The organism is Verticiella sediminum, assembly GCF_007558815.1.
GTDB lineage: Bacteria > Pseudomonadota > Gammaproteobacteria > Burkholderiales > Burkholderiaceae_B > Verticiella > Verticiella sediminum.
On record NZ_VLTJ01000039.1, the window covers coordinates 55,629 to 110,240 of the forward strand.

The window sequence follows — 54,612 nt, forward strand, 5'->3', positions numbered from 1 at the left end:
CCGAGCCCGTGAGCCCGGACCCCGCCCGCCAGGTGGCGGCGCTCATCTACACCTCGGGCACTTCCGGTGCGCCCAAGGGCGTGATGCTCTCGCATGCGAGCATTCTGTTCGCGGCGGACACCACCCGGCGCCTGCGCGGTTTCCGGCCGGACGACCGCCTGTACGGCGCGCTGCCGATGGCGCACGTGGTGGGTCTGTCCAACCAGTTCCTCGGCACCATGGCGAGCGGCGCCAGCCTGCATCTGGTGGCGCGTTTCGAGCCGCAGGCCATGGCGCAGGCGCTGGCCGCCGGCGAGGTGACGGGTTTTTTCGGCGTGCCCGCGATGTATGCGCGCCTGCTCGCCTGGTCGCGCGACACCGGCCAGCGCCTGGCGGCGCCCGCGCTGCGCTACATGGGAACGGCGGGCGCGCCGCTCACGCCGGCGCTCAAGGCCGATGCCGAGCGTGCGTTCGGCATCGTGCTGCACAACGGCTATGGCATGACCGAGATGGCGCCGACCATCGCGCAGACGCGCATGGACGCGCCGCGCGCGGACCGTTCGGTGGGCCATGCCATCCCGGGCGTCGAAACCCGGCTGCTCGGGCGCGACGGTGCGCCGGTGGCCGACGGCGAGGTGGGCGAGCTGTGGGTGCGCGGGCCGAACCGCATGCTGGGCTATTACCGCGACGAGGCGCTCACCCGCGCGGTCGTCGACGAGCAGGGGTGGCTGAACACCGGCGATCTCGCGCATCGCGGCGCCGACGGCGCGCTGCACATCGTTGGACGCACCAAGGAGCTGATCATCCGCTCGGGCTTCAACGTGTATCCGGTCGAGGTCGAGCAGGTGCTCAATGCGCACCCCCAGGTGGTGCAGTCGGCCGTGGTCGGCCGTGCGGTGGAGGGCAACGAAGAGGTGGTGGCCTTCGTCGAGGCCATGGCGGGCGAGCCGCCGTCCGAGGCGGCCCTGCGCCGCTACTTGCGCGAGCATCTGTCGCCCTACAAAGTGCCCAGCGAGATCCGTTTCGTGCCGTGCCTGCCGGCCGCGCCCTCGGGCAAGATACTGAAGAACCAGCTCAAGCAGCTCGCCGCCGAGCGAGTGCAGTGAGCCCAGCGCGTGCGCCTTGCACGCAAGGAGACCCCGCATGACCGACAGAAAAGCCATACTCGTGATCGGCGCCGGCGATGCGACGGGCGGCGCGATCGCGCGCCGCTTCGCCCGCGAAGGCTATATCGCCTGCGTCACGCGGCGACACGCCGACAAGCTTGCGCCGCTGCTCGAGGCCATCCGCGCCGACGGCGGCGAGGCGCACGGCTTCGGCAGCGATGCGCGCAAGGAAGAGGAGATGGTGGGCCTGGTCGAGCGCATCGAGCGCGAGATCGCACCCATCGAAGTGGCGGTGTTCAACATCGGCGCCAATGTGCGCTTCGGCATCACGGACACCACGGCGCGCGTCTACTACAAGGTCTGGGAGATGGCCTGCTTCGGCGGCTTTCTCATGGGGCGCGAGGTGGCTAAGGCCATGCTGCCGCGCGGGCGCGGCACCATCATCTTCACCGGCGCCACGGCGAGCCTGCGCGGGCGCGACGGCTTTGCCGCTTTCGCGGGCGCCAAGCACGCCTTGCGCGCGCTGGCTCAGAGCATGGCGCGGGAACTCGGCCCGCAGGGCATCCACGTCGCCCACCCGATCGTCGACGGCGCCATCGACACCGAGTTCATTCGCAGCAACTTCCCCGAGCGCTATGCGCTGAAGGAACGTGACGGTATCGTCGATCCGGACAGCATCGCCGAGGCCTACTGGATGCTGCACCGGCAGCCGCGCAACGCCTGGACGCACGAGCTCGATCTGCGGCCCTGGCTGGAGTCCTGGTGAGCCGCTTTCCCCGCATCCGGGCCCCTCGCGGCCATGCCACGCCGAGGCCGTCGAGCGCCGCGGCGCTTCATGCACAGACCAAGGAGACATCGTGACCCAACCCCAAGTGCGCTTTCTATTCGACTTCGGCAGCCCCAACGCCTACCTCTCGCACAAGGTGATCCCCGCCATCGAGGCGCGTACCGGCGTGCGCTTCGCCTATGTGCCCGTGCTGCTGGGCGGCGTGTTCAAGATGACCAACAACCGCTCGCCGGCCGAGGCCTATGCCGACATTCCGGCCAAGCTCGCCTACGAAAGGCTGGAGCGCGAGCGCTTCGTGCGTCGCCACGGGCTCGAGCGCTTCCGGCACAACCCGCACTTTCCCGTGAACACCCTCACCATCATGCGCGGCGCCGTTGCCGCGCAGCGCCAGGGCGTGTTCGCGCCCTATGTGGAGGCGGTCTACGCGGCCATGTGGGAGCGTGGCCTGGACATGGCCCAGCCCGAGGTGATCGCCGGCGTGCTGAAAGAAGCCGGCCTGGACGCCGAGGCCTTGCTCGCCGGGGCGCAGGATGCCGAGGTCAAGGCCGAACTGCTGGCCAACACGCAGGCCGCGGTGGAGCAGGGCACGTTCGGTTCGCCCACTTTCTTCGTCGATGACGAGATCTACTTCGGCAAGGATCGCTTGCGCGAGGTCGAGGACGAGATCGTGCGGCGCCAGGGCGGGGCGGGCTGAGCGCACCGCCGTCGAAAGGCCATGGGGAGTTCAGGCGCCGGCTGACGTGGGCGGCGGCGCCATGCGGTCGGCCGCCCCGTTCAGTCGTTGCGCAAAGGCCACGAACCAGTCCAGGCTGGCGGGGTTGGCCAGCGAGTCCGGGTTGGCGACCTTGCGCAGCGGCTGGCCGAGCAGCAGCTTGCGGATCGGCAGCTCCAGCTTCTTGCCCGACAGGGTGCGCGGGATCTGCGCGACGGCGAAAATCTCGTTCGGCACGTAGCGGCCCGACAGCGCGTCGCGGATGGCCTTGCGGATGCGGGCATCGAGCGCCGCATCCAGCGTGTAACCTTCGCGCAGCACCACGAAGAGCGGCATGTACGACGCCCGTCCCAGGTACTCCAGGTCGACCACCAGGCTGTCGAGCACCTCGGGCAGGGTCTCCACGGCGCGATAGATTTCGCTCGTGCCCATGCGGATGCCCTGGCGGTTGATGGTGGTGTCCGAACGTCCGTAGATGATGGCGCCGCCTCGCGGCGTCACGCGCAGCCAGTCGCCGTGGCGCCACACGCCCGGGTACATCTCGAAGTAGCTCTCGCGGTAGCGGCTGCCGTCGTCGTCGTTCCAGAGATAGAGCGGCATCGACGGGATCGGCTGCACGCAGACCAGTTCGCCGACTTCGTCGTGCACGGGGTGGCCCGCGTCGTCGTAGGCGTACACCGCGGCGCCCAGGCAGCGGCACTGCATTTCGCCCTCGTAAACCGGCTGCGTGACGTTGCCGGCCAGAAACGCGCCGGCGAAGTCGGTGCCGCCGGAGATCGCATCGATCCAGAGGTGCGCGCCCACATGCTCGCGGATCCAGCGGTAGGATTCGGGCGCGAGTGGCGAGCCGGTCGAGCCGACCGCGCGCAGGCGCGAGAGGTCGGCGATCTGACGCGGTTCGACGCCGGCCTTTTCGCAGCTTGCGAAGAAGGCGGCGCCCGCGCCGAAGAAGGTCACGCCCGTCTCGCCGGCGAAACGCCAGAGCGCTCCCCAGTCCGGGTAGGCCGGGCTGCCGTCGTAGAGGCACACCGTGGCGCCGGCGAGCAGGCCGCCCACCTGCGCGTTCCACATGATCCAGCCCGTGCTGGAGTACCAGTGGAAGCGGTCCCGCGGCTGGATGTCGTTGTGCATCATGCCCATCATGGACATCACGAGCAGGATGCCGCCATGCCCGTGCACGATGGGCTTGGGCATGCCGGTGGTGCCGGATGAATAGACAATCCACAGCGGATGGTCGAACGCCAGCCACTCGGCTTGGAGCGGCGCATCGCCGGCTACGGCGTCCTGCCAGGGCAGGGCATCCGGCAGCGGCGCGGCGCCGGCGAGCTGGTTCAGGGCGATGACGTGGCGCAGCGTGGGCAGGCCGGCGCGCAGCTCGGCCACGCTGGCGCCGCGGTCGTGATCCTTGCCGCCATAGCGATAGCCGTTGCAGGCAATGAGCACGCTGGGCTCGATCTGGCGAAAGCGGTCGAGCACGCTGGCCGAGCCCATGTCGGGCGAGCACACCGACCAGACTGCGCCCACCGAAGCGCAGCCGAGCAAGGCCACGATGGTCTCGGGCAGATTGGGCAGGTAGGCCACGACCCGATCGCCGGGCGTCACCCCGAGCGCGCGCAAACGCGCCGCGAGCGCCGCCGCCTGGCGCTGCAGCTCGGCCCACGACCATTCGCCCGCACGGCCGTCCTCGCCGCGAAACACGATGGCCGGCCGCTGCGTGGTGGCGTGGCGGAACACCTGATCGACGAAGTTGACCCGGGCGCCGGGGAACCAGCGCGCGCCGGGCATGACCCGCTCGGCCAGCACCGTCTCGTGCGGCGTGGGCGAATGCACGTCGAGATAATCCCAGGCGGCCTGCCAGAACGCCTCGATCTCGGTGGTGGACCACCGCCACAGCGCGTCGTAGTCGGCAAAGCGCAGGCCGCGTTCGCGCGCGAGCCAGTCGGTGAATGCGCTCAGGTTGGCGGCGGCCACCTGTTCGGCCGTGGGGGTCCAGACCGCCACGGCCTCCTGGGGAGTGTCCTGCATCTTGTCTCCTGCCTGCGAATGCGAGTGCGAAGGCCCGGGCGTCGTCTCGTCTCATGGTGCAGCCGCCGGACGGCGGCCGCATGGCAGAAGATGATAGCGTCCGCTCAGGCGGACGTCAGCCCATAGGCCGCGCTGCGCATGCTGAGCGAGCCCCATTCGATACCTGCGGTCGGGAAGGCGACCGGCTCGTGCGGCCGGCGCAGGCCGATGGCGTAGAGCAGGGGCAGATAGTGCTCGGGGGTGGGCACGGCGAAGCGGGCCTGCGGGTCCAGCCGCTCCCAGTGCGCGAGGCCGTCGTCGTCGCCCGCCTGCAGTGCCTGGGCGACCGCCTGGTCGAAGCGCTCGGCCCACGCATACGGTTCGGCGGCGTCGCCGCGGCGCGCCGTGCGCAGGTTGTGCACGATGTTGCCCAGGCCGATGACCAGCACGCCTTCGTCGCGCAGCGGGCCCAGGCGACGCGCCAGCGCCAGGTGCTCGGCGCCCGTGCGGTGCAGGTCCAGGCTCAGTTGGACGACAGGAATGTCGGCCTGCGCAAACATGTGCACCAGCACCGACCAGGTGCCGTGGTCCAGCCCCCAATCCTGCGTGTCCAGTTGCACGGGCTCGGGCGCGAGCAGGGCCGCGACGCGCTCGGCCAGGGCCGGGCTGCCGGGCGCCGGATACTGCATGTCGAACAGCGCCTGCGGAAAACCGCCGAAGTCGTGGATGGTGCGCGGCCTGTCCATGGCCGTCACTGCCACGCCCGCCGTCTCCCAGTGCGCCGAGACCGCCAGGATCGCGCGCGGGCGCGGCAGCCGCTGGCCCAGAGCGCGCCAGGCGCGGCTGTATGGCGTATCGAGGATGGCGTTCATGGGCGAGCCGTGCGCCACGAAGAGCGCAGGCTGGATCGCGATATCGGTCATTTGCGCAGCCTCCTGTCGCTGCGGGGCGTATGCCGTGGACGGCGGCGGCCTGCCATGACGAAGAAGTTCAGCCCGCGCTGTCCAGCGTGTACTTGCCGGGTGCTCCGACGCCCAGCTCGCGGGCGAGCCAGGGCAGGGCGGTGGCGAGTTCGCCGCGCAGCGTATAGGGCGGGTTGATGACGAACACACCGCTGCCGTGCAGCCCGATGCCGGTCAGCTCGGGTGTGCCCACGGTAAGGGTGGCGTTGAGCCAGCTCTTGACCGGCAGGCGGGCGAGCTTCTCGGGCAGTTGCTGGGCTTCGCGCCGCTGGATCAGCGGATACCAGATCAGGTAGGTGCCGGTGGCAAAGCGTTCCAGCCCTTCCTTGACCGTCTGCATCACCTGCCGGTAGTCTTTTTTGTCCTCGTACGAGGGGTCGATCAGCACGAGGCCGCGCCGCGTCGGCGGCGGCAGCAGCGCCTTCAGCCCTTGAAAGCCGTCGGTCGCGTAGATCATCGCGCGCCGTTCCTGTTCCCGGCCGCGGCGGCGCACATTGTCGATCAGGACCTGCACTTCGCTGGTGTGCCATTCGAACAGGCGCAGCCGGTCGCGCTCGCCGAGCAAATCGAAGGCGATCCAGGGCGAACCCGGGTAGTAGGCGAGCTTGCCGTCGGGGTTCAGGCGGCGCACCTCTTCGAGGTAGGCGCCGAGCAGCGGCGGCGGCTTGGTGGCCTGCCACAGGCGCTCGATGCCGCTCGTGTACTCGCCCGTCTTGTTGGCCCAGGCGCCGCGCAGATCGTACAGGCCGGCACCCGCGTGCGTATCCAGGTACCAGAAGGGCTTGTCCTTCTGGCGCAGGTACTGGAGCACCTGCACGAGGATGCTGTGCTTGAGCACGTCGGCGTGATTGCCGGCGTGAAAGGCGTGGCGATAGCTGAACATGGAGGAACCGGACGATGGCAGGGGATAACTATAACCTTGCCGGCCCGCGCGGCATGGGCAGGGCCGCCGCCTTGCGCTAAAATCGCTGGCTTGCCCCGGTAGCTCAGTGGATAGAGCACCTTCCTCCTAAGAAGGGGGTCACACGTTCGATCCGTGTCCGGGGCGCCAGATACCTCAATGGCTTACCGAGTGCTCACAAGTGCTCGACATGAAGCGAAGCGCGGTGCGCGAAGCCCGACCGGCGAATCCCACAGCCTTCGTATGGTTATTCTTGACTTCAGGCTTTCAACCCCTAAACTTACGCCCGTCAAGGGGAGTAGCTTTTCCGCCGTAGCATCGTCATTACGGTAATCCGCGCCGACAGGCGCAGAACCCGGTGCTCGGGCAACTTCATCGAGTTGCAAGCAAGACCTTGCCCACGAAGGGCAGGGTGCGCGCATACGCAATGACCTGTGTCCTTCGGGAACAGGTCATTTTTGCTTCTGGAGCCAGTATGTCGACATCCGCATGCCGTTGTGCCCCCATGCGACCGCGCCCTCGTGGCGCGCGTCGCTCGCGGCGTTGCCATTCCGGCAGCGCCGAGCCTCCCTCACCCCCGTTCGGTTTCGCGCCTGCGCTCATTGCGCGGGTGTGCGCTCGGCATGGCCGTGCGCTCCGGCCGGCAAGCCCGCTTCTTCGGGCGGCGCCGGCGTCTCTCCCTTCCCATACGAGTGATACAGCTAGGAGATAGCTTTGCTTGAATTTCTGCAAACCCTGAGCTGGGCGGCGGTGTTCCAGATCATCCTGATCGACATTCTGCTCGGCGGCGACAACGCGGTGGTCATTGCACTGGCCTGCCGCAACCTGCCCAAGAAACAGCGCATGCAGGGCATCCTCTGGGGTACCGCGGGCGCCATCATCCTGCGCGTCATCCTCATCTTCTTCGCGCTGACGCTGCTGACCATCCCCTTCCTGAAGGTCGTGGGCGCGCTCCTGCTGCTCTGGATCGGCGTCAAGCTGCTCATCCCCGAAGAGGACGCGCACGGCAACATCCAGGGCGGGACCTCGATCTGGGCTGCGATCAAGACCATCATCGTGGCCGACTTCGTGATGAGCCTGGACAACGTCATCGCGATCGCCGGCGCCGCTCAGGGTGCGGCGGCGGAGCATCAGCTCGGCCTGGTCATCTTCGGCCTGGTCGTGAGCGTGCCCATCATCATCTGGGGCAGCACGCTGGTGCTCAAGCTGATCGACCGTTTCCCGCTGGTCATCACCTTCGGCGCGGCGCTGCTGGGCTGGATCGCGGGCGGCATGCTGGTCACCGACGTGGTCTTCGTGAACAACTTCGGCGAGCCCTCCACCATGGTGAAGATCGTGGCCGAGCTGGTCGGCGCAGTCTTCGTCGTGCTGCTGGGCCGTACGCTGGCGCAGCGCAAGCGCGCGGCGCTGGAGGGCGGCAACGCCGCCTAAGCCCCAAAGCCGGGGCCCTGCGCGGCCCCGGCCCGCGTAGAATGCGGGCCAGACGCGGATTCGTCCGCGCTGGCCCGTTTTGTTTTGTCGCCGGGCCACTGCCAAGTAGCGAACGGCCGCTGCCGTTCGCCGGCCAGGAGGCGGTCTTCCCGCCGACGAAGAATCGCAGGTGTCCATGCCCAGGAAGAAAATCGATGCCGGTGCGCGCGCGCACAGCGAGCAGGCCGGCCAGCTTCTCGATGCCGCCGCGGCTCATGTGCTTGCGCACGGGCTGGGCGATCTGTCACTGCGCCACATTGCCGAGTCGGTGGGTACGAGCCATCGGATGCTGATCTATTACTTCGGTTCCAGCGACGGCTTCTGGCAGGCATTGCTCCAGCGCCTGCGGCACCAGGAGCAGGCCAAGAGCATCGGCTGGAGCGGTTCGACCCACGGCCCCGCGCACGGCATCGAGGCGGCCTGGGCGCGTTATGCGGCGCCCAACTATCTGCCGGTCATGCAACTGCTCTTCGAGGTCTATGGGCGGGCGATCCGAGACCGCGAACGCTTCAAGCCGTTCCTGGACGAGGTCGTCGGAACGTGGACCGACACGCTCACCCAGACGCTGCAATCGCGCTTCGGAATCGAGCCGGCGCAAGCCAGGGTGCGCGCCCGTCTCGAGCTGGCCACCATGCGCGGCCTGCTGCTCGACCTGGTCACGACGGGAGACCGTGAAGGCACGACCGAGGCGTTGCGCTACTTCGCCCGCCTGATGAACGCCGATACCCCGCCGCAGGCGTAGGAGCAGGCCGCCCGCGCCGACGCAGTGTCGCGCAGCGCGCCGCACGAATTTCCCATTTTTCTGAGGTTTTCGGGCATGGCGCTTTTGCGAAGTTGTGTGTACCATCTGGTACATTATTCATCGACACCGTGTCGAACTGGAGCGCGCGCATGAAAACACCACACTGGATCAAGGGCTTGATGGGCGCCGTGCTGGCCCTGTCGTTCGGGGCACAAGGCTGGGCTCAGGACGATTTCCCGTCCCGGCCGGTACGCCTGGTGGTTCCCCAGATCGGCGGCACGGGCAACGACGTACTGGCGCGTTCGCTGGCCGAGCGCCTGCGCGAACGGTGGAAGGTGCCCGTGGTGGTCGAGAACCGCCCGGGCGCCAACGGCACGATCGCCGCCAACTATGTCCTGGGCCAGCCGGCCGACGGTGCCACACTGTTCCTGGCCGGCGTGTCCAACCTGGCGTTCAATCCTTTCCTGTATCCCACGCTGTCGCATGATCCGCGTCGCGACTTCGCGGGCGTGGCGGTGCTGGCCAACTCGCCGTTCGTGCTGGTGGCCACGCCCGGCCGGTTCACCGGCGGGCTGCCCGGCTTCGTCGAGCAGGCCCGCGCCCGACCCGGCGAGATCAACTACGCCTCGGGCGGCATGGGCAATTCCACCCATCTCGCGATGGACCTGGTGGCCGAGCGCGCTGGCGTGCAGTTGACGCACGTGCCGTTCAACGGCGGCGGCGCCAGCACCAGTCTGCTGAGCGGCGAGACCCCGGTGATGATGAACGTCGTGGCCGGCGTCAAGCCGTTGATCGACGCCGGCAAGCTCGAGGCCTTCGCGGTCACCGGCAAGCAGCGCATCGCCGCCTTGCCCGACGTGCCGACTTTCGCCGAGCAGGGCTACGAGGTCGACGTGCCGGGCTGGTACGCGATCGTCGTCAAGCGCGATACGCCCGCGCCGGTGGTCCAGCGCATCAATGCCGACATCAATGCCGTGCTCCTCGACCCCGCTTTTCGGGAGACGCTGGCCTTCCAGTTCCTGGACCCGATCGGCGGTCCGCCCGAGACGGTCGAGCAATATGTCACACGGGACGCGGACGCCTGGGGCGCACGCATCCGCGCCCTGGACCTGAACCACTGAACGAGGAGGACGATATGGCTCGATTGACGACGGCGGTTCGCGATGCCCGCCATGCCGGCATGCGCGAACTCATGGACCGGCTCGGCGTGGACGCTCTGGCGTTCGGCACGCCGGACTTCTTCCAGTACGCCACCAACTTCCAACTCGATGTCTGGCCCTGGGAGCGGCCCGTGCTGGTCGTGGTGCCGCGCGAGGGACGCACGTTCGCCATCATGAACGAGCTGTCGACCAACCACATGCGCTTTGCCGTCAGCAAGGGCGAGGTCTGGCTGGACGAGGTTGTCTACTACAGCGAGCATCCGCGCGTGCGATCCCGGCTGCCGCTGCTGCCGCAGTTGGGATCGGCGCTCGCCGCGTGCCTGCAGGCGCACGGCCTGGACCGCGCGCGGATCGCCACCGACGGCAATCTCGGCCTGCTGGCGGATGCGCAGCGCTTGTTGCCGGGCCTGACGGTACAGCCCCAGGTGGCCGCGGTGCGCAGCCTGCGATGGGTGAAGCATGCCGAAGAGCTGGCGGTGATGCGCGATCTGGCGGCCTTGACCGACTGGGTGCAGGACCGCTATCGCGAGAACATACGGCCGGGCCGCCTGGTCCAGGAGCTGGATCATGCGATGGCCGGCTTGATGGTCGAGGAGGCCGCACGCCGGTTTCCCGGCGAGGATTTCGACATCCTGCGCTGCTGGACGCTGACCGGTCCGGCGTCGGCGTCGCCCCACGGCGACGGCGCCGCTTGCGGGGCGAGGATCGCCGCGGGCGATACGCTGGTCAACCTCGTCCTGCCGCGCTTGAACGGCTTGTACGTCGAGAACGAGCGCACGTGGTTCTGCGGCACGCCCAACGCCGAACAGGCGCGGTTCTACACCGTCGCGGCGCAGGCTACGGACGCGGCGGCCGCCGCGGCGGTGACCGGTGCCCGAGTGTGTGACATCGATGCCGCTGCCCAGGCCGTGATCGAAGACGCCGGTTGCGGCGAGTACGTGTTCCACCGCACCGGGCATGCCGTCGGGCTGATGCTGCACGAATATCCGGAGGACATGGCGTTCAACACGCGTGCCCTGCTGGCGGGCGAGGTGTATTCCGCGGAACCCGGCCTGTACGTCTACGGACTGGGCGGATTCCGCCTGGACGACACGGTCATCGTCGGCGACGAACCGGAGGTCATCGTCCGCACGCCCAAGACGCTGGAATATGCCACCGTCGGATGACGGCGAGCGGGCCCGCGCCGGGCCTGCCTCAGTCCGCCCAGGGAATGGGCGCCTCGTTGGTGCCCCAGTACATGCCTTTCTGCTCCATGTAGGGCAGGATGCCGAGGCGTCCCTTCTCGCGGCCGAGCCCGCTGTCGCGCCAGCCGCCGAACGGCGTGGACACCGAGAACTGCTTGTAGGTGTTGATCCACACGGTGCCCGCCTGCACCGCGCGGCCCACGCGCCAGGCGCGCTTGAAGTCGCGCGTCCATATGCCGGCGGCCAGGGCATAGATGCTGTCGTTGGCCTGCGCGATCAGGTCGCTCTCGGTCTCGAAGGGCAGGGCCGCGAGCACCGGCCCGAAGACCTCCTCGCGGCACAGGCGCTGGTCGTTGGCCAGGCCTTCGATGATGGTGGGGCGATAGAAGAACCCGTCGCCGGCGCCGTCGGGCCGCGCGCCCCCGGTGCGCAGGCGTCCGCCGTCCTCCAATCCCATGGCGACATAGCGTTCGACGTTGGCGCGGTGCGCGGCGGTGATGAGCGGGCCCATCTGCGTGTTCTCGTCGGCGGGGTCGCCGATGCGCAGGCGTTCGGCGCCGGCCGCCAGGCGGGCGAGGCAATCGTCGTAGATGCTGCGTTCGACGAACAGGCGCGAGCCGGCGATGCACGATTCGCCCGAGGAACTGAAGATGCCGTAGAGCACGCCGTTCACCGCGTGGTCCAGGTCGGCGTCGGCGAACACCATGGTGGGCGACTTGCCGCCCAGCTCGAGCGAGACGGACATCATCTTGTCGGCCGCTACGCGGGCGATGTGGCGCCCGGCCACCGTGCCACCCGTGAAGGCCACGCGGCGTACCAGGGGATGCCGCACGATGGCGTCGCCGATGGTGCGGCCTTCGCCCGGCAGCACGGCGATCACGCCGCGCGGCACGCCGGCCTCTTCGCAGAGCCGGGCGAGTTCGAGCGCGAGCAGCGGCGTGATCTCCGAGGGTTTGAGCACGATGCTGTTGCCCGCGGCCAGCGCCGGGGCGAGCTTCTGCGCTTCGCTCGCGATCGGCGAGTTCCACGGCGTGATCGCCGCGACCACGCCCATGGGCTCGTACACGCTCATGCTGAGGTAGTCGCCGCGCGACGGGGTGATGGTTTCCTCCAGGGTTTCGCAGGCGGCGGCGAAGAACTGGAAGGTGCCCGCGGCGCTGGCGACCAGGGCGCGGGTCTCGGTGATCGGCTTGCCGTTGTCCAGGCGCTGCAGTTGCGCCAGATGCTCGGCGCAGGCGCGGATGCGCTCGGCCACGCGATACAGCACCAGGGCGCGCTCATGCGGCTTGCGGCGCGACCACACGCCGCTCTCGAAAACGCGCTGGGCGTGCTCGATGGCGGCCTGGACATCGTCCAGGCTCGCCGCGTTCAGGCTGGCGACGGGCTTGCCGTCGGCCGGGTAGAGGGAGTCGTAGCGCTCACCCTGGCCCAGGCGCCATTCGCCTGCGACCAGGAGAGGAACGGGTTGCTCCAGGTTCATGGCGGCTCCTAGATCACCAGCGCGGCGGCGCGATTGACGATGGCGCGCAGCACGCTGTAGACCGTCAGCGAGGAGGTCTTGGGGTTGCTCGCGAGCGGCTTGCCGCGCATGGTGAGTTCGAACTCGCCGAAGGCGCCGCGCGCGCGCACGTGGTGCACGTTGTCCGTCACCCCGGGGTCGGCGATCAGGCGCACGGTGGTTGCCTCCAGGCCCAGCCCGGCCAGGGCGATGGTCGCGGCCACGTTGGCGTTCTTGGGAAAGGCCGCCGCCGCTTCCCGGGCCGAGCCGGCGAAGATCTCGGTGGCCTCGGTCAGCTCGGCCAGCACGCAGCGCTCGGCGGCCGGCGTGCCCTGCCAGGCATGGGGCGGCTTGCGGCCGGTATAGACAACCTCGTCCAGGCCGCCCAGGCGGCCGGCAGCCAGGGCGTCGATCCCGCCGATCGCGCCGGAGAGCAGCTCGACACGGGTATGGCCGCGCGCGGCCGCATCGGCCAGGCGCTCGGCCAGGCCCGGTTCGGAGAGCGCGCCGATCGAGACGACGACGCAGGCAATGCCGGCTTCGAGGGCGGGCAGCACGTGTTCGGCGATCGCGCCGTGTCCGGCGCATTCGACCAGCAGGTCGGGGCGGGCAGCCTGCGCGAGCGCCGTATGCACGGCGGGCGGGTGGGCCAGCGCGGCAAGGGCCTCGCGCGCAGCGGTCTGGCCGTCTGCCGGCACGATGACGCTGGCGACGGCGATGTCGGCGCGGCCGTCGAGGCCTTGCATGACGGACTGGGCGATGGCGCCGCAGCCGATGATGGCGACGTTGAGCATGGATGTTCTCGACTGGAGTTGCGTGGACCTCCCTGCGCTGCGGCGCGGGGAGGAGGGCGGGCGCGTCCGGCCCGCTGCGGGGACGGCCTCAGGCGGCCGCTTTGTCCGCCTGGCGCACGGGCGGGCCGGCGAAGGTCGTCTTGAAGGGGCCGATGGCCAGCATGTCCACTTCGAGCAGGCAGGGACCGGGCTGGGCCAGCGCGTCGGCCAGCACCGCGTCCAGGCCGTCGAGCGTGTCGATGCGGCGATGGGCCAGTTGCAGCGAGGCGGCCAGGCCGGCGTAGTCCGGCGTGTGCAGTTCGACATAGTGGCGGCGTCCGCCGTAGTGCGCGTCCTGGATGTTCTTGATGACGCCGTAGCCCTTGTCGTTCATCAGGACGATCAGCATGTCGGCGCATTCCTGCACGGCCGTGGCCAGCTCGCCGATGTTCAGGATGAAGCCGCCATCGCCGGCGAGCACGAAGGTCTTGCGGCCGGTACCGGCCGCGCCCACGGCAGCGCCGATGCCCATGGCCAGGCCCTGCCCGATGCCGCCGCCCAGGGCGTGCACGCCCGCGCGCGGCGAGAAGATCGACAGCAGGCGGTTGCCCCAGATGCTGTTCGAGAGGGTCACGTCGCGCACCCAGTTGAAGTCCTGCCCGGCGGCACGCTGCAGCCCCTCGACCAGCGCGGCGTAGGGGCCGATGCCTTGCACCACCTGCTCGCGCGCCGCGGCGCGCGCGGCGGCCAGGTCGGCAGCGAACGCCGGGTCGACGCGCAGGCGGCCTTCCAGACGGTCGGCCAGCGCGGCCAGGGCAAGCCTGGCGTCGGCGCAGACGAACTGGGCATTGCGATAACCGCGGTCCGACGCGCCCGGCGCGGCGTCGATGCGATAGAGCGGTGTGGGCAGCGCGAGCTTGTAGGTCAGGGTCTCGTTGCCGCGCAGGCGCGAGCCCACCACCAGGGCGGCGTCGCAGGTGCGGTAGAACGCTTCGGCCGCCGCATGCACGTTGAACGCGCCCAGCGAGCGTTCGTCGTCCTCGGGCACCACGCCGCGGCCCTGGGTGCTGGTCACCACGGCAAAGCCCATGTCCATCAAGCGGCGCACCTCGGCGCCGGCATGCCGCGCGCCGCCACCGACCCAGAGCAGCGGACGGCGCGCCTGGGCGAGCGCATCGGCCAGCGCGCCGATGGCCGCCGCGTCGGGCGCGAGCACCGGTACCGGCAGCGGCTGCAGCTCGGCCGGCATGGCGATCTCGGCGCGCTGGATGTCGATCGGGATCTCGACGCTCACCGGGCCGGTGGGCGCGCTCCGCGCGATCTGCACCGCCTGCTTGACCGTGGCGAGCGCGGTTTCCTTGTCGAGCACGCGAAACGCGGCCTTGGACACGGACTTCAGCGTGGCGAGCTGGTCCGGCGCCTCGTGGATGTAGGCCAGGTCGCGATCGAGGTAGGGCGTCTCGATCTGCCCGGTGAGGTGCAGCAGCGGCGTACCGGCGGTGAGCGCCTCGACCATGGCGCCGGCGGCGTTGCCCGCCGCGGTGCCGGTGCTCGTCACACACACGCCCAGCCGGCCGGTGGTCCGCGCGCAGGCGTCCGCCATGTTGGTGCCGCCGGCTTCGCCGCGAGCCGGTACGAAGCGGATGCGGCCCTGGCGCGCGAAGGCGTCGAGGATCGGCATGTTGTGGATCGAGATCACGCCGAAAGCTTCGGTGACGCCGGCTTGGGCGAGAAAAGCGGCGATGGCGTCGCCGACGGTGCAGGTGCGGGAATCAGGCATGGCGGTTGTGTCCTCCGGATACGTCGATGTGACTGCCGGTGGTATAGGAAGAAAGCGGGGAAGCGAGAAAGAAGATGGCGCGCGCGGGCTCGTCGGGATGGCCGAGCCGGCCGAGCGGGATGTGCTTGGCGCGTGCGAGTTCGGCGGTCCAGTCGTCCCAGGACACGCCGCGCTCCTCGCGCGCTTCGTAGCGGCGCCGCCATTGCCCGGAATCGACCAGGCCGAGCAGGATGCCGTTGACGCGGATGCCCAGCGGCGCAAACTCGGTGGCCAGCGAGCGCACCAGGCTGTGCACGCCGGCGCGCGCGGCCGATGTGGCCACCATGTGCGGTTCGGGCTGGATCGCGAGCAGCGAGTTCACGCACACGATGGCCGCCGCGGCGCTGCGTTCGAGCTGGGGCTGGAAGGCGCGCGTGGGATGGATGATCGAAAAGAACTTCAGGTTCAGCTCGGCGAGCCAGTCTTCGTCGCGCGTGCTGGCAAAGGTCGACATGCGGGCCTGGCCCGCGTTGTTGACCAGGATGTCGGCGGGGCCGAGCGCGGCCTCGCAGGCCTGGGCGAATGCGCCTACCTGCACCGGATCGAGCACATCGCAGGCCTGCCCATGTACGCGGGCGTGCGGGAATTCGCCGCGCAACTGCGCAAGCGCGTGCTGCAGGCGCCCGGCGTCGCGCCCGCACAGGCCGACCGCCGCACCGGCGGCCAGGAAGCCGCGCACCGTGGCGAGGCCGATGCCGGAACTGCCGCCGGTCACGATGGCCACGCGGCCGGAAAGATCGTACATGGGAGCAAGGTTCATGCGCTGTGATGCACCGTGTGCGGTGCGTAGTCGAGAAGGCGGGAGAGTTCGTCCGCTGCCCGCCGCACCTTGGCCACCACGGCCTCCTCGGCCTGCGGCGTCGCTTCGAACTCGATCATGGGAATCGTGACGCCGATGGCGGCGACCATCTGGCCGGTGTGGTCGCGCACCGGCGCGGCGGCGCTGCCGACATCGGATTCGAAGAAGCCCTTGTCGATCGCATAGCCGCGCTCGTGGTCGGCCTGCGCGATGGCGTGCATCTCGTTCACCGTGCGCGGCGTGCGCGGCGAGAACGACTGCAGGGTGTCCTCGGGATACAGCGCGCGCAACTGCTCGAGCGTCAGATCGCTCAGCAGCACCCGGCCGAGCAGCGTGGCGTGCGCCGGCAGGCGGGTGCCCACGTACACCGTGCTCACGAACGGCGTGGGCGCGGACGCCTTGGCCACGAATACGATGGCGCGCCCGTCGCGAATGGCGAGGTTGGCCGAGAAGCCGGTTTCGTCGCGCAGTCGTTCGAGCAGCGGGCGGCCGAGTTCGGTGAGCTCCAGCGAAGCGAGGTATTCGAAGCCCAGGCGCAGCACGGCCATGTCGAGCTGGTACAGGTTGCTCGCCTCGTCGCGCCGCACGAAGCCCATGGTCTCGAGGGTGTTGAGCAGGCGGAAGGTGGTGGTGCGCGGCAGTCCGAGCCGGCGCGCCAGCTCGGGTGCGCTCAGGCGCCGTTCGGCGCGGCTGAACTGCAGCAGCAGCTTCAGGCCGCGCTCCAGCGCGGGCACCATGTATTTGTCCTGGAGGCTGTCCGGGGCGGTGGAGGGGGGCTTGGTCATGAGGGTGGTCTCAGATGACAGGTGTCGCGTCTGCGCAGAAACCCTCAATGATGCCCGCAACCTGTGCGGGTTGTTCGATATGGCAGGCATGGCCGGCCGCTTCGATGAGACCGAAGGGCGCGTTCAGTGCCTGGGCCGCGGCGCGGCTCTGCTCGACCGGAGTGATGGTGTCGTGCTCGCCGACGTGCACGGCGTGCACCTGCGGCGCCGCCGGGGCGAGCAGATCGCCGCCGCAGAGCAGCTCGATGGCCTGGGCATAGCCGCGCTCGCTGATGCGCCGCGTGTTCCAGGCGACCCAGGCCACCTGCCCGGGCGTTGCGGCCGGCGAGAGCATGGCCGCCGAGCGCCGCTCGGCGATGCCCGCCACACCGCCGTCCGCCAGGGCCTGCAGCCGGCGTGCCCGTACGGCCGCGCGCCGCTCGGGCGCGGCCGCCCCGTAGCCCGGCGCCGGGCTGAGCAGCAGCACCTTGCGCGGGCGCCGCTCGCCGTGGGCCGCCTGCTGGCGCGCCACGATCGCACCCAGGGAGTGGCCGACCAGCACGTAGTCATGCACGTCCAGACGGGCGAGCAGCGCATCCAGGCGGGCGGCATAGTCCGCGGCGCCGGGCGCCTGCGCGGCGAGCGGGTCCGACTCGCCGTAGCCGGGCGCATCCCAGGCCAGCACCCGGTGCGTTCTCGAGAGTTGCTCGGCCACCTCCAGCCAGGAGCCCGCGCCTGAGCCGATGCCATGCAGCAGCACCACGGCAGGGCCGCGGCCGGCCTGGCGGCAGGCCATGCGCGCGCCGTCGTCCAGCGACACCAGGGTGAGCGGGAACGCCGAATCCAGGCGCATGGCGAGGTCGGACGGGGGCGAGGGTTCGGTCGTGGCGAGTTTCATGCCGGCGGTCTGGAAATTTTTTTGCGGGAGCCGAGAATTTCCGGCATTATACGGCGGTGTTTCACTAAAGGATCAATAATCCATAGGTGAAACAATGACGATACAATAGAACGCTGACGGCGCGGCACGTATCGCCGTCGGCCGCTTCCATGGGAATTCACATGCTTCATCGCAACACTCTGTGCGGCGTGTTGGCCTCTGCCGCCTGTTGCCTGCCGCTGGCCGCTCACGCTGCGGATGCCGTCACGCTCTATGGCGTGGTCGACGTCGGCTATCAGTACGACAAGACCGAGGGCCAGGCCGCCAGGTCCGGCCTGGGCTCCGGACAGGCCGGCCAGTCGCGCTTCGGCCTGCGCGGCAGCGAAGATCTGGGCAACGGCATGAAAGCCACGTTCCAGCTCGAAGGCGGTTTTCTGACCACCACCGGCAACTCCACGCAGGGCCGCCTGTTCGGCCGCCAGGCCACGCTCGGCCTCGCGGGCCGCTTCGGCGAGATCCGCCTGGGCCGCCAGACCGTGTTCGGCTACGCCTGGACGCCCGCGATCGCCAGCCCGTTCGGCCTGTCCTGGCTGCGCAGCAGTGTGGGCACCACCTTCGGCTACAAGCAGGGCGACTTCGGCGACGACGGCCGCATCAGCAACTCGGTGCTATATTTCTCGCCCAAGTGGCACGGTCTGGAGTTCGGCGTGGGCTACGCCTTCGCCACCGACCAGCAGGTGCAGGGCACCGGCAACAACGATCGCGTGGTCACCGGCGGCGTGCGCTACACCCAGGGCCCGCTGCGCCTGGGCGCCACCTACGAGTGGCTCAATCCGTCGAAGGCCGAGCCGGTCCAGCGCCGCAACGCCAAGAACCTGCAGGTCGCGGGTTCGTATGACTTCGGCGTCGTCCGGCTGCATGCCGGCTACAACGAGCAGCGCGACATCAACGTCAGCCCCGCCACCGGGTTCGTCGAAACCGGCGGCGAGCGCGATCGTGTCTATACGCTGGGCGTTTCCGCGCCCATCGGCCCGGGCCGGGTGCTCGCGAGCTACCAGAACGCCACCAAGTCCAAGGTCGACGGCTTCGGGCTGGCCTATCAGTACGACCTGTCCAAGCGCACCTTCCTGTACGCCATGTACAACGACTTCGACACCCGCGACCACTACACGGGCGAGGACGTCGGACGTCGTCAGGTCGCGCTCGGTCTGCAGCACAAGTTCTAAAGGCGCCTGCCGCGCCACCGCCCCGCAAGGGGCGCTTTCCGCGGCCGTGCGCCGCGGGAAGCTTCATCGTTCGAGAGGAAATACGACATGAGCCAAGTCAACGCAGCCCCCGAGATCCCGGTCCCGGACCAGGACGAGCCGCTCTTCGCAACCTGGAAGCGCCCCAAGGACAAGACGCTCGGCGAGTGGATGGAGACCCGCGTCTCGCGCCGCGCCACGCGCAAGTACGACTGGAACGCGCTCGGTTGGCAGGCCGAGGTCGACCCCAAGTATCGCCGCGCGCAGACGCGCTACATCGGCACCGGCGCCGCCGGCGTCAGCAATGATTCCAACACCATCCCGGCCGAGCACTTCACGTTCTCGACCATGGTGCTGCCCGCCGGCTGCGAGGGCCCGCTGCACGTGCACCACGACGTGGAAGAAGCCTTCTTCATCCTGAAGGGACACGCGATCCGCTTGTTCCTGGAGTACCAGGGCGAAAGGTTCGAGACCGTGCTCAACGAGCGCGACGTGATATCGGTGCCGCCGGGCATCTATCGCGGCCTCATCAACGAAGGCCAGGAAGAAGCCCTGATGTGCGTGATGCTGGGCGCGAACCGTCCCGACCTGCCCGACTATCCCGACAACCATCCCATCGCCATCGCCAAGGCCGAGCGCAAGCGCGCCGCCGCGGCCAAGGCGGCGAGCCAGGGCTGATCGTCCGTCCTGCGCCTCGCTTGAACAGACAGGAGAATATCGTCATGAAACGCAGACAATTCCTGGGTACGGCAGCCGCGGCCGTCGGCGCCGGCCTGCTGCCCGGCATCGCCTCGGTGCAGGCCGCCGGCCGCGGTCGCCTGACCTATCTCACTCCCTTTACGTTGTCGCTCGCGTTCGCGCCCGTGCTGTATGCACAAGCGTCCGGCCGCTACAAGGACCTCGGGCTCGATTTCTCGGTCGAAGTGGGGCGCGGTGCGGCCCAGGCCATCCAGCTCGTCGCCGCACGCCAGGTCCAGGTCGGGCGCACCGGCGGCGCCAACTACCTGGTGAGCCGTGCTCGCCCGGACAGCAACGTCATCACCATTGGCACGGTGTGCCAGATCTCGCCCTTCGTGCTCATCTCCGACGAGAAGAAGCCCATCGCCAAGGTCGAGGAAATGGAAGGCAAGATCATCGGCATGGCCTCCTTCGGCGGCTCGATGGAAGCCACGCTCAACCTCATGCTGGCGCGCGCCGGCATCGATCCGAAGTCGGTGCGCCGCGAGCGCGTGGCCGACGGCCCCGCGTCCTTTGCCATGATCCAGGCCGGGCGGCTGCATGCCTTCTTCGGCAACACCAGCACCGTCTCGCGCCTGCATGCCCAGGGTTTACCGATGTCGGTGATGAACATCGACGACGGCGTACCGGGCCAGGTCTATGTGGCCGGCGAAAAGGACATCGAGGACAACCGCGAGGACTACGTCGCCTTCATGCGCGGTACCTACCAGGCCGTGCAGGCGCTGGCCGGCATGGACGACAAAGAGCTCGTCGAGGCCATCAAGCAGATCGGCGACGAGTTCGACGTGCCGGGCATCGACAAGCTCGACATCGCGCTGGACGACCTGCTCGGCAACCGCAAGCTGTGGCTCGCCCATGGCGCCGAGAACGCGCTGCGCAACGACCCCGAGCAGTGGACCGAGGGCGCGCGCCTGCTCCAGGAGGCCGGCACGATGGAGCAGACCGACAAGGCGCTCTACACCAACGCCATCTGGGAGGCCGCCGTTGCCTGAATCCAAGTCCGTGCCGGGTACGCCGGTGAGTGCGGCATCCGCGATCGTGCGCTTTGACGACGTGGTCAAGCGCTTCTCCACCAGTTCCGGCGTCACCACCGCGCTGCAAGGCATCAACCTGGCGATCGACCGCGGCGAGTTCGTCGCCATCATCGGCCCGTCGGGTTGCGGCAAGTCCACGCTGCTGCGCCTGCTCTGCGGCCTGGAGCAGCCGACGGAGGGCAGGATCGAATGGCCCGGCCGCAAGGGCGCCGACCCGGTGCGCTTCGGCGTGGCCTTCCAGGAGCATCGCCTGCTGCCCTGGCTGTCGATCGAGCAGAACATCACGCTGCCCAAGCTGATGAAAGGCCGCACCGCCGCCCAGGATCTCGAGCGTGCCCGCGCGCTGTGCAAGATGGTCGGCCTGGAGGGCTTCGAGAAGCGCCTGCCCTCCGAGCTTTCGGGCGGCATGCGCCAGCGCGCGTCGTTCGCCCGCTCGCTCTTCGTGCACCCCGAGCTCTTGCTGCTCGACGAGCCCTTCGGCGCGCTCGACGCCCTCACGCGCGAGCAGATCATCGCCGACGCCGAGCGCATCTGGATGGAGCAGAGGTTCGCCGCCTTTCTCATCACCCACTCGATCAGCGAGGCGGTGCACCTGGCCGACCGCGTCATCGTGATGTCCGCGCGCCCGGGGCGCATCGCGGCCGAGATCGCCGTCAACCTGCCGCGTCCGCGTACCGAGCAGATGCTAAACCCGGAGTACTCGCGCCTGGTCGCCGAGCTGCGCCGCCACCTGGAGATCTGACGTGAAACGCACTGCCATTCAAATCACGTCGGTGCTCACCTTCTTCCTGCTGTGGAAGCTCTACGTCACCGTGTTCAACGTGTCGGCGCTGGTGCTGCCGCCGCCCGAGGACGTGTTGTTCGCCCTGGTGCGCATGCTGCAGGATTCGAACACCTACTATCACATCTACACCACCCTGGCCGAGTGCCTGGGCGGGTTCGTGATCGCGGTCATCCTGGGCACCACACTGGGACAGCTCCTGGGACGCATCCAGATCCTGGACACGATCTTCAAGCCCTTCGTGATCGCGCTGCAGCTCACCCCCAAGGTGGCGCTGATTCCGCTGTTCATCCTGTGGTTCGGCTTCGGCATCGAATCGAAGATCGTGATCTCGGCGCTGATGGCGTTCTTTCCCGTGTTCGCCAACAGCTACCTGGGCGCGAAGTCGGTGGACATCGGCCTGCTCGAGGTGTTCAAGGTGGGCAACTCGGGCGCGCGCCAGCGCTTTCGCCTGCTCGTGATCCCGGCGTCGCTGCCGTATATCCTGACCGGCATGGAAATGGCCATCGTGCTCGCCATCATCGGCGCGGTGGTCTCCGAGTTCGTCGCCGGCTCGCGTGGCCTGGGCTATCTCGCCACGGTCAAGCTGCAGGATCTGGAAGTGGACACGCTGTTCGCGGTCGTGCTGCTGCTCGCCGGCATCGGCTTCGTCCTGTACTTCGCCGTGGGTTCGCTGCGCAAGATCCTGATCCCCTGGCACGAGTCGGCCAAGTCGTCCTCGCACGTCGCCTAGGGCGAGACCTGCCTCTACGCGCTACGCTCCTCAAGGGTCGGCACTGGCGGGCCGGCCAGGCCGGTTCCGCTGGGCCCTGGATGGAGCGGCGTGCCGCTCACTGCTGGCGTAGATCGCTCATGAAGCGGTTGCGCCAGGCGTCGATGTCGTTGACGCGCAGCACGCGCATCATCGCGGCATGGCGTTCCTGGCGTTCGCGCAGCGGCATGTCCAAGGCCTGCTGCAGCGCCTCCGCCATGCCGATCCGGTCGTACGGGTTGACGAGCAGGGCGCCTTCGTCGAGCTCGCGGGCGGCGCCGGCGAGCATGGACAGCACCAGCACGCCGGGTGTTTCCGGGTCCTGGGCGGCGACGTATTCCTTGGCCACCAGGTTCATGCCGTCGCGCAGCGGCGTGACATAACCCACCGCCGCGTTGCGGAACAGCCCCATCAGCGTCGGGCGGTCGTAGCTCTTGTTGATGTAGCGTATGGGCATCCAGTCGAGATCGGAGAACTTGCCGTTGATGCGCCCGGCCTCGGCTTCGAGCTGCTTGCGGATCTGCTGATAGCTGCCGATGTCCGAGCGCGAGGGCGGGGCGATCTGGATGAACTGCACCCGCGAGCGGTATTCGGGGTTGGCTTCGAGCAAGGCTTCGTACGAACAGAAGCGCTCGACCATGCCCTTGGAATAGTCCAGGCGATCCACGCTGATGATGACCTTGCGGCGCCCGCCGCGCACGTTGCGCGTGATCAGGCGCGAGTGCTCCTGGCCTTCGATCGCGTCCTCCTCGATCAGATCCGGCGACACGCCGATCGGATAGACGCCGGTGCGCGTGGCGTGGCCGTCCGCGTGCACCACGCCGGCGCCATCGACGGTCACGTCGGGCATGGCGCGCAGATTGTCGAGAAAGGCCTGGCGGTCGGTCTCTGTCTGGAAACCCACCAGGTCGTAGCTGCACATCGTGCGGATGAGTTCGCGGTGCGGCGGCACGGTGGCCGCCACCTGCGGCGCGGGAAAGGGGATATGCAGAAAGAAACCCATCCGGTTGCGCGCGCCCTGCGCGCGGCAGGCCTGGGCGAAAGGCAGCAGGTGATAGTCGTGCACCCAGACCGTGTCCTCGGGCTTGAGAAAGCTCATCAGTTGTTGCGCGAGCATGGTGTTCACGCGCAGATAGCCGGCATACTCGGCACGGTCGAAGCGCGCGAGGTCGATGCGGTAGTGGAAGATCGGCCACAGCGTGGCGTTGGAAAAGCCGCTGTAGTACTGCCGGTAGTCGCGCTTGTTCAGCCCCAGGGTGGCGAAAGTGATGCCGTTCTTCTCCTGCATGCGCAGCGGAGTGGGCGTGGTGGAGACCTGACCGTTCCAGCCGAACCAGATGCCGCCCGCTTCGCGCATGGCGCCCATCAGACCGACGGCGAGCCCGCCTGCGGAAGCCTTCTTGTCGTCGATCGGTGCGACGCGGTTGGACACTACGACCAGGCGAGCCATTGTGCTGCCTCCTGCTTCAGCGAATGTGTTGAGTGAGCGGCCCGGCGACCCGCTGGGCAAACTTTTCGAGCCACGCGTGCACGGCCGCGACGTCGGCGAGCCGATAGCGCGCCTGCGTCGGGCCTTCGCCCACCTTTATGCTCAGGCCGCCATGCGCGTTCATCACCGCAAAGCCGGCCTCGTCGGTCCTGTCGTCGCCCAGGAACACAGGGGTATGGCCCGCGAACGGCGCCTCGGACAGGAAGGCCGCGATCGCCGTCCCCTTGTCCACGCCCGCCGGCTTGAATTCGACGACGAACTTGCCGGGCTGGCGTTTCAGGTACGGATACCGTTCGGCCGTCTCGTCCGCGAGAGCCTCGACCTCGGCCTCGTACTGCGGCGCACCGCGGTAGTGCAGCGCAACCGCGACTTGCTTGTCTTCGACCAGCGTGCCGGGCCACGCGGCCATGCGCGCGCGCAGCGCGTCGGCCAGGCCGGCGGGCGGCAGCGCCTCGCTGGGCAGCATGTGCAGCACGCCCCGCGCATCGCGCCGCTCCACACCGTGCACCCCGGCCGCGGGGTAGCAGGCCGGCGCCAGCATGCGATCGATGCTCGTGATCGGACGGCCCGAAACGACAGCGAGCGGCAGGCCGCTGGCCGCCAGCCGCGCAATGGCCGCGAGCACCGGCACGGGGATGAAGGCTGCTTCGGGATGTACATGAAACGCCGCGAGCGTTCCATCCAGGTCCAGGAACAAGGCGGCGTCGGCCGGCGTGAGATCGAGTAGCGAATCGGGCGAGATGTCCATCGGCGAGGGGCGAACCAAGGGTCTGCATGGGCTGGCAGCCGGGCGGGCACCTTGGCGACCCGCCCGGCTGCGCGGGGGATGCCACAACGTGCAGCAACTATCGTTCCAAGTGCTTTCTTGACGTGTGCAAATACGTCATGCCATAATCTTTGGCTCGGGTCGTTAGCTCAGTTGGTAGAGCACCGGACTTTTAATCCGATGGTCGCGCGTTCGAGCCGCGCACGACCCACCACGGTTTCAAGCACTTGGGCCAGCCTTCGGGTTGGCCTTTTTGCGTTTTCTGAACGATATATTGGTCACGTCCAATATCCCGTGCCAGACCGTGCTGGGTAGCTATCCAGCGTCCAGGGTCTGCGTATGCTCCCTGCCCATCCCGGATGAAACACAGGCCCGCCGCCCGCAAGGGTCCGCGGGCTTTGCCGTCTCCAGCGTTTGAAACGGAGATAAGGATAAGGCTGGCAAAGCGGGATGGCAAAGCGGGCCGGATCCCGACCTACAACGAGGCGCAGGCGGCGGTGTGTGTGGGCATCGGGTCTGCCGAGCGCAGGCTACCCGGGATCCTCGGGCTGGCGCGCCTTGCGGGCCACCGCGGTCTGCTCGCGGGTTTCCTCCTGGTCGATCTCCTGCGTCTCGAGATGCCCTTCATCGTCGAACGTGGCGTGCACGGTGATGTTGCGGGCTTCCTTGGTGCTGACGCCGGCGGTCAGTACGTCGCCGCCGTCCTGGTCGCCCAGCTCGCGGAACTGGTCGCGCAGGTGCTGGAGTTCCTCGTCGTTCAACTGATCGATATTGATCATGCCGGTGCGGGCGCCCCGCATCGCCCGGATCAGCTCGTCCAGCTTGAGCTGGACGGCAACGGCATCCCGGTTCTGGGCGTTCTGGATAAGAAACACCATCAGGAACGTAACGATCGTCGTGCCGGTATTGATGATGAGCTGCCAGGTATCCGAGAATCCGAATAGCGGGCCGCTTGCCACCCAGAGCAGGATGAAGAACACGGCAAACAGGAAGGCCCGGGGCTTGCCTGCGGCGGTGGAAATACGCTCCGCCGCGAGGCGGAACCGCTGCTGCGTGCTGGTGGGCGGCGGGCTGCCGGGGCGAGCCGTGGCTTGCTCGGGGAGTTCCGACGGGTCGCCTTGAGTAGATGAGAATTCCATAGCGGGCGCTGGTAACGCAAGAAATGCGCCTAGCATGCCGCATTACGGAGCGGGTTCGCCGTCGGCGGACTGGCGGTATGCCGGGTATTCCTACCGGACAGGAGGCAGTGCAATGTTTTCGATCGGTGACGTGGTGCGTTTACGCAGCGGCGGCTTTCCCATGACAATCATCGGGGTCCGTATCCCGGGCGATGTGGCCACGTGCCGTTGGGTCGCACCGAACGGCACCATGTTGTCCGAGGATCTGCCGTTTGCGGCGATTGAGGAAGTGATGGACGCAGGCCATCTCGACGGGACCTGGGAGTTGGATGGAACGCACATCCTGAATGAAGCGGGTACGGCGAGCGTCGACTTCGATGGGTCCATTAACCCTCTGGGCGCATGGGCCGATATCCCGCAACTGAGTACGCAAGCGCGAGCGCTAGGTGGCGCTGGCGGACCGATGAATGCTCAAGCCGTGGCGCTGGCGGCACGGCTAAATCTGCTGCGGGAGGGCGACGGCAGCCAGAATCTGGGAGATGGCAGCCGGACGGTGAATGCAGCGCTGGATGACGTTTTTAACGTGTGCCGGCATGGCGTAGAGCCTGTATCTCAGCTTTCTGGGGTAGTGGACAATACGTCGCAGATCCAGGCGGCAATCCATGCGGCGAACTCCCATCGGAGCGGGCGCGACATTTTCTTTCCGAGCGGAGTCTATGGCATATCCGGCACGGTGAACCTTCCGATCGGTGGCCGGCGAGTCTGGTGCAGTCCAAGCACGAGGTTCGTAGCGCTGGCAGACGTTGTGATGTTCGACCTCAATCCCGCCGCGGATCCATACGCCATCGAAGCAACAAGCCAGTCCTACGGTGAGTGGTACGGTAGTCATTTCTTGACTGCAGCGGCACTTCCGGACGAAAGCGCTGCTTGCTTTCGGTTTTTCGGTGTCCGCGAAATGAAGTTCTACAACGTTCGCGCCGGAGACGGTTCGAAGCGGAGTTTTCGCGAGGTATTCGAGTTTTCTGGACTCGGAGGTCACCTTTTCCAGAACACGCGAAGCATCCTCAACAAGAGGACATTCCATGTGCCGCATTGGTCGGACGACGTGATCAGCGGGCCGGTGACCACGACAAGATTGACGAACACGAACGTTATTCTGGCCGCGGGCCAACAGGTCGCTTATGTCAATGGTGGCTGGAATCGCTGGGTCCTGGATGGCGGCTTTGTCAATGGTGCGGCCGGCTCAAAGGTGCTGCACTTCACCAATAATATTGATGGGCAGGGCTTGTGGTTCACCTCATTGAATATGGAGCAGTTGGCCGAGAACTGCACCTTCATCTATCTGCAGGATGTAGGCGGGCCTCAAGTGTCGTCTGTAGAGATTGAGGATACGGTTTTCAAGGGGGACCCCGAGGGGGGAGGGGCCGCGGCAGTTGCATTGGAGCGTGTCCACCGCGTCAAGATCTCTACTGGCAGGATGGAGCAAACTCGTGCCAGAGGGAACTGGAAGATAAAGGCAGATCAAAACTGCCGCTACCTATCCTGGTCCAGAGACCAGAATATGGCAGGGCAGGCCGGATGCGAGTTTCTTTTCCCGAGGCGGTACCTCCAAGCTGGGCCCGTAGTGGAACGCCTTCAGTTGACTATTCCTGGGTGGGCGGGCGAAAGCAGGGGAAGTGATAGTGTGCAATTGTCCATGTCGACCCTGCTGGGCGGTGATTTTCCGACTGAGGCACCGCCAGTGGGTTACGACTTGCTTATATCCGCACGGGACTCGGGGAGTTCAACCATGGTCAATCGTGGCGTGGAAATAGGGGTTGCGTCTGCCACGCCGAGACAGTTCAGGGTTAGAGTCAACTTGACAGGAATTCCCGATAACCATGTGGTTACGGAGGCCTTCTACGCGCCTGCCGACGGTAACGGTGATATTTTCATTCAGACATTTGCGAGCGGCGTGGGAACGCTTGCGGTCTGGGTTCAGGTTCGAGGTATATACAATTAATACGGGAAGTCGTCCGACTTTTGGGTGCGGTCCGATATCCGCAACTTCCGGAGCGTGCAATGCTGTTCGACATCTATGGGCGGTTTCAGCTCGAGGTGCTACGCGAGCAAGGCAATTGGGTCGTCTACCGGCGAGCGCCGGGGACGCGGGCGCGCTGCGCGCAGGTGGTGATTCCGTCCGAGGTGGATGGCCTTGAGATCGCCACCTATCTGGATGACATCTTTCATGAGTTGGCCGGCCCGGGCGGTGAGGTCAGGCCCGTGCCCCGCTCGGACGGTGGCGTGGCCGCGCACGGCGAACGCTGAGCGAACGCGCGACGGCTGGCTCACAGACGTTCCTTCAGCAGCTCGGCCAGAACGACAGCCTGATTGTGCTTCTCATCACGCGCGCCATAGAGCAGGGTGAGGCGTCCTTCGCGGGCCAGGTCGAGCAAAGGCCGCAAGGCGTCACCGGCGTGCTCGAGTTCGGCGCGATAGCGCGTGCGGAAGGCTTCCCAGCGCTCCGGGTCGTGGCCGAACCAGCGGCGCAGCTCGTTGCTGGGGGCCACGTCCTTCATCCATGCGTGCAGATGGGCATCGGCCTTGCGGATGCCGCGCGGCCACAGGCGATCGACCAGGACTCGGGCACCGTCGTCATCGACGGCTGCTTCGTAGATGCGCTTTGTACGGATATCGCGTGATGCGATGGGCATGGCAATCCTCCTTCGACGGGCGCGCAGCGCGGCTGGGCGCCTGGTGCAGCTTACATCGCTGCGCCTAGGCCGAACGCGCAATGGTGCCCGCCGAGCGGCGCAGGCTAGTCTGTCCGAGTCAGGGGGATGGCCCGCGCGAGGAGAGAGCATGGAGCGGATGGCGAAAATCGTGGCAGCCTGCATCGCGATCGCCGCAGTGGCCTGGACCGTGCAGGCGCAGTACCGGGTCGATGTGGTGCCTGGCGCCGGCGGCCAGGCTCTGTATGGCTCGCAGGAGCAGGCGCGCCGCGCGCTGATCGAGAATTGCATGGCCTCCCCGGATCTGCGGCAGCGGCTGACGGACATCAAGACGGGCAAGCAGACGGCGATCGATTGCGCGCAGGCGCGCAAGCCGCCGGCGATGGCGCCGGATGGTCCGCGCGGCACGCCGAGCGCCACGGGATGGCCGGACCGCTACGTGGTCCAGGTGCAGGCGGGGGATGGCGAATGGCGCCGCGCCGAGGGCGGGGTGTACGCGGATGTGGAGGCCGCCTGGGATGCCGTGCTCGGGCTGTGCGAGGCGCGTACCGCGCCGGCTGCGCCGGTACGCGCCGCCAGGATCACCGATACCGTGACCGGCCTGGAACGCGTGGTGGACTGCGGCGCGCCGCGCCGCCGATGACGCCGCGGCGTGCCGCTCTCGCAGCGCCGACCGCAGGCCCGATCCCGCGCATGCCCAGGATGGGCCGAGGTTCCGTTGCAGGCCTTATTGGGGTTCCAGGTCCAGCGTCTGCATCATCTCCCGGGTCAGCGCCATTTCCTGTTTGAACAACTGTACGTACTCTTCGCCGCTGCTCGGCGCGATGCGCGATCCGGTCGTGCGCGAGGTTTCCTTGACGAGCGGGCTCTGCATGGCCTGGTGCGCCGCTTTGCGCATGCGCTCGACGATCTCGGGCGGCGTGCCGGCCGGCACCGACAGGCCGCCCCACGAGGTGAGCGTGACGCCGGCGACGCCTTGCTCGGCCAGCGTGGGGACGTCGGGCAGCAGGCTGTTGCGCTGCGTGTTGGCCACGGCGAGCGCGACCAGGCGGCCCCCCTCGACCTGCGGAGCGGCCACGCCGAAGATGGGCATGGCCATGTCGACCTGGCTGCCCATGACGGCGTTGATCGATTCGCCCGCGCCCTTGTAGGGCACATGGGTGGCGTGAATGCCGGCCCGTTTCAGGAACATCTCCATGCCCAGGTGGGACGGCGTGCCGACGCCGCCCGAGGCATAGTTGAGCTTGCCCGGATGGGCCTTGGCGTAGGCGATCAGATCGGCCACGGTGCGGATGCCGAGCCGCGGGTCGACCACCAGCAGCACATCCGATTCGGAGGTGCGCGTGACGTGCGTGAAATCCTTCAGCGCGTCGTAGCCGGGATGTCTGTACATGTACATGTTCGCGGCCATCGGGCCTGCCGAGCTGACCCAGGTGTAGCCGTCGGGCTGCGCGCGCGCCACCATTTGCGCGCCGATGTTGCCGCCGGCCCCGCCGCGGTTCTCGACGATGATGGGTTGGCCCAGTTGCTTGCCGATCACCTCGGCATACACGCGGGCGCTGGTGTCCGGCGCGGTGCCCGCCATGTAGGGCACGATCCAGCGGATCGGGCGCTGCGGCCAGGGGCCTTCGCCGGGCGTCTGGGCTTGCGCCCAGGGCAGGGCAAGAACGGCGATCGTCGCGCACAGGGCGCGGCGCAGGTGAAAGCGGTACATGATGTGTCTCCTCAAAGCGGGGTCTACGCCCCTGGATGAAACGGCCCCCAAGCTCACTGCGCTGGCTGTCCGAGCAGTTCGCGGGCGATGGTGTTGCGCTGGATCTCGCTGGTGCCGGTGAGCACGCGATACATGCGCAGCACGCGGAACAGGAATTCCACGCGGCGGCCCTGCACGATGCCTTCGCCGCCATGGATCTGCACTGCCCGGTCGGCGATGCGGAACGCGGCCTCCGAGCAGAACAGCTTGCTCATCGACGCCTCGGCGCGCACCGCGACACCCGCGTCCAGGGCCCGCCCGGTGGCGAGCATCAGGCCGCGTGCGGCGGCGAGGTCGGTAGCCATGTCGGCCAGCATGTGCTGGATCGCCTGAAAGGTGGCGATGGGCTTGCCGAACTGCTGCCGCTCGCGGGCGTATTTCAGGCTGTCGTCTAGCGCCAGGCGGGCCAGGCCGAGCATGCCGGCGCAGTGCAGCACACGGTTCACGTTGATGCGTCCGAGGGCCATGCCCAGGCCGCGGCCAGGCTCGCCGATGAGGTTCCGCACGGGCACCCGGCAGTTCTCCAGCACGATGTCGCCGGTCGAGGACTGGCCCGCCATGGTCTTGTAGTCGGACTCCACGCGCGCGCCCGGCTGGTCGAGGTCGACGAAGAAGGCGGTGACTTCGCGCTCGGTGCTGCCGGGCTCTGCGGTCGACGCGAGGATCACGGCGCAGTCGGCGAAGGGCGAGCCCGAGATGAAGCGCTTGCGCCCGTCGAGCACGTAGTGTTCGCCGTCGCGCCGGGCTCGGGTCTGCAGGGCGCCGGCGTCCGAACCGGCCTGCACTTCGGTGATCGCGAAGCACACCGACTTCTGCGCCTGCGCGACGGGCTTGATGTAGTGTTCGAGATGGTAGGGGGTGGCCGCGCGCACGAGCGCGCCCAGCCGCGGCGGCCCGCTCAGTTCGCCCAGGATGTGCGGGGCGAAGGGCGATCCGCTGGCGTAGATCGCTTCTTTCACGAGCAGGTGATCGACCACGCTCAGGCCCAGGCCGCCCATGGCCCGGGGCAGAGTGATGCCGTAGAAGCCGGCTTCGTGCGACAGGCGCCAGACCGCTCGCAGGGTCTCGCGCTCGGCGCCGTGTTCCTGGTCCACGCCCAGTCGCTGCGCCAGCGGGACCAGTTCGCGCGCGATGAAGGCGCGGATGTCCTCGATCAACCGGGCGGCCTGGGCGGAGCCTTCGAAGCCGGCCGGGATGGTGGTGTCGGCGTGTTCTTGCATGGTGTCGGCTTCCTCAGTTCACGCGGCGGGCGTGGCCCTGCCAGTAGTGGTCCTGGATCGTCTTGCGGGCCACTTTGCCGTTGGCGTTCTTGGGCAGCGCCTCGACGAACTCGACCAGGCGCGGGCGCTTGAAGCCGCCCAGGTGCTGGGCGCAGAAGCTGTCGAGCTCGGCCGCTTCCGGCGCGATGCCGGGCTTGAGCACGACGTGCGCGGCCACGGCCTCGCCCCACTTCTCGTCGGGCACGGCGAACACGCAGGCGTCGGCGACCGCCGGATGGCGGTACAGGACGGCCTCGACTTCGGTGGGGTACACGTTGAAGCCGCCGGTGATCACCATGTCCTTCTTGCGGTCCACGATGTAGACGTAGCCTTCGTCGTCCATGCGGGCGACGTCGCCCGTGTGGTAGCGGCCGTTCTTCAGCACCTCGGCGCTCAGCGCCGGCGCGCGCCAGTAGCCGGCGAACACGTCCGGCCCGCTGACCACGATCTCGCCCAGCTCGCCGGTGGGCACCTCCTGGCCGGCATCGTCGACGATGCGCACGTCGCACTCGAGCAGGGGGCGGCCGCACGAGGACAGCAGCTCGGGGCGGGCCGCCCGCGCGTAGAGGTGGTCTTCGACCGACAGCGCGCACACGCCGGAGGTGGTCTCGCCGGCGCCGTAGCCCTGGGCCAGCACCGGGCCGAACACATCCATAGCCTGCTGGATGCGCGCGGGCGCCATGGGCGCGGCGCCGTAGCCCAGCCGCTTGAGATCGGGCAGAGGCAGGTAGCGGCCCTGCAGTTCGCCGAGCAGCATGTTGATCATGGTCGGCACGAGGAAGGTATGGGTGACGCGATCGCGCCGCATGCCGTCCAGGTAGCGCGCCGGCTCGAAGCCGCGGAACAGGCGGACGGTCGCGCCGCTGCACAGGGTGGGCACGATCTGCATGCCCGAAGCGTGCGTGATGGGGCCGACCAGGCCGATGCGCTCGCCCGGGCGCATGCCGTCCGAGCGCAGCAGGAACTTGCGCATCTGCGCCAGGCGGTTGCCGAAGGTCTGCATGGCGGCCTTCAGCGTACCGGTGGAGCCCGAGGTGTAGTGCAGCACGGCCAGATCGTCCGCACGCACCTCGGCGGCGACCAGGCGCTCGCCGGCGGCGGCGAGCACGCGCTCGTAGGCCGCCGGGTGGTGTTCGGGCGCGTCCACCAGCAGCAGCATGGGCGCGGGCGAATCGAGCAGCGGCAGCACGTCGTCGGCGCGCTCGGGCGTGGTGAGCAGCACGCGGGCCTCGCTGTTGGCGAGCACGGCGGCGGTTTCCTGCGCCGAGAGGCGCGAGTTGATCGGCGCCTTCACCAGCGCGGCCTTGTAGCACGCCAGTTCGAGCTCGACGATCTCGGGCCGGTTGGGCAGGTACACGGCGACCCGCTCGCCCGCGCTCAGGCCCATGCCGAGCAGGGCATTGCCCAGGCGGTTGCTGCGCTGCTCGAGCTCGGCGTAGCTGATGCTGCGTCCGTCGTCGGTCAGGATCGCAGGGTGGCGTGCGTACCAGCGCGCGGCGCGCGCGACCAGGGCGCCGACATTGGGCACGATCGGTGATGTCATGGTGTCTCCTTCCGCCTGGGTGGCAGGCATGGGAAGGGACTATGTCAGCCGCCGGCGCGGTTGTGAAATACCGTTGGCTGATGCCGGGCCATCACGAAATCCTATGGCCTGGGCGGCTCAACGCGGCGTTCCCCTGTGCGGGTCAGGCCCCGCCCGGTTCGGTGCGGGCGAGCGGGGCCGGCTCGGCGTCCCAGGCGCCCTCGGCGATGGTGTTCCGGACCTCTTCGCGCAGCATGCGCGCGACCAGCCGGCTCGCGGGTGTGGGCTCGCCGCGCAGCGGCATGGCCACGCTGTAGTGGCGCAGAATGTCCGGCGCGCCCACGCGCGCGCGGAACCAGTCGGGGTCGTGCTGCACCGGCACGTCGTGCAGCGCGCAGGCCGGCGTGAAGGTATAGCCGGCGCCCGCGAGATAGAGCGAGCGGATGACGCGCGCGGAATCCTGCTCGTGCACGACGTTCAGCGTGATGCCGTGTTCGGCGGCGGCGTTCTCCACGCTCTGGCGGATGGCGTAGCGGCGCGATTGCAGCACCAGCGGCAGGCGCGCCGCGTCGCGAAAGGCGATGCGCGGCTCGGGTCCGTCCTCGGCGAGCGCGCGGGCGGCACCGTCCTTGTCCAGGCCCGCCAGGTAGAGCGCCTCGGTGGCCAGCGGCTCGCAGCGCATGCCTTCCAGTCTGGGCGTATCCACCAGCACGCCGATGTCGGCCCGCCCGTCGAGCATGGCCTTCTGTACGCGCAAGCTCAGGCCGTCCAGCACGAAGATGCGGATGCGCGGATAGGCGTCGCGCACGCGTTCGATCAGCCGCCCCATGAGCAGCGTGACCAGCAGAAAGGGGATGGCGATCGTGACCGAGCCTTCGGGGCTGTCGGCCGAGCGCTGCAGCCGCTCGCGAATGGCCGCGGCGTCCGACAGCAGGCGCCGCGCATCCTGGTAGAGCTGGGTGCCGGCGGGGGTGGGCGTCACGCCCGCGTGCGAGCGTTCGAGCAGCCGCGCGCCCAGGTCCTGCTCCAGCTTCTTGATTTGCGCGGTGAGCGCGGGTTGGGCGACGTAGAGCATGGCGGCTGCCTTCGACAGGCTGCCGGCCTCGAGCACAGCGATGAAGTAACGCAGCGAACGCAGGTCCATGGCGGGTGCGCTGGTCCGGTTGTTGCTTGGGCGGGATGGCTACGATAACCCGGGAGCCCCCATGCCTGTTTCCTCTGTTTCCTTCTTCCGCCTTCGGTCCGTCCTGAGCACGGCGGCGCTCGCCGCCGCCCTTGCCGCCGGGGCTGCGCATGCGCAATACGTCGGCCCGGCCGACGGCAGCCAGGCCGCCGACGTGGCGAGCATTCTCAAGGACCCGGTCGACGACCAGCGGGTACGGCTGGAGGGCCACCTGCTGCGCAAGCTGGGCCATGAGAAGTACGTGTTCTCGGACGGCACCGGCGAGATCACCGCCGAAATCGACGATGACGACTTCCCGCGCGAGCCGGTCGACGAGAAGACCCGCGTGCAGATCAGCGGCGAAGTGGACACGGGGCGTAATCGTCCGCCCGAGATCGACGTCGATTCGATGCGCATCCTGCGCTGAGGGCAGCCGGCGTCTGCGTCGTCCGCGAGCTGGCCTATCATTGCGCCTAGCCTCGCCCACGATCATGACCGCCTCCCGTGCACGTCCGGCGCCCAGCGCCGATCCGCTCATTGCCGCCTTCGTCGACAGCCTGTGGCTGGAAGACGGACTGGCGGCGAATTCGCTCGCCGCGTACCGGCGCGACCTCGAAGCGCTCGCCGAGTGGCTGCGTCGAACCGACGCGCGCGGCCTGCTCGAGGCGCGTCAGCAGGACTTGCAGGGCTGGTTCGCCGCCGCGAGCGACAGCACGCGGCCGGCCACGGCCAACCGGCGCCTGGCCGCAGTGCGCCGCTTCTATCACTGGGCACTGCGCGAACAGCGCATCCGTGAAGACCCCTGCCTGAAGCTGGTGGCCGCCAAGGCGGCGCCGCGCGTGCCCAAGACCTTGTCGCAGGCCCAGGTCGAGGCGCTGTTGACGGCGCCGGACGTCGCCACCGAGCTCGGCCTGCGCGACCGCGCCATGCTCGAAACCCTGTATGCCACCGGCCTGCGCGTATCCGAACTGGTCGGCCTGGGCGTGCTGCACGTCTCGCCGACGGAGGGCGTGCTGCGCGTGGTGCAGGGCAAGGGCGGCAAGGATCGCCTGGTGCCGCTGGGCCTGGAGGCGGCGCACTGGCTGGCCGAGTACCAGCGCCTGGCGCGCCCGGCGCTGCTCGGCCGGCGCACGAGCGCGGACCTCTTCGTGACGGCGCGCGGCGCGGCGATGACGCGCCAGGCGTTCTGGCAACTGGTGAAGAAATACGCGCTCGTCGCCGGCGTCACCGCGCCGCTGTCGCCGCACGTCCTGCGGCATGCCTTTGCGACCCACCTGCTGAACCATGGCGCCGACCTGCGCGTAGTGCAACTGCTGCTTGGCCACGCGGATATTTCCACCACCCAGATCTACACACATGTCGCCCGTGCCCGCCTGAAGGCACTGCACGGCCAACACCATCCCCGCGCCTGAAGCGCCCGACCCATGAGCAAGCCCGCCCGCCACGTCTCGGCCACCCCCGCCACCGATTTCCTGCGCAAGCACGACGTTCCCTTCGTGGAGCATCCCTACGAATACGTGGAGCACGGCGGCGCGCGCGAGTCGGCCCGCCAGCTCGGCTGGAACCTGCACGCCGTGGTGAAGACGCTCGTCATGGAGGACGAGAAGGCGCAGCCGCTGATCGTGCTCATGCACGGCGACTGCGAGGTCTCCACCAAGAACCTCGCGCGCCAGAGCGGGCGCAAGCGCATCCAGCCGTGCAGGCCCGAGGTGGCGCAGCGCCACAGCGGCTACCAGGTGGGCGGCACCTCGCCCTTCGGCACCCGGCGCCGCATGCCGGTGTACGTCGAGGCGGGCATCCTGGCGCTGCCGCGCATCCTCATCAACGGCGGGCGGCGCGGTTTCCTGGTGGAGATCGCGCCGGCCTGCCTCAGCGCGTTGCTGGATGCCCAGCCGGTCGAGTGCGCGCTGCCGGACTGACGCGGACCGGCGCACTGTTGCGGGCGGCAAACGCCGGTGCACGCCGGCAGCACGCCGTCGCGGCGCCACTCTACAATGCGCGCTGGCCTCGCGCGGGCGGGCTGTTCCGCCACAGCGACTACAGGAGCGTTCCCCATGACTTCGACCACGATGGATGACAGCGGCAAGCTGGTGCTGCGCCTCGCCCTCGGCATTCTCATTCTTCTGCACGGCTTGTCCAAGTTGATGAACGGCATCGGCTTCATCGAGGGCATGATGGCGGCGCGCGGCCTGCCCACCTTCTTTGCTTATGCGGTCTATCTCGGCGAGGTGGTTGCGCCGGTCCTGCTCATCGTGGGCATCTACACCCGGCTGGCAGCGCTCGTCGTGGCCGTCAACATGGTCGTTGCGATCGTGCTGGTGCACACCGGCCAGTTGTTCTCGATGACCCAATCGGGTGGCTGGGCGCTCGAGCTGCAGGGCATGTTCGTGTTCGGCGCCATCGCGGTGGCGCTGCTCGGCGCGGGCCGCTACAGCGTGGGCGGCGCGGCCGGCAGATACAACTGAGCGCCCGCCCGCGCCGGGCATGACCCCACAGGCAGGCGGGGCATGCCCCCCGGCAGGGGGCGTCCGGGTGTAAGGTATGGCATCCGATATGTTCACGGGCGCTGGCGCGCCCGTTGCCGCGTTATGTCACGACTTCCCGATATGCCCTCGTACCCCGATCACGGCCAGCCCGACTGGAATCTCTCCGCGCTGATCCAGGCGCTGCGCACGTCGCGCGAACACACCCACAAGGTGCGTCACCGCGGCCGGCTGCGCGAGCTGCCTTCGCGCGCCGTGCTCAAGGACATCCTGCAGGGGCTTGCCGCGGCGATGTTCCCCACGCATTACGGCGAGACCGACCTGACCGACGAGAGCATCGATCACTTCGTCGGCAACACCCTGAACCGCACGCTGAACCTGCTGCGCGGCCAGGTGCGGCGCGGGCTGCTCTTTCTGTCCGACGAGGACGCCTGGACCAGCGAGGCGCTCGATGCGCGCGCGGTCGAGATCACCCGCCACGTCGCCGATTCCCTGCCCGAGGTCCGCGCCGTCCTGGTGAGCGACCTGCGCGCGGCGTTCCAGGGAGATCCGGCGGCGCACAGCATTTCCGAGATCCTGCTCTGCTATCCGGGCTTCGTGGCGATCACCTACTATCGCCTGGCCAATGTGCTCTACAAGCTCGGCATGCCGCTGCTGCCGCGGTTGATGACCGAGATCGCCCACTCGGCCACCGGCATCGACATCCATCCCGGCGCCACCATCGGCCACAGCTTCTTCATCGACCACGGCACGGGCGTCGTGATCGGCGAGACCACGATCATCGGCAACCGCGTGCGCATCTACCAGAATGTCACGTTGGGCGCCAAGCGCTTCACCGAGAACGACGACGGCAGCCTGCGCAAGGGCGAGCCGCGCCATCCCATCGTCGAGGACGATGTCGTGATCTACGCGGGCGCGACCGTGCTCGGCCGCGTGACCATCGGCCGCGGCTCGACCATCGGCGGCAACGTGTGGGTCACGCAGAGCGTTCCGTCCGAGAGCAGCATCTCGCAGGCCAAGATGTGTCGTGACTGAGCGGTGCGCGCCGGCAGCCCGAGCGGATGCCGGCGCGGCGGGCGGCTCGGCGGGGCTGTGCCGGGCATGGGCTGTGCTTGGTGTCCGCCAGCCGGCAGGAGACGCCGGCGGGAGACCGAACGGTATCGTCTGCGCTGCAGGCGTGCCCTGCACCAGCGATGGACGACTTCACCGAACAGACAGCGCAAGAAGCGGCGGACACGCCTTCCAACGGCAGGCCGCGCCGATTCGATTGGGTGCGCCGCCGTTTCTCGCGCCGCACGCTGACGCGCCTGGAAGCCACTTCGCTCACCGAAATGCTCGACAGGCTCGAGTTCGCCGAGTGCGAGAACGACAAGGTGAGCGTGGAGGCCATGCTCGATATCACCGGGCGCCGCTCGTTCGGGCCCATGCTGCTGGTGCCGGGGCTGCTGGTGCTCTCGCCCGTGAGCGGTGTGCCCGGTGTGCCGACCTTGTCGGGTGCGATGGTGCTGCTGCTCAGCGTGCAGCTCTTGATCGGCCGCCAGCACTTCTGGATGCCGCGCTGGGTGCTCAAGCGCGGCGTGTCGCAGCGGCGGCTGCTGCAGGCCTTTCGCTTCATGCGGCCGCCGGCGCGCTGGATCGACCGGCTGGTCAAGCCGCGCATGCGCTGGCTGGTCGAAAGCCACGCCGTGTACGCGGTCGCGGCGATCTGCGCACTGGTTGCGCTGACCATGCCGCCTCTGGAGCTGGTGCCCTTCGCCGCCACGGCGGCGGGCATCGCCATCACCACCTTCGGCCTGGCGCTGATCGGGCGCGACGGCCTGCTCGCGATGCTGGCCTTCATATTCTGCGGCGTGACCGGCGCGCTGCTGGCGCAGGCGGTGCTGTGAGGCCATCGGCTGGCGATGGCGAGATCGAGGCCTGTGCCCGTGGGCAAGCCGCTCCATCGTTCGTTCGACCGGCTACGCCGCGGCCCGCACGCGGGCGACGTGGGTGCTCGCCTCAGGGCCGCGCGGTGAGCTGGGTCTTCTGCGCGGCGGGCTGATCCGCCAGCGCATAGGAAGGATGATCCGGATCTTGCGTTGCCGGCGTCTCGGTGGCGGGAGCTGCCACAGGGGGTTCGGCGTGCGCACTGTCGGACGAACGCTGCGCGGCCAGTCGGGCCCGGCGGCCTTCGCCATAGCGGCACCAGTATTCGCGGGTAAAGGCGGCGCCGTAGAAAAAGAGCAGGGCGGAGAAATAGATCCAAAGTATGAGCGCGATCACCGAGCCGGCCGCGCCATAGGAGGACACCAGCGTGCCCTGGCTGAGGTAGAGCGAGATGCCGATCTTGCCGAGCAGGAACAACAGGGCGGTGAGCAGCGCGCCCGGGAATACGTCGCGCCAGCGGATGCGCACGCTGGGCAGCATCTTCAGTATCACCGCGAACAGCAGCACGAAGACGCCGAAGGAGATGGCGTTCGAGATGGCGCGCGCGACGAACGTGAAGACCGTCTCGTTGAACAGGGCGGCCCAGCGCTGCTGCAAGGCGGCGAGAATCGCATCGGCGACCACCGACAGCAGAAGAAAGCCCGAGAGCGTCAGCACGATGCCGAAGGCCACGACGCGGCTCATCGCGGTCGCGCGCAGGCCCGCCGTCGCCGTGTCCTCGGCGTCCCACATCTCGTCCAGGCTGCTCTTGAGCTCGGCAAAGGCCGTGGTCGAGCTGAACATGAGCAGGCCGATCGAGATCGCCGCGGCAATCAGCCCGCCGCTCGAATACTGCGTGCTCTCGAGCACGGTACGGATCGCGTCTGCGCTGCGCTGGCCCGCGTACAGTTCGATCTGTGCGAGCAGTTCGGAGCGGATGGCGTCTTCACCGTAGAACCAGCCGCCGATCGCGATCACCAGCAGCAGGATGGGCGCCAGGGAAAAGACCATGTAGAGGGCGAGCGCGGCGCCCTTGCTCGACGCGCGCTTGTCCACCCAGCGGATGCCGGCATCGATGAACAGGGCCAGCGGCCCGAAGTTGCGGATGCGACCGATCCATCCTGGTTGCTGCATGATCTCTCCGGCGTCTGCGTGATGGGAAGCGCGTAATCGTCTATTGAATCACGCCGCACGCCACGCGCGCGCCGCCGCCGCCCAGGGGCTCGGGATGGTCGGCGTGGTTGTCGCCGCCCTTGTGCACCATCAGGGCCTTGTCCTGGATCTGGTCCATGGATTTCAGGCGGGGAGCGAGCACCGGCTGGGTCGCCGTGCCGTCGGGCAGGACGTACAACGCGGGCAGGTCGCCCAGGTGGCCATCGCCCCAAGGCGCGCCGTGCTTGCCTGTGTTCTCAGGGTCGAGGTGGCCGCCGGCCGCGCCGGCCGGCGTCATCTTGCCGTCCTCTTCCTTGGCGTCGCAATTGCCGTTGGCGTGAACGTGAAAGCCGTGGATGCCGGGTTCCAGGCCTTTCAGGTCCGGCGTGAAGACCAGCCCGTAGTCCGTCTGGCTGATGGTGACCTGGCCGACGGCGTCGCCGGGGCCTTTGTCGGTGGCCTGGTGCAGCGTCACCGAGGTGTCGGCCAGCGCAGCGCCGGCGCTCAGGCAGGCGGCCACGGTCAGGCCGAGCAGCGGTTGCTTCATGGGAATCTCCTTGCAGCTCAACGTGCGGCGTTTGCCGCACCGCGTTCGATGGTGCCCGGGCGGGCGCGTTCGTCGTCCGGGGTGGGTGGCACAGGATCGGGTTCGACCGGAATCGGGGCGTCCGGCGTGTCGGGTTCGACCGGCTGGTGTTCCATCGGTGTCTCCTGGTGGAAGAGGCGGCATGCCGCGGCATGCATCGGCCAAGCAAGCGCTGTGCCCCGGCGCGCTCAGCGCCCCGCTTGCACCGCCTGCAGCGCCGCGCGCTTGACGGTGGCGGCCGAACTTTCATAGTCGGCCCAGGCGTCGCTGGCCTGGGCGAGCAGGTCGGGCACGTTCTGCACGTTGTAGGTCGCGCCGCGCAGGTCGCGTTCCGGGGCCAGCGCATCCCAATCGACCGGCAGGGAGACCGACGCGCCCGCCCTGGCGCGCACCGAGTAGGCGGCCACGGCCGTCGCCTGCTCGCCGTTGCGCAGGTAATCCACGAAGATCCGGCCCTTGCGCCGCGCCTTGTTCATGTTCGCCACGAAGCGCTCGGGCATCAGCGTCTCCAGGTGGCGGGCCATGCCGTTGGCGAAGGCGCGGCAGGTATCCCAGTCCAGGGTGCGCCGGATCGGCGCCACCACGTGCAGGCCGTTGCCGCCGGTGGTCTTCAGGAACGGCGTCAGGCCGAGTTCGCGCATGAGCGTGGCCGCAAGCTGCGCTCCCTCGGCCAGCACGCTCCAGTCCACGCCCGAGCCGGGGTCCAGGTCCAGCGTGATGCGATCGGGCCGGTCGGCGCGCGGCAGCCGCGAGCCCCAGGTGTGGAACTCGATCACGCCGAACTGGACCAGGCCGATGATGCCTTCGGGACTGCTCACGAGCAGATGCTCGCCGTCGTGGCGCACGCCGGCCGGCAGGCTCTGCGTGATGTGCTTCTGGAAGAAGCATTCGTGGTCCGCGCCTTCCGGGCAGCGCAGCAAGGCCAGCCGCCGGCCTTCCAGGTGCGGCATCATGGCGTGCGCGACCTGGTCGTAGTAGGTGGCGAGCCCGAGCTTGTCCAAGGGCGGCTGCTGGAACACGCGGCGCTCGGGATGGCTGATGCGGATGCCGCGCACGACGGGCGCGGAGCGGCTGGCGGAGCGGTTCATGTCGGCGGGGGTGGATTGGTCGCGTTCGGCGACGGGTTGAACGCTTGCGCGGACTTCGGCCGCCACCTGCCGGGCCGGTTTGTCCTCGCGCAGGCCGAGAAAGGCGGCCTGGCGCAGCAGGCCGTCGCGGGTCCAGCTTGCAAAGGCAACCTGCGCCACCAGGGCCGGGTCCACCCAATGGATCTGGGCGTCGGGGCTGTGGCCGTAGCGGCGCTGGTGGGGTGGCAGGGCGGCCGCAAAGGGGCTGCTCTTGCGTTCGAGCTGCCGCAGGCGGCGCGCCAGGCTGGCGAGCGTGTCCTGGTCGAAGCCGGTGCCGACTCTGCCGACGTACTGCAGTTTGCCGGCGTCGTCGTGCAGGCCCACGAGCAGCGCGCCGAAGCCCGAGCGCGCGCCGGCCGGGCCGGTGTAGCCGCCGACCACGAACTCCTGCTCGGGCCGGCACTTGAGCTTGAGCCAGCGTTGCGAGCGGCCGCTCTGATAGGCAGCGTCGGCACGCTTGGCGATCAGGCCCTCCAGGCCGAGCTTGCAGGCCTGGGCCAGCGCCTCGCGCGCCTGGGCGGCGTTGCCGGCCGGCACGAGATCCGTGAACGACACGGTTTCACTGCGCTGCGAGGCGAGCAGCTCGGCGAGCCGGGTCTGTCTTTCCAGCAAAGGCAGCGGGCGCAGATCCTCGCCCGCCCAGAACGGCAGGTCGAAGGCGATGAAATGCAGGTTCTCGGCCTTGCCGTCGAGCGCGCGCTGCAGCAGCGCGAAGCTCGAGCGGCCTTGTTCGTCGAACACGACGACCTCGCCGTCGAGCCAGCCTTCGCCCAGCCCGAGCCGCTCCAGGTGGCGCGCCAGCGGACGCATGCGCTCGGTCCAGTCGTTGCCGGCGCGGCTGAGCAGGGCCGCGCGTCCCCGCTGCAGCCGGCAGAGGATGCGATAGCCGTCGTACTTCAGTTCGTAGACCCAATCCGCGTCGGCGGGCGGCGCATCGACCAGGGTGGCGAGCTGGGGCTCGATCATCGCCGGCATGGCCATGGCCTGGGCGACGCGCGTGGCGGTGCGGGCCGCAGGGCTGTTGGATGCGGCCTTTGTCGCTGCGGCCTTGCCGGTTGCCGATGGCTGCCCAGCGGCCCTCGTCGGGGTGGTCTTGGCGCTGGCCTTCTTCGCGGCCGCCGCATCCCCGCGCCGCGCGCTGGGCGGGGTCTTGGCATCGGCCTCGGTCTGCGCTTCGGCCGCATGGCCGCTGAGCGCGTAGCCGTCGTCCACCTTGCGCAACAGCCAGTGCTTGGGATCGCGCCCCGTGCGGATCAGGATCCACTCGCCTTCCAGGCGATGGCCATGCAGGCGGAAATGCAGTTTGCCGCGTTCGAGCGCCTGCGCAGGTTCGTCCAGCGGCTCCCAGGTGCCGTCGTCCCAGATGTCGACGTGGCCCGCGCCATACTGCCCTGCGGGAATGTCGCCCTCGAAGCCGGCATAGTCGAGCGGATGGTCCTCGACCTGCACCGCCAGGCGCTTGACCTGCGGGTCGCGCGAGGGGCCCTTGGGCACGGCCCAGCTCTTCAGCACGCCGCCGACCTCGAGGCGAAAATCGTAGTGCAGGGCGCGCGCCGCATGGCGCTGCACGACGAAGCGCGCCTGGTCCTGGCGCCGGCGCGCGGCCTTGCCGGCGGGCTCGGCGGTCCGGCTGAAGTCGCGTTTGGCGCGATAGCGCTCCAGCGCGTCGTCCTGGCGGGCCATGGCTCAAGCGGCCTTGCGGCGGCTGGTCGTCGGCTTGCCGGCGCGCTTGCTCGACGGCGCCGCGCGCGTGGCTTTCTTGGCGGCCTTCTTCGCCGCCTTGGCGGGTGCCTTGGCCGCGCTCTTGCGCGCTGTCGTCTTGGCTGCGGCCTTGCGCGGCGCCGGGGCGTCTGCCTTTGCCCGCGCCTTGCCGGCGCCCTGGGCCGGTTTGCCGCCGGCGCGCGTCTCGATGCTCTGCTTGAGCATCGACATCAGGTCGATCACCTTCGCGCGCGGGCGCTCGCCGGTATCCTGGCTGGGTTCGGTCATGCTGTGGGTCTGGCCCGAATCGATGCGTTGCTCGATGCGTGCGAGCAGGTCCTCCCGGTAGGTGTCGTGGAACCGCTGGGGCTGCCAGCGCTCCGTCATGTCCGCGACCAGGCGCTCGGCCATCTCCAGCTCGCGGCGGCTGACACCCGCCTCTTCCAGGGTGGCCGGCGGCTCCTTGAGGTCGTCGGCGGGAATCACCTCGTCCGCATAGCGCATGGTGTTGAGCAGCAGCAGCCCGCCCACCGGCAGCACCGCGGCCAAGTGCTGCTTGGTGTGCAGCACGACGTTGGCGATCCCGATCAGGCCCGACTTGCGCAAGGTCTCGCGCAGAAGCACGTAGCCTTTGTCGCCGCGCTTGTCGGGCACGAGGTAGTACGGCGTCTCGAAGTAGTAGGGCGGCAGCTCCTGCGCCTTCACGAAGCACACGATCTCGACCGTCTGCGTGGCGGTCGGATTGGCCTGGCGAAAGTCCTCGTCGTTCATCAGGACGTACTCGCCTTTCTCGTACTGGTAGCCCTTGACGATGAACTCGCTGTCCAGGGCCTTGCCGGTGGCCTTGTTGATGCGCTGGTAGCCGACCGGCGCCATGTCGCGCTTGTCCAGCCAATCGAAGTCCAGCCCGGATCGCCGGGAACCCGGGTGCAGGACCACGGGGACATGGACCAGGCCAAAGGCGATCGCGCCTTTCCAGACGATGCGGGGCATAGGACCTCCTGCGGGCAGCTTGGCCGGCGGACGCGCCGGAAAGTGTGTTCCCCCAGCAACACCCATGCCGCGAAGCCCGGCCTGTGCGCGGCTCGTGTCATGCGCGCGATCGCGCTCCCCGCTATGCTGCGCAGAACGCCGCAGCGCATGGCCGTTCAAGGAGACACGTCGTGATCGTCGTACACCACCTCAACAACTCGCGTTCGCAGCGCATCCTGTGGCTGCTGGAAGAGCTTGGCGTCGACTACGAGATCCGCCGTTACGAGCGCGACCCCCGCACCATGCTGGCACCGCCCGAACTGCGCGCCGTGCATCCCCTGGGCAAGTCGCCGGTGATCACCGATGGCGACGTGGTGGTCGCCGAGTCCGGCGCCATCATCGAATACCTCGTGCAGCGCGAGGGCGGCAAGCTGCGTCCGGTCGAAGGCACGCCCGAGCGCCTGCGCTACACCTACTGGCTGCACTTTGCCGAAGGCTCGGCCATGCCGCCGCTGCTGCTGGCGCTGATCTTCAACCGGCTGCCCAGCGCGCCCATGCCGTTCTTCGCGCGCCCGATCGCCCGCGCGCTCGCCAAGGGCGTGCGCGAGCGCATGATCGATCCGCAGTTGCGCAGCCAGCTCGCCTATATGGAGGGCGAACTGGCCAGCCGCGAGTGGTTCGCCGGCGATGCGTTCACGGCTGCCGACGTGCAGATGAGCTTCCCGCTGGAAGCCGCGGCGCAGCGCGGCGGCCTGACTGCCGCAGCGCACCCGCACCTGTCCGCCTTCCTCGGCCGCATCCACGCCCGCCCCGCCTATCGCCGCGCGATCGAGCGGGGCGGGCCGTACGCCTTGCTCTCGTGAGTCAGGGCCTGGTCGACAGGCGCTAGCCGTCCTCGTCGGCGTCCAGGCCGAGCTCGGCGAGGATCTGCGCTGAATGTTCGCCCAGGCGGGGAGCGCACGCGCCGGCGCATGGCTGCGCATGCGCCCACCGGGCCGCGGGCTGGATGCCCAGGCGCGGGCCGTCCGCTGCGGCATACGTCTGCAGGATGCCGGAGGCTTGGAGCTGCGGATCGTCGAGCAGATCGTCCAGGCTGACCAGCCGCGCCACCGGGATGTCGCAGTCGACGAGCCGGCGCAACCAATCGTCGGTGCCGCGCTGCCTGAAGCGTTCATCGACGTAGGCGTAGAGCGCGTCGATGTGTGCGCTGCGGCTGGTCATGCTGTGGAAGCGGGCATCGGTTTCCCAGCGTTCGGCATCGCCCGCGGTGGCGAGAAAGCGCTGCCAATGGGCATCCGTGTAGATGATCGCGCTGAGCCAGCCGTCCGCCGTGCGATAAGGGCGCCGATAGGCGGAGAGCAGTCGCGGGTTGCCTGCCTCGCCCAACGGCGGGACGAAGCTCCTGCCGGCCAGGTGATCGCCCAGCACGAAGGCGGCCATGGTTTCGAACATCGGGATCTCGATGTCCTGCCCGCCGCCGTGGCGCAGGCGCTGGAGCACCGCCGCCAGGATGTTGTGCGCCGCGACCAGCCCCACGGTGCGGTCGGCCAGGTTGAGCGGGACGTAGCGCGGGGCCGCCGAGCCCGCCGCCTCGACAAGCGCGGGAATGGCGGCCATGCCCTGGATGAGATCGTCGTAGGCGGGCTTGCCCGCGTAGGGTCCGTTCTCGCCGAAGCCGGTCAGCCGGACCTGGATGATCTCGGGGTTGCGCCGACCTATCGACTCGCTGTCCAGGCCGAGCTTGCGCAGCGCCTTGGGCCGCATGTTGGTGACGAAGACATCGGCGCGCTCGACGGCGCGCGCCAGCACGCGCTGCCCCCGCGGCGTGCGCAGGTCCAGGCACAGGCTGCGCTTGCCGCGGTTCAGGTTCAGGAACACCGGGCCCATGGCCGGCTCTCGCATCGGGCCCATCCCGCGCATGATGTCTCCCTCGGGAGGCTCCAGCTTGATGACGTTGGCACCGTACTCGGCAAGGATCTGGGTGGCGTAGGGCCCCATGATGACCGAACTGAGGTCCAGCACACGGATGCCGCTGAGCGGCCGTTCGGAATCACTGCGGTTCAATGCCGGCCTCCTGCACGATGCGCGCCCACTTCACGAATTCTTCGTCGACGAACTGCGTGAATGCCGGGACGTCCATGTCGCCGGGCTGCGTGCCCTGGCTCGACAGCGTTTGCTGGAACTGCGGCTCGTGCATGGCTTTGCGCGCGAGCGCATTCAACCGTTCCACGATGGGAGCAGGGGTTCCGGCCGGGGCGTAGAAGCCGATCCAGATCCGCGTGTCATAGCCGGGCACGCCCTGTTCGGCGATGGTCGGCACGTCCGGCAGCGCCGGCACGCGCTCGGGCGTGGACACCGCGATGGCGCGCAGCCGGCCGCTTTCGATGTATTGCGTCGCGCTCAGCGCATCGACGAAGGCGGCATCGATCTGTCCGCCCAGCAGGTCGTTCACCGCGAGGGCGGTGCCTTTGTAGGGAACATGGGTGAAGGGCGCGCCGGTCATGGCTGCCAGGAGTTCACCCGACAGATGCGTGGTGCCGCCGGCGCCGGCCGAGCCATAGGTCACGCCGCCCTTCTGCCTGGCGAACTCCAGCAGCTCGGGCAGCGTCTTGGCCGGCACCGAGGGGTGCACCACCAGCACGTTCGGCGTATGCGCGAGCATTGCGACCGGCGCGAAATCGTTCTTGGCGTCGTAGCGCAGGTTCTTGATGATGGCGGGATTCACTACGTGCGCGGTGGTCATGACGAGCAGCGTGTTGCCGTCGGCGGCCGCGCGGGCGACGCGTTCCGATCCGATCACACCGCCGGCGCCGGGGCGGTTCTCGACCAGCACGGGCTGCTGCAGGTCGGTCTGCATGGTCTGGGCCAGCTTGCGCGCGAGTATGTCGGTCATGCCGCCTGCGGCGAACGGCACGATCAGTGTGACGGGCTGGCTCGGCCAGGCGTGGGCCATGCCGCTCGCCAGCGCCAGAGCGCAGAGGGAAAGGCGGCCATACCAACGGAATCGCATCATGGTGTCTCCTGTTCGTTTGTGATCGGGCCGTACGCGTCACGCGCGCGCACGGCGCCGGGATTCGAGAAAGCGCGTCATGTAGTCGTGGGGTTCGTCGGTGTCGTAGGCCTTGACGAGGCAATGGATGCCGGTGTCGATGGCCGCCTGCAGCGGCATCTTTTCCCAGTCGCTGAGCAGCGACTTCTGCAAGCGCAGGGCGCGCGGACCGGCCTCGGCCAGCTCGGCGCGCCAGTGGGCCGCGAACGTATCGATGTCGGCTTCCTGCGTGACGGCCGAGATCAGGCCCCAGCGTTCGGCGGTGTCGGCGTCGATCATGCGGCCGGTCAGCAGCAGGTCGCGCGTGCGCGTCCAGCCGATCATCCCGGGCAGCATGGCGCCGTGGATGACGGTGGGCACGCCGAGCTTGACCTCCGGCATGCCGAACGTCGCGTCGCGGGTGGCCAGCTTGATGTCGCACATGCAGGCGACTTCCATCCCGGCGCCCAGGCAGTAGCCGCGGATCAGCGACATCGTCGGAAAGGGCAGCGCGCGGATCTGCTCGCACAGCGCATGGACCGAACGGATGTAGGCATCGATCTGCCGGCCGTTCGCGACCCGCAGGAACTTGATGTCGGCGCCGCCGAGAAAGGCCGCCTCGCCGCCCCGGATCTCGAGCAGGCGGATGTCCTCGCGCCATTGCAGCTCGCGCAGGGCGTCGGCGTAGATGAGGGCGGCCTCCTCGGTGAGCAGGTTCAGCTTGCCGTTCTCGAAACGGACGCGGGCGACGCCGTCCTCGACGTGGACCTGGCAGGAAGGGCCGGGGGAAGGGTGCGACATGCGGGAGACTCCCTGTGGATGGGTATGGAGCCGCATGCTACGTAGATGCTATTCATGAAACAATCGACTTATTTTCATACATAGATTCTTGGGTGGAATGAATTTCTCCATACGCCAGGTTCAAGTCTTCGTCGCCGTGATGGACGGCGCGAGCTTCACGTCCGCCGCGCGCAGCCTGCACATGACGCAGTCGGCCGTGAGCAAGCAGGTGGCCGAACTGGAGCGCCAACTGGGCTTTCGGCTCTTCGAGCGCACCACGCGCAGCGTGGTCGCCACCGAGGCCGCGCGTGAATTCCACGGCTTCGCGCTGGAGTTGATGGCCACGGTCAAGACCGCCACGCGCAGCGTCATCGAGCTCACGCAGATGGAACGCGGCAGCGTCAGCCTGGCTGCCTCTCCGCTCATGATCTACGGCCTGCTGGCCGAGGCGGTCGCGGGCTTCGCGCGCGAACATCCCGGCATTGCCTTCGAACTGCACGAGCTTACGACCGACGAGACCGTCGACGCGGTGCGCACCGGCGCGGTGGACATCGGCTTGTGCGCCCTGGATTCGGAGGTGAAGGGCGTGGACGCGCGGATCGTGCATCGCGACTGCATGCAGGTGGTGGTGCCGCAGGGCCACGTCCTGACCCGCAAGGCGTCACTGGACTGGACCGAAGTCGCCGAGCTCGAACACGTCAGCCTGCGCCACTTGTACAGCGTGCGCAGGACCCTGGACGCGCTGATCCGCTCGCATGGCGGCGGCCTGCCCAGCCGGATCGAGGCTGGCACCCTGACGGCCGTGCTCGGGCTGGTCCGGGCAGGCGCAGGCGTGGCCGTGCTGCCGGGCTATGCCGCGAAGGTGGCCGAACAATGGGGCATGCACGGGATCCCGATCCGCGACATCGACGCGCACAGCCACCGGATTTCCCTGCTGCGCAGGCAGGGCGCACAGCTATCCATCGCAGCGCGCACCTTCGCCACGGTGTTGACGCGCCACCTCACGGGCGAGGCTGGCGGCGAAGAGGCCGGCGCCGACTAGGCACACGGCACCGTCACCACGACCGGAAACCCGACCCATACGGTGGCGAACAGCGCGGCCAGGTTGCATAGCCAAGTCACGCGCAGCGTGAAGCGCACCGGCGGCGTGGTTGAATCCGCGGCCCGGCGGCTCTGGCGCCAGGAGTACCAGGTCAGCCAGCCCAGCGGCAGAAGGTGTGCGAGCCAGAGCACTGTCAGCCAGCCGTTGATCGGATGCAGGCCGGCATGGCCGCCCGGCGGCGGCGCGACGTAGGCGCAGGCGAGCGACATGCCCGCATACAGCGCGACGAAGCAGACGGCCCAGATGATGAGCCCCGCCATCATGCGCATGACGGGCCAGGCGCCTTGCCAGAGCAGGCCGCGGTTCATCAGCGGGCTCCCATCGGAAAGAGGTAGAGCGCGCCGAGCGTGATGATGCCCGTCGCGCCCGTGTACCACCACCAGGTGCGCGCCACCAGGGTGTCCAGGTGGCGCAGCGGGGAGACGTAGCCGCGCTGCACGCGCAGGGCGCCGAAGCCGGCCATGGCCGCGCCGATGGCCGTGTGCAGCGCGACGTAGTAGGCCAGCACGGTGCTGGTGGCCGCGTAGGCGTGGCTGGTGGGAGGGGGCAGGGCGGCGCCGGGCAGGACGGCCAAGAGCAGCGTGGCCGCGACGCCGACGCCGCAGGCAAGCCAGAGGCGCAGCGCGACACCGCCCATGCGCGCCTGCGTCACGGCCGCGTGCGCGCGAATCGCGAGCGCGCCGGCGATCACGACGCTGGCCGCGGCCAGCGTGGGCAGCCAGGGCGACGGGTCGATGTAGGCCGGCGGCGGCCAGCCAGGCGCGATGCTCCAGAGAAAGCAATAGCCGAACACCAGGGCGGCGAACAGGGTGCCGTCCGCAACCAGGGTATAGATCACCCCCGAGCGGCCCGGCGCGGCTTCCGGCTCGGCGTAGTGCGGCAGCACCATCAGCCCGTCGCCGTAGGCGATGGGGTCGGGATCGACGGTGGCGCCGGTGCTCCAGGCCCAGCGCAGGAACAGCGCCAGCGCTGGCACCGGCATGATCGCAGCCAGCCAGTAGAGCTTGAGGAGCAGGGCGAGCACGAAGATGCCGACCAGCATTGCGCCCACGAAGGGCAGCCAGCTCGGCCCCGGCAGGATCACGGCGGCGCGCGGTTCGCCGGTGAGCACGTCGACCGACAGGGTTTCGCGGCGCACCGGCGGCTCGGTGCCGGGATACGGCTCGCCACGCGCCAGCCGCGGGCCGAGCCCGGGGTCGTCCCACAAGGGGTGCCGGCTGTCGACCCGCGGCTGGGCGCCGATGTTGTAGACCGGGGTCGGTGTGGGCGTGGCCCACTCCAGCGTGTCCGCGCCCCAGGGGTTGCGCGGCGCGCGCTTGCCCATCCTGCCGTGCAGCATGACGTCGAGCACCAGCAGGCCGAAGCCGATCGCCTGCAGGAAGCCGCCGATCGAGGACACCAGGTTGAGCCAGTCCCAGCCCAGCCCGTCGCCGTAGGTATAAACGCGCCGAGGCATGCCCAGCAGCCCGGTGAGGTGCATCAGGAAGAACGTGACGTTGAAGCCGACGAAGATCATCCAGAAGGCCCACTTGCCGATGATCTCCGAGGGCATGCGCCCGGTGACGTGGGGCAGCCAGTAGTACACCGCGGCCATGACCGGAAACACCATCCCGCCCACCAGCACATAGTGCAGGTGGGCGACGATGAAGTGCGTGTCGTGCACCTGCCAGTCGAACGGCACCAGCGCGATCATCACCCCGGTCAGCCCGCCCAGGATGAAAATGGCGAAGAAGCCCGCCAGATACAGCATCGGCAGGCGGAACACCGGCCGGCCGGACCAGAGCGTCGCGATCCAGGCGAAGAACTGCACCGCCGTGGGTATCGCCACCAGCATGCTCGCCGCCGAGAAGAAGATCTGGCCGAGATACGGGATGCCGACGGTGAACATGTGGTGCACCCACAGGCCGAAGCTGACGAACCCCGTGGCGAGCGCGGCGGCCACCACCCAGTTGTAGCCCACCAGCGGGCGGCGCGCGAACACCGGCAGGATGGTCGAGACCATGCCCGCGGCGGGCAGAAAGATGATGTACACCTCGGGGTGGCCGAACATCCAGAAGAGATGCTGCCAGAGCAGCGGGTCGCCGCCGCGGGCCACCTCGAAGAACGGCCAGCCGAAGGCGCGCTCGATCTCGAGCAGGATGCTGCCGAGGATGAGCGGCGGAAAGCCGATCAGGATCATCCCGGCGGTGACCAGCATGTACCAGGCGAAGATCGGCATGTTGCGCAGGCCCATGCCGACCGTGCGCATGCGCAGGATGGTCACGACGATCTCGACCGCGCCGCAGATCGCCGACACTTCGGCGAAGGTCACGCCGAGCAGCCAGATGTCGGCGTTGATCCCGGGCGTGTATTCGGCGCCCGAGAGCGGCGTGTACATGAACCAGCCGCCGTTCGGCGCCAGGCCCGTGAAGAGAGCCGCGATGAGGATCAGGCCGCCGCTCAGATAGCACCAGTAGGCGAACGCACCCAGGCGCGGATAGGCCAGATCGCGCGCGCCCATCATCTTGGGCAGCAGGTAGAGCGCCAGGCCCTCCAGCACCGGAATGGCAAAGAGGAACATCATCACCGTGCCGTGCATGGTGAAGATCTGCGCGTAGACCTCGCTGGTGAGGAACGCATTGTCCGAGGTGGCGAGCTGCGTGCGGATCAGCATGGCGAGCACGCCGCCGATCAGAAAGAAGAGCAGGGCGGTGACGATGAAGCGCAGGCCGATGGCCGTGTGGTTCACCGCGCAGAAGATGCGGGCCGCACCGTGCCGCGGGTCGGTCCAGATCCGCGTCAGCCGGTGGTGGCGGGCAATGGGGGAGAGCGGCTCGCGGGTCATGGTGTGCTGCTGTGTTCGAGAAAGTCGGCGATGGCGTCGAAGCCGGCGTCGGGCAGCCCGGCCTGCGGCATGCGGTTGCCCGGCTTGCGCGCCTGGTGGTGGCGCAGCCAGTCGCGCAGCGCCTCGGGCGTATTCTCCAGCGTGCCGGCGCCGAGCATGGCGCGCACGCCCAGATCGGCCAGGTTGGGGCCGGGCTGGCTGCTGCGTTCGCGCGGGTTCATGGCGTGACAGGCCAGGCAGTGCTGCGTGAAGTCGCGCGCGCCCTGGGTGTCCTGCAGGTCGGCAGGGTCGTCGACGCCCGCGCCGGCAAGCGCCGCCAGGCGCGCCGGCATGTCCTCGGCGGGATGCGCGTAGACGACCAGCGCCATGCGCGCGTGCTGCACCCCGCAGTATTCCGCGCACACGCCGTGATACTCGCCCGGCGCGTCCGCGCGCAGGCGGATCACATTGGTGCGTCCTGGAATGGCGTCGATCTTGCCGCCCAGGCGCGGCACCCAGAAGCCGTGGATCACGTCCTCGGTGCTGACGTGCACGTCCACCGGCACGCCGGCGGGGATGTGGATTTCGTTGGCGCTGTACAGCGCGCCGCCCGGGGCGTCCGGGTATGACACTTCCCACCACCATTGGTGGCCGCGCACGTCCACCCTGAACACGGTCTGGCTGGTGGGCAGCGGCAGCATGGCCTGGCCCGAGCGGATGCCATAGGCCAGCAGCAGGAACACCACGACGATCGGCAGCGCCAGCCCGCCGCCGATGAGCAGCGCGCGCCGGGGCGCCTGGCCGTTGCGCCGGCGGTGGAGCAGCGCGTAGGTGGCGAGCCCGAGCACCAGCAGGTAGATCGCCAGGCTGCCCCAGAACATCACCCACCAGACCTGCGTGATGGGCGCCGCGCCCGGGCCGGCCGGGTCGAGGATGGACAGTGGTTGCTCGAAGCAGCCGGCCAGAGGCAGGGCGAGCAGGGCGCAGACGCCGGCGCGCAGCGCATGGCGACAGGCTTTCGGCATCATTGGGCACCTCGCTTGCTGCGTGCCGTGCCGCGCAACACCGCGGCACGCCTCTCCCGCCTCTTCTCACTCACGCGATATTTCATGGAACGATTCGGCAAACCTCTGCCCTCGGGCGCTCCCACCGTCGTCGCATTCGCCCGCCATCCGCTGCATCCCATGCTGGTGACGTTTCCGATCGCGTTCCTGCTCGGCGGTTTCGCCACCGATCTCGCGTACTGGTATTCCGAGGACCCGTTCTGGGCGCGTGTGTCGCTCTGGCTGATCGGCGCGGGTGCCTTCATGGGGATTCTCGCGGGTATCGCCGGTACGGTCGAACTGCTCTGGGTGAAGGAGATCCGCCGGCGGCCGGCGAGCTGGAACCACTTCGTGCTGGCCGTGATGCTGCTGGCGACAGCGAGCATCAACTGGGTTCTGCGGTACGAGGACCCGGTCGGCAGCATCGTGCCGCGCGGGCTCGCGCTGTCCGGGCTGGGCGCGGCCCTGGTCGGCGCGGCGGGGTGGCTCGGCGGCAAGCTGGTGTTCGAGCACCAGATCGCGGTCGAACAGGAGAATGAGCACGACACCGACCCGCTCAACCTGGCGGACCACAGCGACCGCTGAGCGTGCTTGGCAGGCACCTGCGTGCGCCTCACCATGAGGGCACCGGGATCGGCAGTGCCGGCTTGGCCAGTACCAGCCACAGCACGGTACTCACCAGCACCGCGGGTACGGCCACCAGGACGATGTGAAAGGTGCGCCGCTCGATATGGTCGCCCGCTTCCAACTGCACCACGCGGCGCCCGCAATACACGTGGTAGGCGCCCATCAGGCTCACCACCAGCAGCTTGGCGGGCAGCCAGGTGCCCTCGATCGTGGTGGCGAACACCAGCGCCGTGCCGGTGATGATCGCCATCACGGCCGAGGGCGAGACAATGACGACGAAGACGAAGCGCGTCACGATGCGCATGCGTATGCGCTGCTCGAGCGTGTGCGCGCTGGCATAGCTCGCGAAGAGCGCGGGCAGGTAGAACAGGCCGGTGCACCAGAGCACCAGGAACGTGATGTGCAGCGCCATCAACCAGGCCATAGGACGTATGCCTCACGGAAGTCGGACGAGCGCTGCAGCGCGGCAGAGCGGATAATGTGCGGCGTATCGTTCAATCGTCACGCAGGAGCAGCAATCATGAGTACGGCCGAGGAGTTGATAGGCTTGTTGCAGGTCGAGCAACTGGAACTCAATCTCTACCGCGGGGTGAGTGGCGACATCGGCAGCCGCAACGTGTTCGGCGGACAGGTGCTCGGACAATCGCTGATGGCGGCCACGCGCACCGTGGATCCGGCACGCCGGGTGCATTCGCTGCACGCCTATTTCCTGCGGGCGGGCGACAAGCGTGCGCCGATCGTGTATGACGTGGACCGCATCCGCGACGGCAAGAGTTTCACCACGCGGCGCGTCGTGGCGATCCAGCACGGGCGGCCGATCTTTCACATGTCCGCATCGTTCCAGGTCGAGGAAGACGGTGCGTCGCACCAGGATCCGATGCCCGAGGTGCCGGCGCCGGAAGGCCTGCCGACCGAAGTGGAGCATCGCGCCCGCCACCTGCCGAGACTGCCCGAGCACCTGCGCGCCGGCTACGAGCGCGACCGGCCGATCGAGATCCGTCCCATTACGCTGGTCGATCCGCTCGAGCCGGGTGCGATGCCGCCCGTGTTCGACGCCTGGGTGCGCGCGCTGGCTCCGGTGCCCGACGTGCCGGGGCTGCACCAGGCCATGCTGGCGTACACCTCGGACTTTCACCTGCTGAGTGCGGCCCTGCTGCCGCACGACATGAGCTTCTTCGACCCCAAGCTGCACATCGCCAGCCTGGATCACGCGATGTGGTTTCACCGCGATTTCCGCATGGACGACTGGCTGCTGTACGTGACCGAGTCGCCCAGCGCCAGCGGTTCGCGCGGCATCAGCCGGGGCAAGTTCTACACGCGTGATGGGCGGCTGGTGGCCTCGACCGTCCAGGAAGGATTGATCCGCCGAGCGCCTTGAGCGGACGGCGAGGCGGGTGGCAGGGCGGCCCATGCGTGCGGACCCGATGCGTTCATGCGC

The 54,612-nt window shown here is 68.6% G+C and carries 54 protein-coding genes and 2 tRNA genes (1 of these 56 cut by a window edge); 27 read left to right on the plus strand and 29 right to left on the minus strand.

Going from position 1 to position 54,612, the window contains the following annotated elements; genetic code table 11:
- From FOZ76_RS19720 to FOZ76_RS19730, 3 genes are all read left to right on the plus strand, one after another.
- A protein-coding gene (locus FOZ76_RS19720) for a class I adenylate-forming enzyme family protein (RefSeq protein WP_143949994.1) crosses the window boundary here: on the plus strand, positions 1–1,085 show its 3' portion. 448 nt of this gene lie to the left of the window's left edge; 1,085 of the gene's 1,533 nt are visible here — the last part of the coding sequence; its start codon lies beyond the left edge, outside the window; it ends in the stop codon at positions 1,083–1,085.
- A 37-nt stretch (positions 1,086–1,122) separates the two neighbouring features.
- Positions 1,123–1,851 (plus strand): SDR family oxidoreductase, encoded by a 729-nt coding sequence (locus FOZ76_RS19725; protein ID WP_143949995.1) that lies wholly within the window; start codon positions 1,123–1,125, stop codon positions 1,849–1,851.
- A 91-nt stretch (positions 1,852–1,942) separates the two neighbouring features.
- Positions 1,943–2,566, plus strand: a complete 624-nt coding sequence (locus tag FOZ76_RS19730; protein WP_143949996.1) for a 2-hydroxychromene-2-carboxylate isomerase — start codon at positions 1,943–1,945, stop codon at positions 2,564–2,566.
- Positions 2,567–2,596: 30 nt separating this feature from the next.
- Here the strand turns inward: FOZ76_RS19730 and FOZ76_RS19735 are convergent, their stop codons facing one another.
- The 3 genes from FOZ76_RS19735 to FOZ76_RS19745 all read right to left on the minus strand — a co-directional run bounded on the left by FOZ76_RS19735 (position 2,597) and on the right by FOZ76_RS19745 (position 6,433).
- Positions 2,597–4,609 (minus strand): acetoacetate--CoA ligase, encoded by a 2,013-nt coding sequence (locus FOZ76_RS19735; protein ID WP_143949997.1) that lies wholly within the window; start codon positions 4,607–4,609, stop codon positions 2,597–2,599.
- A 104-nt stretch (positions 4,610–4,713) separates the two neighbouring features.
- On the minus strand, positions 4,714–5,511 hold the full coding sequence (gene ygiD, locus FOZ76_RS19740; protein WP_143949998.1) for a 4,5-DOPA-extradiol-dioxygenase: 798 nt from the start codon (positions 5,509–5,511) through the stop codon (positions 4,714–4,716).
- 67 nt (positions 5,512–5,578) lie between these two features.
- Complete coding sequence (locus FOZ76_RS19745) at positions 5,579–6,433, minus strand: 23S rRNA (adenine(2030)-N(6))-methyltransferase RlmJ (RefSeq protein ID WP_143949999.1); 855 nt, start codon at positions 6,431–6,433, stop codon at positions 5,579–5,581.
- Positions 6,434–6,525: 92 nt separating this feature from the next.
- Here FOZ76_RS19745 and FOZ76_RS19750 point away from each other — a divergent pair.
- The 5 genes from FOZ76_RS19750 to FOZ76_RS19770 all read left to right on the plus strand — a co-directional run bounded on the left by FOZ76_RS19750 (position 6,526) and on the right by FOZ76_RS19770 (position 10,989).
- Positions 6,526–6,601, plus strand: a tRNA-Arg gene (locus FOZ76_RS19750).
- A 564-nt stretch (positions 6,602–7,165) separates the two neighbouring features.
- Entirely contained in the window at positions 7,166–7,882 is a 717-nt protein-coding gene (locus FOZ76_RS19755) for a TerC family protein (RefSeq protein WP_143950000.1), read from the plus strand.
- A 175-nt stretch (positions 7,883–8,057) separates the two neighbouring features.
- Entirely contained in the window at positions 8,058–8,663 is a 606-nt protein-coding gene (locus FOZ76_RS19760; RefSeq protein WP_143950001.1) for a TetR/AcrR family transcriptional regulator, read from the plus strand.
- A gap of 149 nt (positions 8,664–8,812) precedes the next feature.
- Positions 8,813–9,784, plus strand: a complete 972-nt coding sequence (locus tag FOZ76_RS19765; protein WP_246129657.1) for a Bug family tripartite tricarboxylate transporter substrate binding protein — start codon at positions 8,813–8,815, stop codon at positions 9,782–9,784.
- A gap of 14 nt (positions 9,785–9,798) precedes the next feature.
- Positions 9,799–10,989 carry a M24 family metallopeptidase gene (locus tag FOZ76_RS19770; RefSeq protein ID WP_143950002.1) on the plus strand — a complete coding sequence of 397 codons (1,191 nt, stop codon included), beginning with the start codon at positions 9,799–9,801 and terminating at the stop codon, positions 10,987–10,989.
- 28 nt (positions 10,990–11,017) lie between these two features.
- Here the strand turns inward: FOZ76_RS19770 and FOZ76_RS19775 are convergent, their stop codons facing one another.
- From FOZ76_RS19775 to FOZ76_RS19800, 6 genes are all read right to left on the minus strand, one after another.
- Positions 11,018–12,487 carry an aldehyde dehydrogenase gene (locus tag FOZ76_RS19775; protein WP_143950003.1) on the minus strand — a complete coding sequence of 490 codons (1,470 nt, stop codon included), beginning with the start codon at positions 12,485–12,487 and terminating at the stop codon, positions 11,018–11,020.
- Positions 12,488–12,495: 8 nt separating this feature from the next.
- A complete protein-coding gene (locus FOZ76_RS19780) occupies positions 12,496–13,299 on the minus strand; it encodes an aspartate dehydrogenase (RefSeq protein ID WP_143950004.1) in 804 nt (267 codons plus the stop codon).
- Between the two features lie 88 nt (positions 13,300–13,387).
- On the minus strand, positions 13,388–15,058 hold the full coding sequence (locus FOZ76_RS19785) for a thiamine pyrophosphate-binding protein (RefSeq protein WP_143950005.1): 1,671 nt from the start codon (positions 15,056–15,058) through the stop codon (positions 13,388–13,390).
- Positions 15,051–15,857 carry an SDR family oxidoreductase gene (locus tag FOZ76_RS19790; RefSeq protein ID WP_425473319.1) on the minus strand — a complete coding sequence of 269 codons (807 nt, stop codon included), beginning with the start codon at positions 15,855–15,857 and terminating at the stop codon, positions 15,051–15,053. The genes FOZ76_RS19785 and FOZ76_RS19790 overlap by 8 nt, the downstream gene beginning before the upstream one ends.
- Positions 15,854–16,681 carry an IclR family transcriptional regulator gene (locus FOZ76_RS19795; protein WP_143950006.1) on the minus strand — a complete coding sequence of 276 codons (828 nt, stop codon included), beginning with the start codon at positions 16,679–16,681 and terminating at the stop codon, positions 15,854–15,856. Before FOZ76_RS19795 ends, FOZ76_RS19790 begins: the two co-directional genes overlap by 4 nt.
- 10 nt (positions 16,682–16,691) lie before the next feature.
- A complete protein-coding gene (locus tag FOZ76_RS19800; protein ID WP_143950007.1) occupies positions 16,692–17,558 on the minus strand; it encodes an alpha/beta fold hydrolase in 867 nt (288 codons plus the stop codon).
- A 161-nt stretch (positions 17,559–17,719) separates the two neighbouring features.
- Here FOZ76_RS19800 and FOZ76_RS19805 point away from each other — a divergent pair, with 161 nt between their 5' ends.
- From FOZ76_RS19805 to FOZ76_RS19825, 5 genes are all read left to right on the plus strand, one after another.
- Complete coding sequence (locus tag FOZ76_RS19805) at positions 17,720–18,763, plus strand: porin (RefSeq protein ID WP_170235544.1); 1,044 nt, start codon at positions 17,720–17,722, stop codon at positions 18,761–18,763.
- Between the two features lie 87 nt (positions 18,764–18,850).
- Positions 18,851–19,459 carry a cupin domain-containing protein gene (locus tag FOZ76_RS19810; protein ID WP_143950009.1) on the plus strand — a complete coding sequence of 203 codons (609 nt, stop codon included), beginning with the start codon at positions 18,851–18,853 and terminating at the stop codon, positions 19,457–19,459.
- Positions 19,460–19,503: 44 nt separating this feature from the next.
- Positions 19,504–20,511: an ABC transporter substrate-binding protein gene (locus FOZ76_RS27730; protein ID WP_143950010.1), complete on the plus strand. Its 1,008-nt coding sequence runs from the start codon at positions 19,504–19,506 to the stop codon at positions 20,509–20,511.
- Complete coding sequence (locus tag FOZ76_RS19820) at positions 20,504–21,295, plus strand: ABC transporter ATP-binding protein (protein ID WP_211366332.1); 792 nt, start codon at positions 20,504–20,506, stop codon at positions 21,293–21,295. Before FOZ76_RS27730 ends, FOZ76_RS19820 begins: the two co-directional genes overlap by 8 nt.
- A gap of 1 nt (position 21,296) precedes the next feature.
- Positions 21,297–22,067 carry an ABC transporter permease gene (locus tag FOZ76_RS19825; protein WP_143950012.1) on the plus strand — a complete coding sequence of 257 codons (771 nt, stop codon included), beginning with the start codon at positions 21,297–21,299 and terminating at the stop codon, positions 22,065–22,067.
- Between the two features lie 97 nt (positions 22,068–22,164).
- Here FOZ76_RS19825 and otsA read toward each other — a convergent pair whose 3' ends face one another.
- Complete coding sequence (gene otsA / locus FOZ76_RS19830; RefSeq protein WP_143950013.1) at positions 22,165–23,535, minus strand: alpha,alpha-trehalose-phosphate synthase (UDP-forming); 1,371 nt, start codon at positions 23,533–23,535, stop codon at positions 22,165–22,167.
- 16 nt (positions 23,536–23,551) lie between these two features.
- On the minus strand, positions 23,552–24,340 hold the full coding sequence (gene otsB, locus FOZ76_RS19835; RefSeq protein ID WP_246129659.1) for a trehalose-phosphatase: 789 nt from the start codon (positions 24,338–24,340) through the stop codon (positions 23,552–23,554).
- A gap of 138 nt (positions 24,341–24,478) precedes the next feature.
- On the opposite strand from otsB, the gene FOZ76_RS19840 reads away from it, so the two are divergent.
- Positions 24,479–24,554 (plus strand) — tRNA-Lys (locus FOZ76_RS19840).
- Between the two features lie 316 nt (positions 24,555–24,870).
- Here FOZ76_RS19840 and FOZ76_RS19845 read toward each other — a convergent pair.
- On the minus strand, positions 24,871–25,479 hold the full coding sequence (locus FOZ76_RS19845) for a low affinity iron permease family protein (RefSeq protein WP_143950014.1): 609 nt from the start codon (positions 25,477–25,479) through the stop codon (positions 24,871–24,873).
- Between the two features lie 112 nt (positions 25,480–25,591).
- Here FOZ76_RS19845 and FOZ76_RS19850 point away from each other — a divergent pair, with 112 nt between their 5' ends.
- Both FOZ76_RS19850 and FOZ76_RS19855 read left to right on the plus strand, forming a co-directional pair.
- Positions 25,592–27,460 carry a YodC family protein gene (locus FOZ76_RS19850; protein WP_143950015.1) on the plus strand — a complete coding sequence of 623 codons (1,869 nt, stop codon included), beginning with the start codon at positions 25,592–25,594 and terminating at the stop codon, positions 27,458–27,460.
- 59 nt (positions 27,461–27,519) lie between these two features.
- A complete protein-coding gene (locus tag FOZ76_RS19855; RefSeq protein WP_143950016.1) occupies positions 27,520–27,765 on the plus strand; it encodes a DUF7661 family protein in 246 nt (81 codons plus the stop codon).
- 20 nt (positions 27,766–27,785) lie between these two features.
- Here the strand turns inward: FOZ76_RS19855 and FOZ76_RS19860 are convergent, their stop codons facing one another.
- Positions 27,786–28,151, minus strand: coding sequence for a DUF488 domain-containing protein (locus FOZ76_RS19860; RefSeq protein ID WP_143950017.1), 366 nt, complete (start codon positions 28,149–28,151; stop codon positions 27,786–27,788).
- Positions 28,152–28,320: 169 nt separating this feature from the next.
- On the opposite strand from FOZ76_RS19860, the gene FOZ76_RS19865 reads away from it, so the two are divergent.
- Positions 28,321–28,812: a hypothetical protein gene (locus FOZ76_RS19865; RefSeq protein ID WP_143950018.1), complete on the plus strand. Its 492-nt coding sequence runs from the start codon at positions 28,321–28,323 to the stop codon at positions 28,810–28,812.
- 84 nt (positions 28,813–28,896) lie between these two features.
- On the opposite strand, the gene FOZ76_RS19870 is transcribed toward FOZ76_RS19865, so the two are convergent.
- The 4 genes from FOZ76_RS19870 to FOZ76_RS19885 all read right to left on the minus strand — a co-directional run bounded on the left by FOZ76_RS19870 (position 28,897) and on the right by FOZ76_RS19885 (position 33,847).
- Positions 28,897–29,883, minus strand: a complete 987-nt coding sequence (locus FOZ76_RS19870; protein WP_143950019.1) for a Bug family tripartite tricarboxylate transporter substrate binding protein — start codon at positions 29,881–29,883, stop codon at positions 28,897–28,899.
- A 53-nt stretch (positions 29,884–29,936) separates the two neighbouring features.
- A complete protein-coding gene (locus FOZ76_RS19875) occupies positions 29,937–31,142 on the minus strand; it encodes an acyl-CoA dehydrogenase family protein (protein WP_143950020.1) in 1,206 nt (401 codons plus the stop codon).
- Positions 31,143–31,155: 13 nt separating this feature from the next.
- Complete coding sequence (locus FOZ76_RS19880) at positions 31,156–32,724, minus strand: AMP-binding protein (RefSeq protein ID WP_246129661.1); 1,569 nt, start codon at positions 32,722–32,724, stop codon at positions 31,156–31,158.
- A gap of 142 nt (positions 32,725–32,866) precedes the next feature.
- Complete coding sequence (locus FOZ76_RS19885) at positions 32,867–33,847, minus strand: LysR family transcriptional regulator (RefSeq protein WP_143950022.1); 981 nt, start codon at positions 33,845–33,847, stop codon at positions 32,867–32,869.
- Positions 33,848–33,908: 61 nt separating this feature from the next.
- On the opposite strand from FOZ76_RS19885, the gene FOZ76_RS19890 reads away from it, so the two are divergent.
- The 6 genes from FOZ76_RS19890 (at position 33,909) to FOZ76_RS19915 (ending at position 38,234) form a co-directional block, all read left to right on the plus strand.
- On the plus strand, positions 33,909–34,292 hold the full coding sequence (locus FOZ76_RS19890; protein WP_143950023.1) for a YgiW/YdeI family stress tolerance OB fold protein: 384 nt from the start codon (positions 33,909–33,911) through the stop codon (positions 34,290–34,292).
- A gap of 64 nt (positions 34,293–34,356) precedes the next feature.
- A complete protein-coding gene (gene xerD, locus FOZ76_RS19895; protein ID WP_143950024.1) occupies positions 34,357–35,277 on the plus strand; it encodes a site-specific tyrosine recombinase XerD in 921 nt (306 codons plus the stop codon).
- A 12-nt stretch (positions 35,278–35,289) separates the two neighbouring features.
- On the plus strand, positions 35,290–35,784 hold the full coding sequence (locus tag FOZ76_RS19900; protein WP_143950025.1) for an aminoacyl-tRNA deacylase: 495 nt from the start codon (positions 35,290–35,292) through the stop codon (positions 35,782–35,784).
- A gap of 135 nt (positions 35,785–35,919) precedes the next feature.
- Entirely contained in the window at positions 35,920–36,330 is a 411-nt protein-coding gene (locus FOZ76_RS19905) for a DoxX family protein (RefSeq protein ID WP_143950026.1), read from the plus strand.
- Positions 36,331–36,471: 141 nt separating this feature from the next.
- Positions 36,472–37,383, plus strand: a complete 912-nt coding sequence (gene epsC / locus FOZ76_RS19910; RefSeq protein WP_143950027.1) for a serine O-acetyltransferase EpsC — start codon at positions 36,472–36,474, stop codon at positions 37,381–37,383.
- 158 nt (positions 37,384–37,541) lie between these two features.
- Complete coding sequence (locus tag FOZ76_RS19915; RefSeq protein ID WP_211366334.1) at positions 37,542–38,234, plus strand: exopolysaccharide biosynthesis protein; 693 nt, start codon at positions 37,542–37,544, stop codon at positions 38,232–38,234.
- Between the two features lie 112 nt (positions 38,235–38,346).
- Here FOZ76_RS19915 and FOZ76_RS19920 read toward each other — a convergent pair whose 3' ends face one another.
- The 5 genes from FOZ76_RS19920 to ku all read right to left on the minus strand — a co-directional run bounded on the left by FOZ76_RS19920 (position 38,347) and on the right by ku (position 43,812).
- Positions 38,347–39,387 carry a YihY/virulence factor BrkB family protein gene (locus tag FOZ76_RS19920; RefSeq protein WP_143950028.1) on the minus strand — a complete coding sequence of 347 codons (1,041 nt, stop codon included), beginning with the start codon at positions 39,385–39,387 and terminating at the stop codon, positions 38,347–38,349.
- 40 nt (positions 39,388–39,427) lie between these two features.
- Positions 39,428–39,952, minus strand: a complete 525-nt coding sequence (gene sodC, locus FOZ76_RS19925) for a superoxide dismutase family protein (protein ID WP_143950029.1) — start codon at positions 39,950–39,952, stop codon at positions 39,428–39,430.
- Between the two features lie 17 nt (positions 39,953–39,969).
- Positions 39,970–40,107 carry a hypothetical protein gene (locus FOZ76_RS27575; RefSeq protein WP_170235545.1) on the minus strand — a complete coding sequence of 46 codons (138 nt, stop codon included), beginning with the start codon at positions 40,105–40,107 and terminating at the stop codon, positions 39,970–39,972.
- 72 nt (positions 40,108–40,179) lie between these two features.
- Positions 40,180–42,801: a DNA ligase D gene (ligD, locus tag FOZ76_RS19930; RefSeq protein ID WP_143950030.1), complete on the minus strand. Its 2,622-nt coding sequence runs from the start codon at positions 42,799–42,801 to the stop codon at positions 40,180–40,182.
- Positions 42,802–42,804: 3 nt separating this feature from the next.
- Positions 42,805–43,812: a non-homologous end joining protein Ku gene (ku, locus tag FOZ76_RS19935; RefSeq protein WP_143950031.1), complete on the minus strand. Its 1,008-nt coding sequence runs from the start codon at positions 43,810–43,812 to the stop codon at positions 42,805–42,807.
- Between the two features lie 170 nt (positions 43,813–43,982).
- On the opposite strand from ku, the gene FOZ76_RS19940 reads away from it, so the two are divergent.
- Positions 43,983–44,654 carry a glutathione S-transferase gene (locus FOZ76_RS19940; RefSeq protein WP_143950032.1) on the plus strand — a complete coding sequence of 224 codons (672 nt, stop codon included), beginning with the start codon at positions 43,983–43,985 and terminating at the stop codon, positions 44,652–44,654.
- Positions 44,655–44,676: 22 nt separating this feature from the next.
- Here the strand turns inward: FOZ76_RS19940 and FOZ76_RS19945 are convergent, their stop codons facing one another.
- From FOZ76_RS19945 to FOZ76_RS19955, 3 genes are read right to left on the minus strand one after another with little or no spacing between them, the layout of a single operon-like run.
- Positions 44,677–45,855 carry a CaiB/BaiF CoA transferase family protein gene (locus FOZ76_RS19945; RefSeq protein ID WP_246129662.1) on the minus strand — a complete coding sequence of 393 codons (1,179 nt, stop codon included), beginning with the start codon at positions 45,853–45,855 and terminating at the stop codon, positions 44,677–44,679.
- On the minus strand, positions 45,842–46,804 hold the full coding sequence (locus FOZ76_RS19950; protein WP_143950033.1) for a Bug family tripartite tricarboxylate transporter substrate binding protein: 963 nt from the start codon (positions 46,802–46,804) through the stop codon (positions 45,842–45,844). Before FOZ76_RS19950 ends, FOZ76_RS19945 begins: the two co-directional genes overlap by 14 nt.
- A 36-nt stretch (positions 46,805–46,840) precedes the next feature.
- Positions 46,841–47,620, minus strand: a complete 780-nt coding sequence (locus tag FOZ76_RS19955) for an enoyl-CoA hydratase-related protein (protein WP_170235546.1) — start codon at positions 47,618–47,620, stop codon at positions 46,841–46,843.
- 97 nt (positions 47,621–47,717) lie between these two features.
- On the opposite strand from FOZ76_RS19955, the gene FOZ76_RS19960 reads away from it, so the two are divergent.
- A complete protein-coding gene (locus FOZ76_RS19960; RefSeq protein ID WP_143950035.1) occupies positions 47,718–48,641 on the plus strand; it encodes a LysR family transcriptional regulator in 924 nt (307 codons plus the stop codon).
- Here the strand turns inward: FOZ76_RS19960 and FOZ76_RS19965 are convergent.
- Genes FOZ76_RS19965 through coxB form a run of 3 tightly spaced genes read right to left on the minus strand, consistent with a single transcriptional unit; the run spans position 48,638 to position 52,532 of the window.
- Entirely contained in the window at positions 48,638–49,009 is a 372-nt protein-coding gene (locus FOZ76_RS19965) for a hypothetical protein (protein WP_143950036.1), read from the minus strand. The two genes, FOZ76_RS19960 and FOZ76_RS19965, sit on opposite strands and share 4 nt — an antisense overlap.
- A complete protein-coding gene (gene ctaD, locus FOZ76_RS19970) occupies positions 49,009–51,525 on the minus strand; it encodes a cytochrome c oxidase subunit I (protein ID WP_143950037.1) in 2,517 nt (838 codons plus the stop codon). The genes FOZ76_RS19965 and ctaD overlap by 1 nt, the downstream gene beginning before the upstream one ends.
- Entirely contained in the window at positions 51,522–52,532 is a 1,011-nt protein-coding gene (coxB, locus tag FOZ76_RS19975; RefSeq protein WP_143950038.1) for a cytochrome c oxidase subunit II, read from the minus strand. Before coxB ends, ctaD begins: the two co-directional genes overlap by 4 nt.
- An 81-nt stretch (positions 52,533–52,613) precedes the next feature.
- On the opposite strand from coxB, the gene FOZ76_RS19980 reads away from it, so the two are divergent.
- Positions 52,614–53,132, plus strand: coding sequence for a DUF2231 domain-containing protein (locus tag FOZ76_RS19980; protein WP_143950039.1), 519 nt, complete (start codon positions 52,614–52,616; stop codon positions 53,130–53,132).
- A 28-nt stretch (positions 53,133–53,160) separates the two neighbouring features.
- Here FOZ76_RS19980 and FOZ76_RS19985 read toward each other — a convergent pair whose 3' ends face one another.
- Entirely contained in the window at positions 53,161–53,598 is a 438-nt protein-coding gene (locus FOZ76_RS19985; protein ID WP_143950040.1) for a CopD family protein, read from the minus strand.
- Positions 53,599–53,694: 96 nt separating this feature from the next.
- On the opposite strand from FOZ76_RS19985, the gene tesB reads away from it, so the two are divergent.
- Positions 53,695–54,552 (plus strand): acyl-CoA thioesterase II, encoded by an 858-nt coding sequence (gene tesB / locus FOZ76_RS19990; RefSeq protein ID WP_143950041.1) that lies wholly within the window; start codon positions 53,695–53,697, stop codon positions 54,550–54,552.
- The last annotated feature ends 60 nt before the right edge of the window (positions 54,553–54,612 follow it).

Excerpts from the sequence above, each read along its gene's own strand:
- FOZ76_RS19885 (WP_143950022.1), bottom strand. The coding sequence starts at position 33,847 with ATGGACCTGCGTTCGCTGCGTTACTTCATCGCTGTGCTCGAGGCCGGC.
- FOZ76_RS19875 (WP_143950020.1), bottom strand. The coding sequence starts at position 31,142 with ATGCAAGAACACGCCGACACCACCATCCCGGCCGGCTTCGAAGGCTCC.
- FOZ76_RS19805 (WP_170235544.1), top strand. The coding sequence starts at position 17,720 with ATGCTTCATCGCAACACTCTGTGCGGCGTGTTGGCCTCTGCCGCCTGT.
- FOZ76_RS27575 (WP_170235545.1), bottom strand. The coding sequence starts at position 40,107 with ATGGAACACCAGCCGGTCGAACCCGACACGCCGGACGCCCCGATTCCG.
- FOZ76_RS19965 (WP_143950036.1), bottom strand. The coding sequence starts at position 49,009 with ATGAACCGCGGCCTGCTCTGGCAAGGCGCCTGGCCCGTCATGCGCATG.
- sodC (WP_143950029.1), bottom strand. The coding sequence starts at position 39,952 with ATGAAGCAACCGCTGCTCGGCCTGACCGTGGCCGCCTGCCTGAGCGCC.
- FOZ76_RS19900 (WP_143950025.1), top strand. The coding sequence starts at position 35,290 with ATGAGCAAGCCCGCCCGCCACGTCTCGGCCACCCCCGCCACCGATTTC.
- FOZ76_RS27730 (WP_143950010.1), top strand. The coding sequence starts at position 19,504 with ATGAAACGCAGACAATTCCTGGGTACGGCAGCCGCGGCCGTCGGCGCC.
- FOZ76_RS19735 (WP_143949997.1), bottom strand. The coding sequence starts at position 4,609 with ATGCAGGACACTCCCCAGGAGGCCGTGGCGGTCTGGACCCCCACGGCC.
- FOZ76_RS19980 (WP_143950039.1), top strand. The coding sequence starts at position 52,614 with ATGGAACGATTCGGCAAACCTCTGCCCTCGGGCGCTCCCACCGTCGTC.
- FOZ76_RS19915 (WP_211366334.1), top strand. The coding sequence starts at position 37,542 with ATGGACGACTTCACCGAACAGACAGCGCAAGAAGCGGCGGACACGCCT.
- FOZ76_RS19795 (WP_143950006.1), bottom strand. The coding sequence starts at position 16,681 with ATGACCAAGCCCCCCTCCACCGCCCCGGACAGCCTCCAGGACAAATAC.
- FOZ76_RS19860 (WP_143950017.1), bottom strand. The coding sequence starts at position 28,151 with ATGCCCATCGCATCACGCGATATCCGTACAAAGCGCATCTACGAAGCA.
- coxB (WP_143950038.1), bottom strand. The coding sequence starts at position 52,532 with ATGATGCCGAAAGCCTGTCGCCATGCGCTGCGCGCCGGCGTCTGCGCC.
- FOZ76_RS19950 (WP_143950033.1), bottom strand. The coding sequence starts at position 46,804 with ATGATGCGATTCCGTTGGTATGGCCGCCTTTCCCTCTGCGCTCTGGCG.
- FOZ76_RS19800 (WP_143950007.1), bottom strand. The coding sequence starts at position 17,558 with ATGAAACTCGCCACGACCGAACCCTCGCCCCCGTCCGACCTCGCCATG.
- FOZ76_RS19960 (WP_143950035.1), top strand. The coding sequence starts at position 47,718 with ATGAATTTCTCCATACGCCAGGTTCAAGTCTTCGTCGCCGTGATGGAC.
- FOZ76_RS19985 (WP_143950040.1), bottom strand. The coding sequence starts at position 53,598 with ATGGCCTGGTTGATGGCGCTGCACATCACGTTCCTGGTGCTCTGGTGC.
- ygiD (WP_143949998.1), bottom strand. The coding sequence starts at position 5,511 with ATGACCGATATCGCGATCCAGCCTGCGCTCTTCGTGGCGCACGGCTCG.
- FOZ76_RS19785 (WP_143950005.1), bottom strand. The coding sequence starts at position 15,058 with ATGCCTGATTCCCGCACCTGCACCGTCGGCGACGCCATCGCCGCTTTT.
- FOZ76_RS19890 (WP_143950023.1), top strand. The coding sequence starts at position 33,909 with ATGCCTGTTTCCTCTGTTTCCTTCTTCCGCCTTCGGTCCGTCCTGAGC.
- FOZ76_RS19810 (WP_143950009.1), top strand. The coding sequence starts at position 18,851 with ATGAGCCAAGTCAACGCAGCCCCCGAGATCCCGGTCCCGGACCAGGAC.
- FOZ76_RS19880 (WP_246129661.1), bottom strand. The coding sequence starts at position 32,724 with ATGACATCACCGATCGTGCCCAATGTCGGCGCCCTGGTCGCGCGCGCC.
- epsC (WP_143950027.1), top strand. The coding sequence starts at position 36,472 with ATGCCCTCGTACCCCGATCACGGCCAGCCCGACTGGAATCTCTCCGCG.
- ctaD (WP_143950037.1), bottom strand. The coding sequence starts at position 51,525 with ATGACCCGCGAGCCGCTCTCCCCCATTGCCCGCCACCACCGGCTGACG.
- xerD (WP_143950024.1), top strand. The coding sequence starts at position 34,357 with ATGACCGCCTCCCGTGCACGTCCGGCGCCCAGCGCCGATCCGCTCATT.
- FOZ76_RS19850 (WP_143950015.1), top strand. The coding sequence starts at position 25,592 with ATGTTTTCGATCGGTGACGTGGTGCGTTTACGCAGCGGCGGCTTTCCC.
- FOZ76_RS19775 (WP_143950003.1), bottom strand. The coding sequence starts at position 12,487 with ATGAACCTGGAGCAACCCGTTCCTCTCCTGGTCGCAGGCGAATGGCGC.
- FOZ76_RS19725 (WP_143949995.1), top strand. The coding sequence starts at position 1,123 with ATGACCGACAGAAAAGCCATACTCGTGATCGGCGCCGGCGATGCGACG.
- tesB (WP_143950041.1), top strand. The coding sequence starts at position 53,695 with ATGAGTACGGCCGAGGAGTTGATAGGCTTGTTGCAGGTCGAGCAACTG.
- FOZ76_RS19845 (WP_143950014.1), bottom strand. The coding sequence starts at position 25,479 with ATGGAATTCTCATCTACTCAAGGCGACCCGTCGGAACTCCCCGAGCAA.
- FOZ76_RS19790 (WP_425473319.1), bottom strand. The coding sequence starts at position 15,857 with ATGAACCTTGCTCCCATGTACGATCTTTCCGGCCGCGTGGCCATCGTG.
- FOZ76_RS19920 (WP_143950028.1), bottom strand. The coding sequence starts at position 39,387 with ATGCAGCAACCAGGATGGATCGGTCGCATCCGCAACTTCGGGCCGCTG.
- ku (WP_143950031.1), bottom strand. The coding sequence starts at position 43,812 with ATGCCCCGCATCGTCTGGAAAGGCGCGATCGCCTTTGGCCTGGTCCAT.
- FOZ76_RS19870 (WP_143950019.1), bottom strand. The coding sequence starts at position 29,883 with ATGTACCGCTTTCACCTGCGCCGCGCCCTGTGCGCGACGATCGCCGTT.
- FOZ76_RS19855 (WP_143950016.1), top strand. The coding sequence starts at position 27,520 with ATGCTGTTCGACATCTATGGGCGGTTTCAGCTCGAGGTGCTACGCGAG.
- ligD (WP_143950030.1), bottom strand. The coding sequence starts at position 42,801 with ATGGCCCGCCAGGACGACGCGCTGGAGCGCTATCGCGCCAAACGCGAC.
- FOZ76_RS19770 (WP_143950002.1), top strand. The coding sequence starts at position 9,799 with ATGGCTCGATTGACGACGGCGGTTCGCGATGCCCGCCATGCCGGCATG.
- FOZ76_RS19955 (WP_170235546.1), bottom strand. The coding sequence starts at position 47,620 with ATGTCGCACCCTTCCCCCGGCCCTTCCTGCCAGGTCCACGTCGAGGAC.
- otsA (WP_143950013.1), bottom strand. The coding sequence starts at position 23,535 with ATGGCTCGCCTGGTCGTAGTGTCCAACCGCGTCGCACCGATCGACGAC.
- FOZ76_RS19905 (WP_143950026.1), top strand. The coding sequence starts at position 35,920 with ATGACTTCGACCACGATGGATGACAGCGGCAAGCTGGTGCTGCGCCTC.
- FOZ76_RS19765 (WP_246129657.1), top strand. The coding sequence starts at position 8,813 with ATGAAAACACCACACTGGATCAAGGGCTTGATGGGCGCCGTGCTGGCC.
- FOZ76_RS19745 (WP_143949999.1), bottom strand. The coding sequence starts at position 6,433 with ATGTTCAGCTATCGCCACGCCTTTCACGCCGGCAATCACGCCGACGTG.
- FOZ76_RS19760 (WP_143950001.1), top strand. The coding sequence starts at position 8,058 with ATGCCCAGGAAGAAAATCGATGCCGGTGCGCGCGCGCACAGCGAGCAG.
- FOZ76_RS19780 (WP_143950004.1), bottom strand. The coding sequence starts at position 13,299 with ATGCTCAACGTCGCCATCATCGGCTGCGGCGCCATCGCCCAGTCCGTC.